The sequence below is a fragment of the Roseibium sp. genome, from assembly GCF_051016195.1.
Classification (GTDB): Bacteria; Pseudomonadota; Alphaproteobacteria; order Rhizobiales; family Stappiaceae; genus Roseibium.
This window is the reverse complement of sequence record NZ_CP134616.1, coordinates 3651861-3707029: the sequence shown is the minus strand read 5'-3', so window position 1 is coordinate 3707029 and position 55169 is coordinate 3651861. Positions and strand designations below refer to the sequence as shown.

The following is a 55169-nucleotide window of genomic DNA, read 5'->3' as shown; positions in this document are numbered from 1 at the left end:
ACCGGCTCGACGTCGATCTTGTCCATCTCATCGAAGTCGGTTGTGTAGAAACGCGGTGTCAGCATGGTGGACACCATGGCGCTGCGTGTCGTGTCGTTCTGGGCAGCCGCGCGCTTTTCAAGCGTCGGTTCGTTGGCGGCCAGCTCCTTTGGCGATACGGTCTTGTTCATGACAATGCCCTTTCCGTGAAGCTGAATTCGCACAGTTCCATGAATTCGAAATCGCCCGTCGCACGGGTCCAGGCCCGTTCCAGCGCACTGGCACGCCGGATGGTCGCCTTGCGGCGGAAGCTCTCGCTTTCGCCATAGGGGATGGAAATCGGAGATCCATGCACAAAGACCTCGTCTCCCGGGTGCACGACAACGCCGTTGTCAAAGCGGACATGTGCACCTAGTTGATCAAACGTGTTGTTGATCTCAACTGTGCAGTCGACGTTTTCCTTCCATCGCAAGAATGCAAATATCGGGTTCATTGGCTTGCTCCTCTCCTTTGACCAAGCAGCACCTCGAAGGCCGCGGCATTGTCCTTGCCGAAAGCCTCCAGGTAGATACGTTCGCCAGTTGCCGTGTCTGACAGACTGACAGTCCCCGCCTCCCATTTGATGATCCGGTAGGGTGCGGTCTCCGAGACCTGGGCAACCATGCGCATGCGCTCGAACGCCCGCAGCGAGCCACGCACAAAACCACCCTTGTCTTTTTCATAAGCAGCGATCAGCGCACCGCTACGTGCGTCCTTGACCATCACGCTATCGTCCGCGGTCCGGGTAATCGTTACGTCGCGGATTGCGACGGGTGACCCGGCGCGATGCTTGATGACGCCGATACCGGTTGTCTGGCCGAACACGATGGCTCCTGCTGCGAAGACCAGCAGCGCCACAGCGCCCAGCAGAACGCCCTTTGGAAACGTGTTGGTGCATTTGCCTTTGCGCTCACCGAAATATCCAAGGTGCGATACCGATCCCATTTCCCTCTCCTACTCCGCTGCTTCCACGGCTGGCGGTCCGGGGTGCGCGCCCTCGCCGGAACCGACTTGTGTCAACCGCGCGTGTCCTGAGTGCACGGAGGCATGCTGGCTGAGGGCCAGCGCAAGAACATCGGAGGCTTTCTTTGCGTCTGTCAGGCAGATCAGGCTGGGTTCGACATTGGCAAACCGCCAGCCGCGCACATGCGGCCACTGGACCAGCCAGGACAAGCGATGCCCGGGTAAAAGCTGGATCGCCACATTGCCCGCACCGTTGCCCTGGTCAGCCAATGCGAGCGCGCCGATCTGCTTGAACGGCAGATTGAGCGTAATTGAGAAAGCCACACCGAACCGGAGCACAACCCGGCTTGATGTGATCGTGTAAAGCGTTGTCTTGTGCACCCCCCAAGCAAACAGTTCGAGCATGCCGATCACGATGGCCGCCAGTGCCGTGAGGACTGCAACGGAAAAGACGATCCCAGCGAGGGGCCTGCCGTCGTAGAAACCGCCAATGACAGCCCAAACGGCCAACAGTAGAAAATAGCCTGCAATCCAGCGGTTCTTGAGAACGTGCCTCGCCACAAGGCGCGCTGACGGGCGGCCCTGCCAGAGCATGTGCTCGCCCTCCGGAAGGGTTCCCGGCAACCCCGGTACGGGCTCAAGTTCATGTTCCCGGGTGACAAACTGTTTCACAGGAAGGCCTCCTGACGGTCACGCAGCGCGTAGAGAAGGCCCGCACCGAAATAGGCGGCAATCTTGTCTTCCTCGAGCAGCGTCACCGTTTCGTCCTTGGCCCTCACCGGAACGTCCGCGAATTGTCCGGACGTAATCGCATGGACATAAAGATGCGGTGCCCTGCCCCGGGCATTGCCGCCCTTGATCACGACAAAATTGTTCGGCAACAGTGTGCTGGCCGACCCGCCTTCAACCTCGATCTCGTAATAGCGGATCAGGTGTTCCGCGCGATCAACCCAGACATCCTTGACCGCGCCGGCAGCCTTGCCGTCGCAGCCGATCACCGTCAGCCCGATCGGGTTCGTCTCGCCCTCTGCGATATCGAAACCTTCCGCCGTGCGCATCGGAACGATCCGCGCATCGCCATGGGCGGTCAGATCGGGCGTATCGGAACGCTCGGCCCAAGAGCCGGGACCAACACCGGCAAGGAGCGGGTTACCCTCTGGCACGAGCGGGTAACCGGGCCCCTTCGCTGTTCGCTTGGCGTTGAGGGGGCGCTCATCCCGCTTCAGATCCGGGACCTTCTTGACGCCTTGTCCATGCGGCAGAACAAAGGTCTTTTTGTCCGGCACGAACAGCCAGGGATCCTTGCTGTACTTACCGGTGACATCGTCTTCCAGCGGATAGCCTTCGCGACGGTCTTCCTGGCGGATGTACCAGATCAAACCTGCAAAGAAGATCCAGAACGCGTAAAGCACCACTTGCGCGACATCCAGGCTGCCGCCGAGGGAACCGGTCATGTCAATTCCTCCATTCAGTTCTCGGCCGTGCGGGCTCAACCCGGCAATTCGGCCAATCCAAATCGCGTGTCGTTTTCCTGGGTTTGCCTGTAGCGAAGGCCAGTCAGAGGCCCAAGAACCGCCAGGCACAGAAAAAGAAGCCCGATTTCAAGGTGATAGACAAAGAGATATCCCGTGCCGGCGGTGTTCATCGCCGGACCGAGCACGCCTTCGAACGCAAGCGTATTAACGACGTTCTTTATAACCCCGCCCAAAAGCAGACTGACACCGATCGCCGTTGCCTGAACTGCGCTCCAGGCCCCGACAAGAATGCCGCTGTCGGACGTCTTGCAAATTCCCATTGCAGCCAGCATCGTGCAGACGGCGAACAGCCCGCCGCCGAGCCCGACCCCCGCTGCGCCTGCAAAGAACAGCGCGTCCATGCCAAGCGGAGCAGCGAGGATGATGGCCGAAAAAGCGCCTATTCCGATAAGCAGTCCGCGGGCAGCCACGCGGTACATGTGCGCGCCATGATTCAGGCTGTAGGCGGCCCAGGCAAAACCGGACATGGTTCCGGCGGCCCAGAGGCCCGTCAGCAGCGTCGTCTGCGCAACGCTCATACCAAGGATCTCACCGCCGTACGGTTCGAGCAGGATGTCCTGCATGGAGAAGGCTGCAGATCCGAGCGCCACGGCCAGCAACAACCGCATCGTACCGGGGTGCGCGCGGTAATCTGACAGAGCTTCGAAGAACCCGACCAGTTTCCTGTCGGCCGCGGTGCGGCTCGGGTCCCGTGCTTCCTGCTTCCAGATCGCGATGACATTGATCACAAGGGTCAACAGAGCCGTTCCCTGAATGACCTGAATGAGCTGCTTGTGCGAGAAGTCGACCAGGAAAATGCTGTAGAAGACCGAGGCCAGGATCATTCCGACAAGCAGCATGACATAGAGCAGCGCGACGACGCGGGGCCGTTTCTCGGACGGCACTATATCTGTTGCAAGTGCCAGACCCGCTGTCTGGGCCGTGTGAAGCCCGAACCCGGTCAGAAGAAACGCCAATGCCGCGCCGGCTGGTCCGGCCCAGCTGGGACCGACGGTCTGAGTGTGCAGAAGCAGCAGCACGAAAGGCATGATGGCAAGACCGCCGAACTGCAGCAGGCTGCCGAACCAGATATAGGGAACACGCCTCCAGCCGAGCACTGATTTGTAGGTGTCGGAGCGGTATCCGATCAAAAGGCGCAGCGGGGCAGCGAGCACGGGTATTGCGACAACGGCGGAGACAAGTGCAACCGATACCCCGAGTTCGACGATCAGAACCCTGTTCAACGTACCGGTCAGAAGAACAAGCACACAGCCCGCCGAAACCTGGAACAGAGCGAGGCGCAGAAGGCGGGAAAGAGGCACGTCTTCCGAGGCCGCATCCGCAAACGGCATGAATCGCGTTCCGGCCTTCTGCCAGAGCGCGATCATCTTTCTGTTTGCGGTGTTCAGCATCACGAGCGGACCACCTCCATCGCTTGAGAGGTGTAGAACCCGACGGAGATCCGATGAGTGCGCCCTGCGTGCCAGCCGGTCATATGGGGTTGCTGGACGAGTTGGTGCACAAGCCGTTCAGGATGGGTCGGATAAATGGCAGGTGCCCTGTCCCCTCTCGGGAACGCCTTTCCGACCATGAGCATGGCCCGCAGCAGATGGGAGCTGGGTGCGAGGGTGAAAAGCAGACTGTTTCGGGTACGGATCGCCAGACTTTCCAGGACCCGTTTGGCGTCTTCCGGCGCGTAGTGGATCAGGACATCCATGGCGACAACGGCGTCGAAGGTTCCGAGCGTCAGGTCAAGCATGTCACCGCTTCGGAATTCGACCGAGCCTGCCTGGGACAGGCTGCCGGCTGTACGCAGGTCCGCCACCCGCTGGCGGGCATAGGAAATCATGCGGGCGGACAGATCGATGCCAACGACGTCCGCACCGCGGGCCATCAGTTCGAGCGACAACACCCCGGACCCGCAACCGGCATCCAGAATGCGCCAGCCCGTCAGATCCTGCGGCAGCCATCCGGCAAGCGTGTTGCGCATGTCTTCCCGGCCCTGCCGGACGGTTGCGCGAATACCGCTGACCGGCTGATCCCCCGTCAACTTCTTCCAGGCGTCCAGCGCGGTACGATCGAAATAGTGTTCGATCTCACCGATCCGCTGCAGGTAGTTGGCCTGAGTCATCGCCGTTTCAGCCCTCTCACTCGAAGCCGAGAAATTCGAAGATCTCCCGGTCTTTCATGGGTTCTGCGTTCAAGGCCTCCGTACCTGCCCATAGCTGTTCGGCAAGCTGGATGTATTCGCTCTGGATGGCGGCAATTTCTCGAGCGTCGCCCATTTCGAAAAGCGTGCTTTTCTTCAACCGGCTCAGGCGGACGTGATCGGAATCGGGCACATGCGCCAGACGTTTGAGCCCGACGGTCTCGTTGTAGCGATCGATCTGATCGGTTTCGCGGGACCGGTTGGCGATGACGCCGCCGAGGCGCACCTCGTAGTTCTTCGCCTTCGCCTTGATCGCCGCGACGATGCGGTTCATGGCAAAGATGGAATCGAAATCATTGGCAGCCACAACGACAGCCCGCTCGGCATGCTGCAACGGCGATGCAAAACCGCCGCAAACCACGTCGCCAAGTACGTCGAAGATCACCACGTCGGTGTCGTCCAGAAGGTGATGTTCTTTCAAAAGCTTGACGGTCTGCCCGACCACATAGCCACCGCAACCGGTCCCGGCAGGCGGCCCGCCGGCCTCTATGCACTGCACGCCGTTATAGCCTTCCACCATGTAGTCCTCGGGGCGCAATTCCTCGGTATGGAAGTCGACCTGCTCGAGGATGTCGATAACGGTCGGGATCAGACTTTTCGTCAGTGTGAAGGTGCTGTCGTGTTTCGGATCGCACCCGATTTGAAGAACCCGCTTGCCGATCTTGGAAAAAGCGACGGACAGGTTCGATGACGTCGTCGATTTGCCGATCCCGCCCTTACCGTAAATCGCAAAGACCTTGGCCCCGTCAATTTCCATCGTCGGATCAAGATGCACCTGTACGCTGCCATCGCCATCTGCCCTTTCGCGCAGCTTTTTGGCTTGGCGCGCCTCGATCTCGGCAGTCTTTGGATGGGTGTAGATGTTCATTCGGCAGCCTCCGTCACCAGGCCTTCCAGCCGGTCTTCCAGTTCCTCGCCGGCCCGCTGCAATGCCTCGAGCGTCTCGGCATCCGGTTGCCAGTAGTTGCGCTCATGCGCTTCCATCAGCCGTGAGGCGACGCGTGCCGCCGAAGCCGGGTTCAAATCCGCAAGGCGCCGGCGCATTTCTTCGTCAAGAACGTAGGTTTCGGTTATTTTCTGATAGACCCAGGGATCGACACCGCCGGTCGTTGCCGACCACCCCAGTGTGTTGGTCACGTTGGCCTCGATGTGGCGCACACCTTCGTAGCCATGCCGAAGCATGCCCTCGAACCATTTCGGGTTGAGGGTCCGGGTCCGGGTTTCCAGAGCCACCTGTTCGCCCAAGGTCCTGACCTTGGCGTCCCCTTGTGTCTGGTCAGAGATATAGACCGGAATTTCGGCACCGCCCCTGGCCTTGGAAACCGCCTTGGACAGTCCCCCCAGCGTGTCGAAATACTGTTCAATGGTCGTTACACCGATTTCGACGGATTCCAGGTTCTGGTAGGCCATGTCGACGTCACCAAGAATGGCATCCAGCAGTTCCGACTGCCGGCTGGTTTTGCCCTTTCGGCTGATCGCGAAGCTTTTCCGACTGGTGTAGGTCTCGGCAATTTCCTCGTCATCTGTCCAGGCTGAAGACCCAATCAGCATGTTGACATTCGAGCCATAGGCACCGTCCGCATTGGAAAAGACGCGAAAAGCGGCAGCTTCCAGATCGCAACCGTTGGCCTCGCAATAGGCGAGTGCATGCTTGCGGATGAAGTTATGATCGGAAGGCTCATCTGCGGTTGCTGCAAGGTAGCTTGCCTCGGCCAGCATGCTTGCCTGGATCGGAAGCAGGTCGCGGAAAATGCCGGAAAGCGTCATGACTGCGTCGATGCGCGGGCGGTTCAAGTCCTCAAGTGGGATCAGTTCCGCGCCGCAGACCCTATTATAGGCGTCCAGTCGAGGCCGCGCACCCATGAGCGCCATGGCCTGAGCGAGCGGTGCACCGCCGGTTTTCAGGTTGTCGGTTCCCCATAAAACAATCGCAATTGTTTCAGGTAGCTGTCCATCGCTCTTAAGGTGCCGATCCAAGATGCGAGCTGCCTGCCGCGCGCCGTCTTCCAACGCGAATTTGCTCGGAATTCCAAAAGGATCAAACCCGTGCAGGTTCCGCCCCGTTGGAAGCAGGTCAGGCGTGCGCAACAGATCACCGGAAGGCGCCGGCGGCACAAACCTGGCATCGAGCGCACGCACGAGGCCATCAAGCTCTTCGTTGGATTTGAGGTTGTCGTTGATCGCCTTGAGATGCCGGACGGTTTCACGCGCCTGATCGTCAAGATCTGCGACGGCCTCCTGCAAAACTGCATCATCGTCTGCAACGATCATCCGGCAGATCCCGGACGCTTCGCCGATGCGTTCATTGTCCGGCATCGCAGCGGCGATATGGGCGAGCGTTTCGGCACGTTCACTTTGTTCCATGCCGCGCCCGGCGACATGCAATCCATGCGGGATGAGCGCATATTCGGTTTCGGTAATCGCGTTCACGAGGTGCTGGATGAAGGACTCGGTTGAGAGGCCGGCTGCATCGCCGCCGAGATCAAGTTCTTCAGCCTGGACCCGGATGACCTCCAGCAGCCGCTCACGCTCGGCCTGCGCTTCCGGCGCTGTCGAGCGGTACTGATCGAGGCTCGCCTTGAGACTGTGCAGCTCCTTGTAGAGACCGGCTTCGGTGATTGACGGTGTCAGGTAGGAAATCAGCGTAGCTGCTGAGCGGCGTTTGGCGATTGACCCTTCCGACGGATTGTTCGACGCATAGAAATAGAAATTCGGCAGCCTGCCAAGCAAGCGGTCGGGCCAGCAGGAACCGGACAGACCGGTGTGCTTCCCGGGCATGAATTCCAGCGCGCCGTGGGTTCCAAAGTGAAGAACAGCGTCCGCGCCGAATGTCTCGCGCAGATAGGTGTAGTAGGCGGCAAAGGCATGGTTCGGGGCAAAGCCACCTTCAAACAGAAGACGCATCGGGTCGCCCTCGTAGCCGAAGGGCGGTTGCAGTGCGATCAATAGGTTGCCGAACTGACGGCCGAGAATATGAATGCCGCGGCCATTGCTGAGGATGCGCCCCGGTGCAGGTCCCCACTGGTCCTCGATATCGGCAAGAAACTGTTCCTGGCGGACATGATCGTCCGCGCTGACCGTCGCGTGCACATTCGCTTCCGTTCCAAAGCGATCGGAATTGCCGCTGAGCAGCATGTCCTTAAGCGTCTCGGCATCTGACGGAACCTCGACATCGTAGCCTTCCGCCTTCAGCCTTTTCATGGTCTCAAGCAGGCTCTCGAAAACAGCAAGAAAAGCTGCGGTGCCTATATTGCCGCCATTTGGCGGATAGTTGAATAGCGTCGCGGCGATCTTGCGTTTCGCACGCGGCGTCCGGCGCAGCTGCGTCATTGCTGCAATTCGATCTGCCAAAAGACCAACACGTTCGTCGTCGGGCCGCATGCAAGCCCGACCTGAGGGACAGGTTCCCAACTGGCGCGCACAAATGCAGCTATCGAAGGTTTCGACCGAGGTACTGCGTCCGCCGATGACCATCGAACCGACGGCACCGTCGAGCTCCGGAATGGCAACCATCAGTGTGGTTTCGATCGGGGTCAGCCCTTGCGTTGACGCCTGCCAGCCATCTCGCGTCTGGAATTCGGTAACGCAAGCCGAGAGATAGGGAACATTGAGCTTTTGAAGCGTTTCCGCAGCTGCAGCGGCATCGCTATAGGCCGGACCACCGACAAGCGAGAAACCGGTCAGGGAGCACAAGACGTCAACGGTCGAATTCCCGTTGCCATCGGTCATATATTGCTCAATCGCAGAGCGCATATCGAGCCCCGAGCAGAACACCGGAACCACGTTAAACCCGCGCGCCTCCAGTGCCGCAATCACGCCGTCATAGTGTCCGGTATCACCGGAGAGGATGTAGGTGCGCAGCAAAAGCAGACCGATGGTGCCGCCCGCTCCACTGACCTTCGCCAGATCTTCCTGCTGCGTGATCACCCTTGGTGTCGACCTTGGGTGATAAAGGCCCATGTCCGGATACTCTTCAGGTGATTTTGCGGACATGGACGACCGCAACGGCTTGCGCTCGCCGGACGCGTATTTGCTGACAAGCAGGCGCACCATGTTCGCAATGTTTTCATCTGAAGCCGCGATCCGGTATTGCAATGTCAGAAAGTAATTGCGGACGTCCTGTGCGGTCCCCGGAATAAACTTCAGAAGCTTCGGCAAGCGCCGCAGCATGGCGAGTTGGCGCTCTCCCGCTGTGCGACCGCTTTCCTTGCCACCACGGGAGCTGCTGCCGCGCAGTTTCTTGAGAAGCGCGAGCGGGCCTTTCTGTTCGCCGCTCATGCGGAACCGGCCCATCGCCGTATACTTCATGATTGTACCGGCGGACATGCAGCAGACCATGGCGTCGCAGTGAAGATGGCGCTCCTCAAGGACATCGGCGATTGCCTTGACGTGTTCCTCGACGAAAATCATCGAGACGATGATGATGTCGCCGGTTCGGATCGCCTCGCGGCACGTGGCCAGGCTTTCGGGATTGTCAGCCCAGTCGGTTGCGGCATGAACAGTAAACGAGAGACCCGGAAGCTCTTTGTTCAAACGTGCGCGCGCATCGTCAACGGCAGCGACGACATGATTGTCCAATGTGACGAAAACCACCCGAATGGAGTGGCCGCTATCGGGCGAAATGGGCTTTCGCATCGTACAACGTCTCCACGGTTATCGGGTGAATGCCGTTATCAGCGGCGAAAGATTCTGTATTGCGGCGGGCTTTGCCACGCACGAAGAAAGGCACTTTTTTCAGCTCGCGTTCGGCCTCGTCCGTCCACAGCGATGACATGTCAGGAACGTTGATCGCCGCTTCGGCAACCGCTCCGGTTTCACGAACCTCATGCCCTGCCCGAACCTCGCCGGTTGCAGGACTGTGCGCGTGAAGATGCGACGCTGTCGCACCGTCGTTGAATTCAAAATCAGCACGGAACATCGACAGGAGGTGTTCCTCCAGACCCATCATCAACGGGTGTACCCAGCTGTCGAAAATGACATTTGCCCCTTCAAGGCCCATCTGGGGCGAATAGCGTGCAGGAAAGTCCTGGACATGCACCGGTGCCGAAATCACCGCGCACGGAACACGCAACCGCTTGGCAATATGCCGTTCCATCTGGGTCCCGAGCACCAGTTCGGGACGGGCCTCGATGATTGCCTCTTCCACTTCAAGATGATCGTCTGTGATCAGGGGCTCGACCTCATATTCACGCGCTGCCGATCTGACATCGCGGGCAAATTCGCGCATGTAGGTTCCAAGACCGCAGACCTTGAAACCCAGTTCGCTGCTGGCGATCCGAGCCGCTGCAATGGCATGTGTGGCATCGCCAAAGATGAAGACGCGTTTGCCGGTAAGATAATTGCTGTCGATCGACTTTGAGTACCAGCTCAACCGGTCCGCCTCGAAACCCTCAAGTGGCATGTCATCCAGACCCGCTAACGCGCGCGCTTCGCTGATGAAACGCCGTGTTGCCTCGACACCGATCGGTACGGTAGAAACGAACGGCATGCCGTGCGCTTTCTGAAGCCAGCGCGCCGCTGTCTCGGCAATTTCGGGATAAAGAACGATATTGAAGGCAGCGTCCGGCAAATGCGCCAGATCCGCGGGCCGCGCTCCAAGCGGAGCGACAAGCCGGACATCAAGGCCGTTTTCGCTCAGCAAACGCGTGATCTCGCAAACATCATCCCGGTTGCGGAAGCCCAGCGACGTGGTTCCAAGAATGTTGCAGCTGTTTGGCGCAATGTTTTTGGGCCGTTGCGACTTGCCGGCAAACGCGCGTACCAGGCGGTAGAAGGTTTCTGACGCACCCCAGTTTTCCTTCTTCTGGTAGGACGGCAGCTCGAGCGGCACGACCGGGATATCCAGACCCAGCGTTCTGGCAAGGCCCCCCGGATCATCTTGCAGAAGCTCGGCGGTACAAGATGCGCCGACCAGAAGCGCCTCCGGTTTGAACCTTTCCACCGCATCATGGCAGGCCGACTTGAAGACGTCTGCCGTAGACGCTCCCAGATCGCGCGCCTGGAACGTCGTGTAGGTGACCGGCGGCCGTGATTTCCGGCGCTCGATCATCGTGAACAGAAGATCGGCATAGGTGTCGCCCTGGGGCGCGTGCAGGACGTAGTGCAACCCCTCCATGGAGGCTGCAATGCGCATCGCACCGACATGCGGCGGGCCTTCATAGGTCCACATGCTCAACTGCACGACGCGCCCTCCTGTCTCGCAGTTTCGCCATCCAGGACGTTCCTGCGTATCAGCGGCCGGGCAAAGAGTTCGGCCAGATCGCCGGCCTGCTCATATCCCTGGATCGGCGTGAACGCGAACTCGATCGACCACTTTGTGAGCCGGCCCTCCGCCTCGAAGGGATTGGCGAGCCCCATACCGCAAACGATCAGGTCAGGGTCAGCTGCGCGGCAGCGGTCGATCTGCAGGTCGACATCCTGTCCTTCAGAAACAGCAACGCCCGGCGGCAGCAGCGCAAGCTCGCCCGCAACATGGTCTCGATGCAGGTACGGGCTGCCAACCTCGACAATCTCCGCGCCGATTTCGCGGCACAGAAACCGGGCCAGCGAAGGTTCGAGCTGACTGTCGGGAAACAGGAAGATACGTTTGCCGCACAACAAGTGCCGATAGTGATCCAGAGCCGAAAGCGCGCGCTTGCGCGGCGCTGCGACAACCGACTCGAAATGCTCATCACTAACACCAAAGGCATTCGCAATGGCTTTCAGCCAACAGGTCGTCCCCTCTTCCCCGACCGGGAAAATGGAATTGATCCTGTGCGCCCCGCGCGATTCCAGTGCGTTCGCGGTCGCCCCAAGATAGGGCTGCGCCAGCACGTATCGCGTGGACGCACCGATATACGGCATCTCACCGCTCGTCCGACCGGGCAGAAAATGGACATGCTCGATGCCAAGAGCCCTGAAAAGGCGCTGAAACTGGTCTTCGACAACATCGGGCAGACAACCGGCGACAACGAGCGGAGCTTCGTCTGTCCGCGCGCCGGAGGCGGGCGCATCACGAACGAGAGCAGCCAGGAAATTGTCTTCGCCCTGGGTGAATGTGGTTTCGATTCCGCTGCCGGAATAGCAGATTACCCGGTGTTGCGGCGCATAAACTCGATTGAGACGTTCGGCGGCCTTGCCAAGGTCGAACTTGATCACTTCCGACGGACAGGACCCGACCAGGACGAGCATTTTGATATCAGGTCGCCGTGCCAGCAACTTTTCGACAACGCCGTCAAGTTCATCGTGCATATCGGCCATACCGGCCAGGTCCCGCTCTTCCATGATCGCGGTGGCGAAGCGTGGCTCCGAAAAGATCATCACGCCGGCAGCCGACTGCATCAGGTGGGCGCAGGTCCTGGAGCCCACAATCAGGAAGAACGCATCCTGAACCTTGCGGTGCAGCCAGATGATCGACGTCAGCCCGCAGAAGACCTCGTGTTGCCCGCGTTCTCGAATGGGCGGACGTCGGTCGCATCCAGGTCTGAAGGGCTGGTTCATCGGACCGACCCCGCAACTTGCAGACTGCCTGGCGCGGAGGAGTTGTCGCGCACCTCGGCTGCCTCTCGCGAGGCCTGGTCCAGCCGGGCCAGTCGTAACTTCCAGACAAACTGACCTGCGTTGACGATGTAGGTCGCATAGGCGGCAAGCGCGAGCCACATCAAAGGTGCTGGTGCGAGACTGTTGGTAAAGAGCGCCACCAGATAGGCTGTGTGCAGCGCGAGCACGAGGATCGAAAAGACATCTTCCCAAAAGAATGGCCGCGCGAACAAATAGCAGCCAAAGACATGCTTTTCCCAGATCGAGCCCGTTACCATGATGGCATAAAGGGTGAGCGTCTTGATGACGACAGAGATCTCGGCGGGTCCCTGCCCTTTGCCCGTTGCGAGGAAATAGAGGATCAATCCGAGGCTGATCAGGAAGACGAAGAACTGGACCGGAGCGAGTATCCCCTGAACCAGTGTCCAAACGCTCGCATCACGCCGCTTCCGCTCCTGCTCGGTATACAGCACCGTGGCTCTGACCGCTTTACCTGCTTCGCTTAACGACATGTGCTCCTCCCCGCGAACCCAGACATCATGGGCCGGCAGATAAGGAAGCGTAACGCCTCTGGCGCAAAAGTGTCAACTAAACATGACGTATATTTTTATTTACACTTACACTCAAGAGAGTCATGCTAAGGCAGCTCGCAGTTGCAGCAAGCAAGAGGGGTACGCTCGCGTGCGTGTTCCAACCGCAACGGTCAGGGAGGCCCGATGCAAAGTGAGGATAACCGGTACAATTGGGTCCCCGTCGGGTGACGAGCACAAACAGTTGAAAGCTGACGACTACACTGAAGGTTTTGTCAATTGTGACACACAAGTGCTCACACGAAACCGTTTGCACAGAAGCGATAAGAACAAGCTTCGTCACCTAATCGAAGGGCCGGTGGCAGCAATGACAGCAGAGCAATTGTCTGTTGACCTGGACGTCGGCCTTGAAAACCACGCTCGCTACGAAAGTGCGATTACCGGCCTCCACCGCCTCATTCTGGATACCGGCAACCGGCTCGACCAGTTGCTCTCCTGTCTCGAAAACACGCTGCCGGCAAACTCACCGCCATCCGTCAAAGTGCTCGTCGCAGAGGCTGTAGCAAGAAAACTTGGCCGCGAATGGTCGCAGGACACATCCAGTTTCATTGATGTCACAATTGCCTCCGCCAGACTGCAGGATCTCGCCCAAGCGCTCTCCATCGAGGCCGCTGACCGCATCGTCAAGCACCCCGCCCCATTTGCTGCAATCCTGCTTCCCAAGGACGAGCAGCACAGCTTGATGGCCTATTTGACTGGCGCGTTTTTTCAGGCATTCGGCTGGCAACATCAGGTACTTACACATGATCAGTCGTTACGGCAGGAGTTTGCGGGCGTCGTTGGCAGAGCCGACGCAATTTGTATTGGCTGGAGCAACATGCGCCTCAGGCCACAGCTAAGACAGTTGGTCGACGACATCAGGTTGTACGCACCCAGCAAAAATCAACCCATGATAGCAGGCGGAGTTGCTACGCTCGAGTCGGTTGAATTCCTTGTGGAAATGGGGATTGACTGCATTTGCGATACTGCGTATTCAGCGGTTAAAATTGCCGAGAATTTCAACAATTTGGAAAAAATGGATTTTATCCCGCTCAAGGTCCGCAGTGGACACGATGCGCAAACGAGAAGGATTGATTGGCGAAACCCATGACCCGACGCGCCCCTAATAGCGGACAGCAAGGCATTGAGGTCGCGGGTGAACTGCACAAAACACTCGAGGCCGAAGGGCTGGTTTCGCTGATAGGGCTGGGAACCGACATTGTTTTCTTGGTCGACACGAACGGAAAAATTACCCACTCACATTTCGAGAATCCGGATTTCGACGCCTACGGACTTGAGAGTTTCGTGGGCAAGGCTCTGCGTGAATGCGTTACGATCGAATCCGTTTCCAAGATTGACGCCCTGCTCAAGCCGGGTCAGAAACGGCCGTCCCGTGGATACCAGGTTAATCACAGTGCGCCGGGCAAACCGGACTTACCGGTCGCCTATTCGTCCTTTTCGAAAAAGGGGCTGCCGTTCACCATCGTCGTTGGCCGCGAGATGCAGCAACAGATGCAGGACCAGCAGCGGCTGGTGGAAGCTCAAATCGCCATGGAGGCCGACTACCGCGATTTACGGCAGGCCGAGGCAAGGTACCGGACCGCTTTCAAGCTCGCGGAAACAGCCGACATCATGCTTGACGGTGAAAAGAGGACAGTGCTTGAAGCCAATTCTGCCGCAATCGCCCTCCTGGCTGGCACCTCCGGCAACCTGATCAACAAGCCCGTGCGCGAATTGTTCAACAAACAGGACCGGGACAGGTTGGGAGATGCCATCGGCGAGGCAAGACACAGCGGCGAAACCGTTGTCGTTGACGCGCTGACGAGCGCAAGAGGGATAAAACTACAGGCAAAGCTGCGTGCTTATCGGGAGAACGGTGCGGCCAACCTGATCTTGACGCTCTGGTCTGAAGATGATGCGGCCCTGTCGGAACGCTCTGCGGGTGAAAACGCTCCCGGCTTTTCCGCTGTTGATCTTGATGCCCTCCCCGAAGCCGCAATTCAGACCGACAATGACGGCAATCTGATTTCAGCCAACGCACTGTTTCTGGATCTCGTTCAGGCCCCGACGCTCAATCAGGTTCTTGGAAGAAATGCCAGCAACTGGATTGGCAAATCCGCTGTGGACCTGAACGTGCTTTACGCCCGGACGAGCGATGAGCGGACGGTGCGCGGGTATTCGACAGTGCTCAATGACAGCATTGGCGGCGAACAAACGGTCGCCGTCTCCGCTCATGGCGATCCGAAATCGGAAACAGTGCAACTGATTATCGTCCCGCACGCGGCCAAAGCCGAGCCCGTCGGATTGCGCACCCCGGCAACCAAGGAGCAGGCCGAAGGCTTTGCAAACCTTGTCGGCAAAGTTCCTCTCAAGGAGCTGATCAGAGAGTCCTTGGACGTCGTTGAGAAGATCTGTATCGAGGCGGCTCTCGACCAGACCAACAACAACAGGGCCAGTGCGGCCGAGATGCTCGGGCTCTCCCGGCAAAGCCTTTACATCAAGCTCCGCAGGCACGGACTTGAAAACTACCGCCCAGGCTTATAACCCGGAACCAGCCGATCAAAAGATCCAGCTTGTAAATCCCTTGTGACAAACAGGGAGTCAATCTTGCCCAAAAGTGTCAATTTTAATTGACACTTTTGGGCGACAAGCCTACCATTCTTTCCATGGAACTGACCCGGCACCGACCACAAGACAGTTGGCCTTCATCTGGCGCTGTCATTGCCTTGCTCAAGCCAATCACCTGGTTTCCGCCGATGTGGGCCTACGCCTGCGGTGCGATCTCCACTGGCGCAAACTTCGGTGACCGCTGGTTTTTCGTTCTTTGCGGCGTTTTGCTCGCGGGCCCGCTTCTTTGCGGAACCAGTCAGGCGGTCAACGACTGGTTCGACCGCCATGTCGACGCCATCAACGAACCTGATCGCGTTATTCCCTCTGGGCGCATGCCTGGCCAATGGGGGCTCTATGTCGCCCTGATCATGTCGGCACTGTCGATGATCGTTGCCGCGATGCTCGGCACGCTCATCTTTGCAGCCGCGTTGATTGGATTATGCTTTGCCTGGGGCTACAGCGCGCCGCCCCTGCGTTTCAAACAAAACGGCTGGATCGGAAACGGTGTCGTCGGCTTCAGCTACGAGACCTTGCCCTGGTTGACGGCGGCAACCGTTATGACCGGAGTGTCGCCGAACGCACCGATCTGGATTGTCGCGCTGCTTTACGGCATTGGAGCGCATGGCATCCTGACGCTGAACGATTTCAAAGCAATCGCGGGTGACAGGGAAATGGGCATCAACACCCTGCCCGTTCTCCATGGTGCGCGGCCAGCGGCCACGATTGCCAGCGTCATCATGGCTGCCACGCAAGCAGGTGTCTGTGCATTGCTGACATTTGTCGGACTGCCACTCTTCGCGATTGCAATCGGGATAGTGCTGGCATTGCAGATCGGCTGCATGGTCCGTTTCGTGGGAGACCCGGTCAGATTAGCCGTCTGGTATTCGGCGATCGGAGTCGGACTTTATGTCACCGGCATGATGATTTCAGCTTTTGGACTGCGAACGCTCACGCAACCTGCTCTTTCTGTGATGTAGGAGAGAATTCCGATGTTTCGCCGAGTCGCCCATCACCCAGCGTCACAGCAAAAAGTCCAGGGATTAAGCTGGTTCGCGATCGTTCGGCTTGGCCTGGTTCAGGCATCACTCGGCTCGATTGTCGTCCTGACCAATTCGACGCTTAACCGGGTCATGGTCGTGGAACTGAGCCTGGCAGCGATCATCCCCGGCCTGTTGGTCGGCATTCATTATGCGGTCCAGTTGTCCCGCCCTTTATGGGGACACCGGTCGGATGTCGGACGGTCAAGAACGCGCTGGATCCTTGGCGGACTGGCTTTGTTGGCGGTCAGCGGAACGGCGGCTGCCGGAACAACATTTTTGTTCGAAGCGTCTTACGCCCTCGGACTTGCCGCGGCTATCGCCGCCTACACCCTGATCGGCATCGGCATTGGAGCAAGCGGAACATCTCTTCTCGCCTTGATGGCAGCCAAGACCGCGCCTGAACGGCGCGCGTCGGCGGCAACGATTACATGGATGCTGATGATCGCGGGAATTGTCGTCACATCGATCGTAACGGGCATCAATCTGGATCCCTATACCCACGTGCGGCTTGTCGCCGTGACAGCGATAACCGGGCTGGTCGTTTTGTCGATTTCCGCGCTCGCCATTGCCGGGATCGAGCAGCAGCCGACATTGATCAGCGACCAGGATCGAAAGAAATCCGGCAGTTTCAAGGAGAGTATCGGGGAGGTCTGGAACGATCCGGAAGCACGTCTGCTGACGCTGTTTATCTTCATGTCGATGCTCGCCTACTCCACACAGGATCTCATTCTGGAGCCCTATGCAGGCCTTCTGTTCGGGATGACACCTGGCGAAACGACCAAACTGTCGGGAACCCAGCACGGTGGTGTCTTCTTCGGGATGGCACTCGTGGGCATTGCAGGCGGTTTGTTTTCGAAACGCAAACCCGGTCTCATCAAGTTTTTCATCGTTTCCGGCTGTCTCGGCTCCGGTGTTGCGCTCGCCTTCCTGTCAATCTCCGCATCCTTTGCGCCGGCCTGGCCGCTGGAAGCGAACATATTCGCTCTCGGCTTCATGAACGGCGCATTCGCAGTCGCCGCAGTCGGTACGATGATGGTTCTTGCAGCAGCCGGTAAGACCTCCAATGAGGGAGTGCGCATGGGCGTCTGGGGAGCGGCTCAGGCCGTATCATTCGGTCTGGGCGGCGTTGGCGGCACAATCGTTTTGACACTGGGACGATGGTCCACAGGCAACGATGCAACAGCGTTCACACTCGTATTTGCGCTGGAAGCAGTGCTCTTCCTGATGTCAGCGCTTGTTGCACTGCGCATCGGCGTCCGACAGGCGCACAGACCCGAAATCAATCGCGGCACGTCACCGGCGGCTGTTCCTGCCGAATAGACCGGAAACCGCCCTTTGCTGAAGCAGATCTGAGAGGTCAGGCATGGATACCATATTCGACGTCGCAGTTATCGGTGGTGGTCCGAGCGGTGCAATTGCAGCCGAAGCGCTCGCAACTTCGGGTTATTCCGTTCTGCTTGTGGATCCCGACAACCGGATCAAACCATGCGGCGGCGCGATCCCCTCGCGCGCGCTGAAGGATTTTTCTATTTCCCAGGACATGTTCGTTTCAAAGGCGAACGCGGCCCGGGTCATTGCCCCTTCCGGGAAATCAGTGGAAATGCGGATCGGCGATATCGGCTTTGTCGGCATGGTGGACCGGGCAACGTTCGATCCGTATCTGCGAGCGCGCGCGGCAGAGGCTGGCGCAACACGGCTGACTGGCAAGCTGATAAACATGCACGAAAGCGCCAATGGCGTTCTCTCGCTTTGCGTCGAACAGACAAAAAGCGAGACCGCGGCGGCGAACGTCACGCATTGTGCGAGATACGTGATCGGCGCAGATGGCGCAAACTCTGCCGTTCGGCGCTTCATGTTCCCCAAGAGCAAGAAGCCGCCATACGTGTTCGCCTATCACGAGATTATCGAAAGCCCAAAAGACACCACCTCCGCCGGATTTCGCGGGGACCGGTGCGACGTCGTTTATGACGGCCGGATTTCACCCGATTTTTATGGCTGGGTCTTCCCACACGGCGAGCACACGTCTGTCGGAACCGGGTCCGCCGTTAAAGGCCACAATCTGCGCTCCGCGACTGCGGAGCTTCGCAAGGCATCAATGCTCGATGGACAGCGTGTCATTCGCCGCGAAGGCGCTCCCCTGCCTCTCAAACCCATGCGGCGATGGGACAATGGCAAAAATGTCCTTCTGATCGGCGACGCGGCAGGCACCGTTGCACCGTCCTCAGGCGAAGGAATCTACTATGCGATGGTGTGCGGCCAACTGAGCGCCGACGCCGTTGCATCCTGTCTTGCCACCGGCAAGGCTTCAAACCTTCGCCAGGTCCGCAAGCGCTTCATGAAGGAGCATGGCCGGATCTTCCTCATTCTCGGGATTATGCAAAGCGTCTGGTACCGGAGCGATCGCTTCCGGGAGCGCTTCGTTACCATGTGCGCCGATCCGGACGTTCAGCGCCTGACGTGGGAATCCTACTTGAACAAGAAACTTGTTCGGCGTGATCCGCTCGCACACATGCGTGTTTTCTTCAAGGATCTAGGCCAGCTGCTTCGAATTCCGGCAGGTCAGAAATGACTATGTTGTTTGCCTGGCTCGAAGCGGGATGGCTGGCCTTCGCAGCCATCGCAATCCTCTGGCTGGAAACCCTGCTTCTCAGCATCCTGTCAAGCACGCCGAAGGCGCGGTTCAAGGCTCTGGCCGGCGGCGCGCTTGCCGGAACCTTCCTTCTGGCAGCACTTGCCTTGGCGCTCCGCGGCGAAGCGCTCGGCTGGGTGCTTGTCTTCCTTACTTTTTCACTCTTTGCACACCTGCTCGACGTCACCGGTCGCTTGAAGGATCAATCCGCTGAATTGAGCCGCAACACTGAAAAATTGAGCAACCCCGCTGTGCTGACCCAGAGGAGATAGGGAACAAACAGGAGCGACGCGAGCATGGAAATCGGCCAGGCCGTGAGGATGAAACCCGCGATCGCGAGCCAGAGCAGACCCAATTCGAACAGCGCCAGATCCATGCGCTTCAATCCGAAAAAGATCCAGGACCAGCAGCCGTTCAATATCAGCTGCGCAGCCCACAACAACAATGCGAACGACCAGCCGGCCTTTGTCCAAATGTCCCATCCAGCGTAGGCGATCATGACATAGAGGATCGACCACACTGTCGGGAAAGCCCATTTGGGCGGGGTCCAGGAGGGTTTTCGCAACGTGTCGTACCAAGGTCCCGGTTTGAACACAGCGCCGCTCATCGCAGCAAGGAAAACAAGGAATGCAAAAGTCGCTGCAGCCATTCTTGGTCCCTGTAGTCAACAAAACAACTGGGCGCAGCATATGTCCTATCGCTCTTGTGAAACAACAGCCGATCGGCGGACCGCACGCAAATCAAAGACTGATCTCAATCGGATCAAGTTACGTACAGTTTAGTCGAAAAAAACAGAAATCACTCTTGGAGGGAGCAGACCATGAAATGCACAATCGCGATCCTGGCGACTTTGTTCACAGCAACGACGTTCAATGTTGCGGCTGCAGAAGGCGATGCCGCGGCGGGAGAGAAAGTCTTTCGCAAGTGCAAGGCGTGCCATGTGGTGGATTCTGATCAAAACAGGGTCGGCCCCTCACTTCAGGGTCTGATCGGACGGCAACCCGGGACAATCGACGGCTTCAAATACTCTAATGCAATGGTTGAGTTTGGCGACGGAAAGGTCTGGGACGAGGAATTGCTGACAGTCTATCTCGCCAAACCCCGCGAGATGGTAAAAGGCACCAGAATGGCATTCGCGGGCCTGAGGAAAGACGAAGAGATCGCAGACATTATCGCCTATCTCAAGCAATACAGCCCCTCCGAATAAACTGCGTCGCTGCACGCGTTATCCGGTCTATCGGTTCGCATCTTTTTTAGGCAAAATGTGTAAAAAAAAGTTTACACTTTTGCCAAGGTCGTCAACAATAAGAGACAGCTGAACCGTCCACCGGTGAAACCAGGACTGCTCCGCCTTGGCTTGCGATATGCGCCCGGGTCCGAGCGCAGAACGGTGCCGAAGGGATGGCGACTGGCGCGGGAGGAAACGATATGAGCTTCATATCCAGGAGAGTGGCGTCGACACCACTGCTGGACCAGGTCCAACACCCGCAACACCTAAGAGGCATGACAAGCGATGAGCTGGCCGCGCTTGCAGGCGAGCTCAGAACGGAAATCATCTCGGTTGTTTCTGAAACCGGCGGACATCTTGGCTCCAGCCTCGGGGTTGTCGAGCTCACCGTTGCCATACACGCTGTCTTCGACACGCCCAGGGATACGTTGATCTGGGACGTCAGCCACCAGTGTTACCCCCATAAAGTTCTCACCGGCCGGCGAGACCGCATGCGGACGTTGCGCAAAAAGGATGGCCTGTCCGGGTTCACCAGACGAAGCGAAAGCCTTTATGATCCCTTTGGCGCAGCACACTCTTCGACGTCGGTATCGGCCGGTCTCGGCTTTGCGGTCGCCCGTGATCTGGCCGGCGGCTCCGAAGATGTGATCTGCGTTATTGGAGATGGCGCGCTGACCGCAGGCATGGCCTATGAAGGTCTCAACAATGCCGGAGATCTCAACCGGCGGATGTTCGTTATTCTGAACGACAACAACATGTCGATATCACCGCCGACCGGTGCCGTTTCGGGTCACCTCAACGACTTGGCCTCTCGGACCGACGCGCTCGCAAGGGAGCGCAGCCTGTTTGAACACATGGGGTTCGAATATCATGGCCCAGTAGACGGGCACGACCTCAAGGCGCTGGTTGCAGTCTTGCGAAAGCTGAAGAGCGAAAGCACCGGCCCCGTCCTTCTTCATGCCATCACACGCAAGGGTGCCGGCTACAGCTTTGCCGAAACCTCGCATGACAAATATCACGGCGTTTCTAAATTCGATATTTCGTCGGGAAAACAATCCAAGGCGAAGGCTAAGGCACCGAGTTACACCAAGGTCTTTGCAAATGCGCTTGTTGAAGAGGCCAAAGAGGATGAGAAGATTGTTGCGATCACGGCGGCCATGGCCGCCGGCACTGGGGTCGACATCTTCGCAAAGCGCTTCCCGGAGCGCACCTTTGACGTCGGCATCGCCGAACAGCACGCCGTTACCTTTGCCGGCGGACTTGCAGCAAGCGGGATGCGCCCGTTCTGTGCCATCTATTCAACATTCCTTCAACGGGGATACGACCAGGTCGTCCATGATATTGCGCTTCAAAACCTTCCCGTCCGCTTTGCGATCGACAGAGCCGGTCTGGTAGGAGCGGACGGGCCGACACACGCGGGCGCATTCGATGTCGGCTATCTTGCGAACCTGCCCAATTTCACCGTGATGGCGGCAAGCGACGAGGTCGAACTCACCCATATGGTCGCAACCGCTGCCAGCCATGACACGGGTCCGATTGCGTTCCGGTATCCGCGTGGTGAAGGCATCGGTCTTCCGATGCCGGACAAGGCCGTTCCCCTTCCAATCGGAAAAGGCCGGATTGTTTCAAAGGGAAGCAGCGTGGCACTCCTGTCCTTCGGTGCAAGGCTTTCCGAATGTGAGGAGGCACGCACGCGGCTTTGGGCAGACGGGATTTCCGCGACTGTTGCAGATGCAAGATTTGCCAAGCCACTTGATCAGGACCTGATCCTGGACCTCTTTTCCAATCATGAGCTTCTTGTGACGGTCGAAGAAGGCGCAACCGGCGGCTTTGGTGCCCTGGTGCTGCATTTCCTGGCCGCGAAGGGCATGCTCGATGGCCGCTGCGACATCCGGACGATGACCCTGCCGGACTGTTTCATTTCGCAAGCCGCGCCTAAGGAAATGTATGACGAAGCGGGTTTGAACGCGGCGCAAATCGCCGAGACTGTGCGGAACGCGCTGGCTGGAAAGCCAACCGACACACGGCGCTTACATGCATTTCCGGGCAACCGGGACAACTACGTTCAACTGGCACATCGCGCTGAAGATCGTTGATAATTAAGGCCCGGTTTCTCCGGGCAAGTGTACGCTACGGAATATGATGGTCCGGCCACGTGGTGTACGATTGAAATGAGTGGAGGAGCGCCTGACCACCTGGGCCGAGCTTTCGGGAGGGGGGAATTGGCCTACAAAGAAAACGGTGAGAACACAGCGACCAGAAACGACGTGTCGCCATTTATCGCCGACAATGGCCAGCCGTCAACGGCAGACAAAAAGAACCAACTGAACTCCCGAGATCTCTCGATTCTGGAGCGCGCTATTCGCGAGCGCGTTTCCGGCCTCGTAAACAACCTGCACCCTGGCTCAAACGGTCAAGCAACGCCGCTGGTTTCAGAGACCGATCTCGATTTCCGCCTGCATCCCGAGTTGGACGAAAAGGCACGCCAGCTTCCTGCGGCCGACAAGGCGATATCGTTTCGTGAGAGATTTCTCAAGTCGCTCATCGACCCCGACCCCAGACATCACAGGGAAATCATCGAAGAGTTGCTCCAGGCAAACATCCCGATGCAGACCCTGGCGATCCATCTGTTTTGCCCGGTTGCAACGCAGCTCGGCACCTATTGGTGCAACGATGAGACCGACTTCATGCAGGTCGCTGTCGCATCAACAAGATTGAACACCATCGTCAATCACGCGACCCATGCCGGTGCCCAACTGGTCAACCCGCATCCCTCGGCCAAAAGAGTTCTGCTCGCCCGCTCGCACGGCACCAAACATACGCTCGGCGTCACGCTGGTCAGAATGTGTTTTCGCGACATGGGCTGGATCGTGGATGGTGGTGCCGATATGGAGATCGGCGACACCTTGTATATGCGTCTGTCCTCGCGCCCCTATAACCTTCTGGGTCTCTCGATCGGACAGATCGAGGAGACAGCGGATTGCAAGGACGCGATCGAGCGCTGCCGGTCGGAACCGGCAACGCGAGATGTCAAAATCGCGCTGGGTGGTGCGGCGGTCGTGACCCGCCCCGACGAGTTCCAGAGCACCGGTGCCGACGTCATCGCACGCTCGGCCCTGGAGGTCATGCACCTCGCGGACTACGCGCCCCGCTGACCGCATCGGCGTGAGCACTCTAAGTCACTGAAAAATTTGGTGGGTGAGTGGGGGCTCGAACCCCAGACCCGCTGATTAAGAGTCAGCTGCTCTACCAACTGAGCTACACACCCATCAAGGCCGGCCGCGAAAGTGGCGGCGCGTGCGGAGAGCGCGGTATATAGGACCGCGCTCCTGCTTGCAACCATCAGTGTGACACTTTTCTCTCATTCTGGCCACGGCGATTTTGAAGATGGGCCGAAGGCTTTGATCAGGCGGCTAAAATGGGTGTTCTGCGCTGACATTCGGGAAACATTCAAAAACATTGCGCATCTTTCACGCAATAATCGAATTTTAGGGTTGACCGGTCCGAACCGGCTCACTAGTGTGCGGCGCGTCAAGGCCGGATGGTCTTGCGCACCGTTTCAAGACCGGGCCGGAATTGCTTGCTTTTGAAGCGGTAACAAGTAAAGGTCTTCAGGACCTGCAGTATCGAGGGATTGGAACGACATGATGATGTCGCTCATTCTAGTAGTGGTAGGAAAGCGCGCCTCCAGGGCGGGATAAGACCCGCTTGGACAGGATGGCGCGCGACCAAGGCTCCCCGAGGGGCCTTTTTTTGTACCCGCCTCCTCATAGCGCAGCCCTCCTCCCGTATCTTCGATGCCGCAGGGCGGAATGCAGACAGAATATGTAAATGAGCCATGGCCCAAAACCGGGCCGCGATATGCAAGGACGAGAAAATGACACGGGAAATGACCGGCGCCGAAATGGTCATACAGGCGCTGAAAGACCAGGGAGTTGACACGATCTTCGGCTACCCGGGTGGTGCAGTGCTTCCCATCTATGACGAGATCATTCAGCAGGAAGGCCTGGAGCATATTCTCGTGCGCCACGAACAGGGTGCCGGCCATGCGGCCGAGGGATATGCACGATCCACCGGAAAGCCCGGTGTTGCCCTTGTCACGTCCGGACCCGGTGCCACCAACATGGTCACCGCCCTGACGGACGCCATGCTCGATTCGATCCCGCTCGTCTGCATTTCCGGCCAGGTGCCGACCCACCTGATCGGCAATGACGCCTTCCAGGAATGCGACACCGTCGGCATCACCCGCCCCTGCACCAAGCACAACTGGCTGGTACGCGATGTCGAGGACCTGCCCCGTGTTCTGCATGAGGCCTTCTATGTGGCGACCTCTGGCCGTCCGGGTCCGGTCGTTGTCGACATCCCGAAAGATGTCCAGTTCGCGACCGGCACATATCAGGGTCCGACGCCCAACCCGGCGGCCGCGCATAAAAGCTACCGGCCCCAGGTCAAGGGCGACGCGGCCTCGATCCGCCAGGCCGCAGAAATGATGGCAGCGGCCAAGAAGCCCGTCCTTTATACCGGCGGCGGCGTGATCAACTCCGGCACGCATGCGTGCCAGCTGCTGCGTGAACTGGTCTCCCTGACCGGTTTTCCGATCACATCCACGCTGATGGGACTGGGTGCCTATCCGGCTTCCGGCGAAAACTGGCTGGGCATGCTGGGCATGCATGGCACGTTCGAAGCCAACATGGCCATGCATGACTGCGATCTCATGATCAATATCGGTGCCCGCTTCGACGACCGCATCACCGGCCGGACGGACGCGTTTTCACCAAACTCGCGCAAGATCCACATCGACATCGATCCCTCTTCGATCAACAAGACCATCAATGTCGACCTGCCGATCATCGGCGATGTCGGTCATGTTCTGGAAGACCTGGTCCGAATCTGGCGTTCCTCCTCGCTGAAGACCGACGCCTCTGGAATGAAGGCCTGGTGGCAGCAGATCGACGCCTGGCGCGCGCGCAATTCGCTCGCCTACAAGCCGAACCAGGACGTCATCATGCCGCAATATGCGATCCAGCGGCTCTACGAACTGACCAAGCACCGCAAGACCTTCGTCTCGACAGAAGTCGGTCAGCACCAGATGTGGGCGGCCCAGTTCTACGGTTTCGAGGAACCGAACCGCTGGCTGACTTCCGGCGGGCTCGGCACAATGGGCTACGGCCTGCCGGCGGCCATTGGCGCGCAGGTTGCCCACCGCGATGCGCTTTGCATCGACATTGCCGGCGATGCGTCCATCCTGATGAACATCCAGGAGATGTCAACTGCGGTCCAGTTCGGCCTGCCGGTCAAGGTTTTCATCCTCAACAATCAGTACATGGGCATGGTGCGCCAGTGGCAGCAGCTGCTGCACGGCAACCGCCTCTCCCACTCCTACACCGACAGTCTGCCCGACTTCGTCAAGCTGGCAGACGCCTATGGCGGCGTCGGCATCCGCGTCGAGAAGCCGGGAGACCTGGACGGGGCGATCGAGGAGATGATTTCCGTCGACAGACCGGTCCTGTTCGATTGCCGGGTGGCCAACCTTGCCAACTGTTTCCCGATGATCCCATCGGGCAAGGCACACAACGAAATGCTGCTGCCGGACGAAGCCAATGACGAAGCGGTTGCCAACGCGATCAGCGCCGAAGGCAAATCCCTCGTTTAACGTCAGGCCAGAAGGACATATTGAAAATGAACGCACAGAATGTGGATGCGCCTTCCGCCTATTTCCTGGCCGAAGTCAGCAACGAAATCGAGACCCACACCCTATCGCTCCTCGTCGACAACGAACCGGGCGTGCTTGCCCGCGTGATCGGGCTGTTTTCCGGCCGGGGTTACAACATCGACAGCCTGACGGTGTCGGAAACCGAGCATGAACGGCACCTGTCGCGGATCACCATCGTGACCACGGGAACGCCGATGATCATCGAGCAGATCCGGCATCAGCTCGACCGGCTGGTCCCTGTCCACCGGGTGACCGACCTGACCGTGCGCGCCCGCCGCGCCAGTCAGGACAAGCCGCTCGAGCGCGAGCTTGCCCTTATCAAGGTGGCCGGTGACGGCGACAAGCGCCTCGAGGCGCTCCGACTGGGCGATGCCTTCCGCGCGACGGTGATCGATGCGACGACGGAGCATTTCGTCTTTGAAATCACCGGACGAACGTCGAAGATCGAACAGTTCATCGCGATCATGAAACCGCTCGGCCTCGTCGAGGTCTCCCGCACCGGCGTTGCCGCCGTCCAGCGCGGACCGGAAGGGCTTTAAGGTCCGCCGGTTTCCGCCGTCCAGAACCCGCCGCCGCCAGGCGGCGGGTCTTTTTTGTGAACCCGAAGACTGCATCGGCCTCATCGCGAAGAAGGCCAAAGGCCCGTCGCTTGGGACAGGCGGCAGAAACGTCGAAGACGCAGCCCATCCTTGGCGCCCCAAATGCGCGCTCCCCGAGATGAGTTTCAACGCCCATTGTCGTCATTCCGGCGATCCGAACCGCTGGTCGGAATACAGGACAGATTCCCGGATTTGTCGTCCCGGTTTGCCGCCTAAGCGGCAAGACCGGGATCCAGTCTCCCGTTTGGCAGGAGGATAAAAGAATGTTGAGAATCAGATGGTTACTGGGTTCCGGCTTTCCGCTGTGCTTCAGCCGGAATGACAAGATCATTTACTGAGGATCGCCTCACGAGATTCATTTCGAGTTAAACCGGACAGCAGTGGATCAAGTCTGGCAATGACGACCGATTTGAAATTGAGTACAGGCGGTGCGTTCTCCCGCAACGTCCCTTCCCGCAAGACGGCGTTTCGCGTTTCCAGAGTGTCCGGGCAAAAATCGAGGCACCGGCATGCCCCTCGATAGCACAAGCCTATCTGCAAGGAGGCCCGTTCTCCGCTCGCCCGGCGTGACGATCGTAGGTGGTTCGACTGCGCCATCCGGGACCCGAACCCACCCCTTCACCCGACAGTCGTCGCACGCGACCCCTTTACCTGCGCCACCCGGATCCTTACATCGGGCAGGCCTCTTCGTTTGCCCGGACCCTGTCATGCCGTTTGATCTTGCCACCTATCTCGACCGCCTCGGCCTGGAAAACTGCCCGGCTGATCTCAATGGGCTCAAGCAACTGCAGACGGCCCAGATCGGCGCTATTCCCTTTGAAAACGTGCTGCCCTTTCTTGGACAGCTGCCCGACCTGGACCCTGCGAGTCTCTGGCAGAAGCTGGTTCTCGAAGGATGCGGCGGCTATTGCTTCGAGGTGAATACGCTTCTCGGCCAGGCGCTCGATGCGCTCGGGTTTCCCAACCGCCAGGTGCTGGCGCGTGTGCGCATGGGAGAGGCCCGAGGTGGGGCCAGAACGCACCTGGCCTTTGTTGTTCCGCTTGATGGCAGCGAATGGCTGGTTGATGCCGGCTTTGGTGGTCAGGCCCCGGCCGAGCCGGTCAGGATTTCACCAAACGAGGAGCAGCCGATCCGCGATCAGGTCTATCGCATCCGCTTCGAAGACCATTCCGGCGAACATGTTCTGGAGAGAAAGGCAGACGCCGGCTGGTTTCCGCTCTACGGCTTCGACCGGGTCGATGTCAGACAGGACGACATTGAGGCCGCCAACTTCCTGTGCGCGTTCGCTCCGACACAATCCTTTGCCGGCAGCATGAAGTTCTACCGCCTCACACCGTCGGGCTTCTACAGTTTTCTGAACGGGCGCGCCCGCTGCGTAGAGGGCGGTGAAAGCCGTGAATGGCAGATCCGGGAAGAAGCGGAGTTGAAGCGTTTCATGAGAACCGATCTGAGACTCGGATACGATGACCCGACGATCCAGGCAATTGCGGACCGGCTGAAGACGCTCGTATGAGCTTTGTCCCCATACCACCCGCCGGGACACGCATCCGAAAGAAGACTGAAAATGCGGACACGAGAGGATTACGCGAACCCGTAAGCTGGATTGCGCTCAGGTGCGGCTTTCTATGTTGATCGTCAGGGTTTTCCGCAAGGGTGCGTCTTCGGGCCCGTGCATTGGCGCAACGTGGTGCCAGGAATTGTAGGTCTTGACGAACAGGACACATTGATTGGGTTCGAACGGAAACGTTTTCAATGTGTCCACCTCATCGAAAGGCAATGCCTTGTTGAGATGATTGAAAACGCGGGTTCTGTCGCTCGGCAGGCACACCGAGGTACCTCCTCCCCAACGCATGTCCCATTCACCAGGCTCCATCATCGAGATGACCAATGTGATGAGCTTGTCCGGTGAATCCGTGTGCGGAACGATCTGGCCGCCGTCGGCGGGCATCATTGAGAACTCGAACCTGGCGTTCAATTCGGTTTGCCGCCGGATACGGCTCAGCAGACTGGCCTTGCGCTTGCTTTTTCCCGACAAAACACGAATGCGCCTCAAACCGAGATCGATGTTGTTGGCGGCAAGCATTTCCAGAATGGAGCTGACAAACCCCGGGGATTTCACGTGCTCATAGAAGGTTTTCCAGGCCGGGCTGCCATCCAGGAATTTCTGGTAATTTGCTGGATTATTGACCTCGGAGAGTGAGTATTTGTGTCCAAGGTTGGGCTTGTATTCGAAAAGTTCCGGATCGGGATAGGTTTCCACGAGCCGTTGATAGGTTTTCGCATCGAGAACGTCGGTGGAATAACAGATCGGATAAGGTTCGTAGTCAAAGGCGGAGTGTTCGAAACGTAACATACGGAAGTGCACCTTTCATGCCTCCCCCAACAATGAATCACCCCTACACCGCAACCGGATTCGTTGCAACTTTTCCGTAGGGTTACCCACTCCCAATCAAAGAAAACGCAGAATTGAGGCAGCCAACGGGCCCATGCCAGCCAGCCCGCGAATTGCGCGGCAAAGCGGGAACAATTCTTGGCGTCGTCAGCCTAGACGCGACACGGATCAGCGCGTATACGACACCGGCGCTTCCCGCCCCATGGGCGCGACAAGCGTCCCGATTTCAGAATAAGGCTTCAAGCCCATGATCCACGGTCTGTCCCGGCCGAAAAACCAAATCCGCTGGCTTTTGCTGGAAGGGATTTCGCCAACCGCCCGCGCCGTTGTTGAAAAGGCCGGCTACACCAACGTCGAGGTACTGCCCGGCGCGCTGGAAAAAGACGCCTTGATCGAAAAGCTGCAGGACGTGCAGATCCTCGGCATCCGTTCGCGCACCCAGGTGAGCGAAGAGGTTCTGGAAGCTGCCAAGAGCCTTGTCGCGGTCGGCTGTTTTTCCGTCGGCACCAACCAGGTCGACCTGAACGGCACCTTGAACCGTGGTATTCCGGTTTTCAACGCCCCCTTCTCCAACACGCGGTCGGTGGCGGAACTGACGATTGCCGAGATCGTCATGCTGCTGCGCGGCGTCTTCACAAAATCGGCAGCCGCCCACGAGGGACGCTGGCTGAAAACTGCCGCCGGCTCCCACGAGATCCGCGGCAAGACCCTTGGCATTGTCGGCTACGGCAATATCGGCACGCAGCTTTCCAACCTGGCCGAGGCCATGGGCATGCGCGTCATCTATTTCGACATGGTCGACAAGCTGCAGCACGGCAACGTCTCGCCGGCAGAAAGCCTGGATGCTCTGCTCGCGCAAGCCGACGTCGTGTCGCTGCACGTTCCAGACACCAAGGAAACCCGCAACATGTTCCGCGCCGAGCAGATTGCGAAGATGAAAAAAGGCGCGTTTCTGATCAACAACGCCCGCGGCAAGGTCATCGACATCGAGGCACTCGCGGAAGCGCTCAGGTCCGGTCATCTGGCTGGTGCGGCGATCGACGTTTTCCCGGTCGAGCCGAAATCCAACAAGGACGAGTTTACTTCGCCCCTGCGCGGCATCGACAATGTCATTCTGACGCCGCATGTCGGCGGTTCGACCGAAGAAGCGCAGGCCCGTATCGGCGAGGAAGTGTCCAAGCGGCTGGTCGAATACTCCGACGTCGGTTCCACCGTCGGCGCCGTCGAGTTTCCGCAGGTACAACTGCCCAAGGGCACCGACGCGACCCGCTTCATCCAGGTGCACCACAATGCACCCGGCGCGATGCGGACCCTGAACGACCTGTTCACCCGGCACAATCTGAATATCCACGCCCAGTTCATGCAGTCACATCTCGATATCGGCTACGTGGTTCTTGACGTTGACAGCCCTGTCGAAGACCCGGTGCGGATCCTTGAGGAGATCCGCGCCCTGCCGAACACCATCCGCGCAAGGCTGCTCAACCGGGTGTAGGATCTGGAAATTCCGGCGCAAGCCCCGGTTAACACCGGGGCTGAGCGACAAAGCTTACCGATCTTTCATTTGCATCAGCTGATCACACCCCCATCTGACGGAAAGAGGACGACCTTCAGGATATTTCACTCAATCGGGACGGCCCGGGATGGAGAATAACCATGGCATGGATATTCCTGTTTGCCGCCGGTCTTCTTGAGATTGTCTGGGCATTTGCAATGAAGGAATCCCAGGGGTTCACGCGTTTGGGCCCAACTCTCGTCATGTTGGCTGCGATGGTGGCCTCGTTTGGATTGCTATCCCTGTCGATGCGGACGCTCCCGCTTGGAACCAGCTACATGATCTGGACCGGCATCGGTGCCGTCGGCGCTTTTGTGGTCGGGTTCTGGTTTCTGGGCGAAGCGGTCAGCCTGCAGCGCGCCATTGCCGCCCTGCTGATCGTTGCCGGTATCGTCACGATGAAACTTGCCTGAGACCGCAACGCGTTTCTGCTCGAAAGGCCGGTGCTGTGCAGCTTGGGTTCAAACGTTCAGGCCGGCAGCGCACGCCCGGAACTCCTGCACCGCCGGCGCGGCACCTGCAAGCGGCACGGCAACCGACTGACCGCCAAGAAGCGCTGTCGCCGTATGATTGAATTCCAGTCCGTTCAGAACATTGCCAAAGCCCCTGTCGGTAACGGTCAGGGTGGCACCGCCCCCGGAGAGAACGTGCCGGTCCGTGGTGATCGTCAGCCCGCGCGGCCCTTCGAACCGCATCGCAAAAAGCGGCCCCTGCTGCCAGGCCCCTTTTGGGGTGATCGCAATGGCGTACTCCGGAATTGCCGGGTCGAATGTCACACGGACGGACGCGGTGTCACCGTCGTGGATCAACTCGCAGATCCGACCCAGCTTTGCCTCCCAGGCAAACGCGGACGAGGTGGTCAGCAAAAGAAAGACGAAGGTGCGCATCATTTGGTTCAGCATGACGGTTGACTTAGGGTCACAGCACGAAAAGTCCAGAAACGTGTCACGCCCGGGCATCAGGCCCATCTAGCCCTGGGCGCGGGAAGACGCCAGATCACGAACAGAGACAGGACCGCCGTTGCCACCGCATAGTAGATCGGTGAAAAGTCGTCACCGGTGCGGCTGACCAGATAGGTCGCGATTATGGGTGTTGTGCCGCCGAAAAGCGCCATGCAGTTTTTTGACATTCTGCGTCACCCGAACACCACCTTTGGAGACGGAGAATGTGCTGCGGCCGGTGGTGGACTGGTGCCAGCCAAAGGTAAGACGGGTTTACGACAGGCACACTTTTTAATTAAATCACCTTTAATAAAAGAATCGTGTGCTTCGCTGATGGTCAAGCCTGTACCAAGCGCAGCGTGGGCACGTATTCCTGATGGCCATACTTTTAGAGAACCCGAAAGGGCCCGCCTCATCTGGGGCTGATGATGCGGGCGCCTCGGGCGTTGCCTTAGATACAGGTCACCTGAACATTGAACACCGCATCACCGTTTTCCTGCATCGTGAAAGTGATGTCGCCACGGGCACCGGCAAACGCGCCTGTTCCGCCAACAATATTGCGCACGTGATCATCCGAGACGGTTCGCGTGCCGGCGTTCACAACCTTGCCGTCGCTGGTAAAGACTCCGGACCGGGCGAACAGCGTGCCATCTTCGAAGTTCAACACGACATCTGAAGACAGCCGCGCCTTGCCATCGACGGAACCGGCTAGCACTTCGGTTTGCCAGTCAACCGTGCCGACGGCATTGCCGATCTTGTCGAGTAGCGGACTGAACCCGATCCGGCGGTCTCCTGCCTTGAGGCCCTTGCCGTCTTCAGACAGGACCGTAACCACGCGGGAATCGTCCATTGGGGCCGTCACAGTGAACCCGTTGCAGGCTTCCAGTGCATGTGCGCCACCAATGCCAATAGCTGATGCCGCAAGTGTTGCGGTCGCGAATTTGCCGAGTTTTCTCATCACTTTCTCCAATGTTATGACTGTATATTTTGAGATCACAACACCGAAGTTGAGAATTGGCACGATGAATTTCAATGAAAGCATGAGAGGTGCAAGAATTAAATATTTTTATATTTTCTGCGACGAGATTTACAGGCATATTGCGCGGCTGAACATAGGCATATCGTGCAAATGAAAGTGTTTTAAGGCCCCGTATACTAGCTGATCATGGACTGCCGGGAACACTGCTCATAACCATCAGATGGTATTGATCAAAGGACTTGGCCGCGCTGCTTGTGTGGGACCAAGCAGACCATTCGCGCCAATTTGCCTTGGACTTCCCGGCAGGAGCGGGCAAGTCTGAAACCGGAACGCAAAGGCATGGAAATGGGTGTGCGAAATGTCCAAGGACGAGTTTTTCGGAAACGATGATCAACGCGCCGTTCTGAAACGCGGGCGCGCGCTGGCGGAATTGCTCGGAAATGATCCCAGGTACAGCTATTACGGACGCACGGTCGGACTTGTCACACCGGATGATGGCGACATCGACCAGCTTGCCGCCCTGGCAAAGGTTCAGGGCAACTCAAATTACGCCGCCGTTCCCCTTGCAGATACCGATGCCGTCAAAACCGCCTTGCAGAACCGCGGGCTCATTCCGATGCACTATGCAAAGTGGGAAGGCGCGGCTTCCGTCTTGAGTGCCGCGCAGACCGTCTTGAATGCGTTTCCTCTGCCGGATGATCTCAGCATACTGAAGATCGATGCGTCGACAACGGAACCGCTAATGGCCTCATTGGCCGAACTGGCTTTGAGTTGTGGTGTTCTGCCGCCAAGCGGCGAAGTCTTGCGCGGCAGCCTGCGGCCCGCGATCTGCCTGCTGGCGCTTGACCGGGAACAAAACGTTGTGTCCTGCGCAGCGTCCTGCGCATTTGCCCACAAAGACCACCCGACACTTGCGCATCAGGCCTGGTGGGGGATGCTGGCCACGGACCCGGCACATCGTGGACGACACCTCTCGCTGACACTCGGCGCGCACGTGGTTTTGGAGATGCACGAAGAGTTCGGTTTCAGTGATTTCATGACCGGAGTGGAACCCGGCAATGCGCCGTCCGAAGCCGTCTGTACCCGCATGGGCCTTGCCGCCGGAGACTACGCGATCATAGGCTGCGCCGACCCCGAGGCCCTGAGCGGTGGCCGCATGACCAAGTAGAGGCGCCCGGCGGCCACGTCACGCCCAAAGGCTGGCCCTTATGAGACAGGGTCGATCACCAGGAGCAAGCGCGGCCCTGAGCCGGCGGCCGGATCCGGTGAGCGGTGCAGCAGCCCGGTGCGTTCTTCACCGTGCCACGCGCCGCCGCGGAACAGACCGACGGCCCCGCGCGGAACCTTGCTTATGCGCTCAGGGTTTTCTTCCGCTCCCGCCAGGACATACTCCGTTCCAGCGCCGCGATAGGTGCATAAAAGGCGCGCAGGTACATTGTCGACGTGGAACTTCGGACACATGACCTCGTCCGAAACGTCGAACCTGATCCTGACCTGCCGCACATCAAGCACCTTCGAGATGATCAGCGCCAGTGCGCCGGCATCACCGGTCAGCATCTCCCGTTCCGGAGACGGCGGCAGCTTCACCTGCTCGCAAGCCGCGATTGCTGCAGCCTCGGCAAGATGAACGGGGACGACCGTGCGCAACTCCGGCAGTTGCTCCATAGGCAGGCTGTCGATCCATTCCCGGAAGTCATGACTGCATCTGCGTGCCCAGATCGACGCCGCGACGCCGGGTCTGTTGATGTCTTCCAGGATCTCCGGGTCCCGGCCCATCAGCACATCGCGCGCGAATATCTGCGGCTGATAGCTCGCTTGCGCCAGGCTCATGCCGCTCTCTCCGCCATGCGATACACGGGAAAGGGATCCGGCAGGTTTTTGAACTGGCTCAGATCATTGCCTTCATCTTCTGCGATCAGGCATTCATCGAGTTGGCACTTCAGCGCCGGCCAGTCGATACCCGCGCCGATAAACACGATCTCCTGCCGCCGGTCGCCGAACGGCTCAACCCAGTGCGACCTGGCATATTCGATGGCACGTTCGTCCTGAGGCCAGCGGTTCGGGGGTACGGATGCCCACCATGTTCCGATCGGTGCAACACCGGACAGGGCGCCGGCAAGCGAGAATTCGAGGACCCATTCCGGGCGGCTGCCGATCCAGAAATGACCCTTGGCCCGGATCACTCCCGGGAGGGCGCCGTTCAGAAGCCCGTGGATCTTCTCCGGATTGAAAGGCCGCCGTGCCCGATAGACGAAAGAGGCCACACCATATTCTTCAGTTTCTGGAACATGGTCGGCGAAGCCATAAAGCTCCTTGGCCCACATCGGATGTCCATGGGCTTTTTCGAAGTCGAACAAACCTGTGTTCAGAATTTCGGTCGGCGCAATGTCGCTGTAGTCAGTCTCGAGAATTTTCGCATCCCCGTTCAGGCTGCGGATGATCTTCCGGGCCGCGTCCACCTGGCTCGGCGCGGCCGCGCTGACCTTGTTGAGAACGACAACGTCGGAAAACTCGATCTGGTCGGTCAGAAGATGGACGAGCGTGCGCTCATCTTCCTCGCCCAGTGTCTCTCCGCGATCATGCAGGAAGTCGTGGCTCGAGAAGTCCTTGAGCAGATTAACCGCGTCGACCACCGTGACCATGGTATCGAGACGCGCCACGTCGGAGAGGCTCTCTCCATCTTCGTCCCGGAAATCGAAAGTTGCTGCAACGGGTAGCGGTTCGGAGATCCCGGTAGATTCGATCAACAGGTAGTCGAACTTGCCTTCCTGCGACAGCCGGCGCACCTCCTGCAGGAGATCGTCCCGCAATGTGCAGCAAATGCAGCCGTTGGACATTTCGACCAGCGTTTCGTCCGTGTGGCTGAGTTCCGCGCCACCGGCACGCACAAGATCGGCATCGATATTGACTTCGGACATGTCATTGACGATGACGGCGACCTTAAGGTTGTCGCGGTTGTTCAGGACACGATTGAGCAAGGTGGTCTTCCCCGCTCCTAGAAATCCGGAGAGAACGGTGACCGGCAAACGGGTATCTGGCATGGAGGCTCCTGGCTCGATATCAGTAATGTAATAACATTACCGGGTAACATAGCCAGATTTGGGTCGCATACAAGTCACGTTTGCCGGGAGTGGAAAACTGCGTTGGCAACCGCGGGAAAAGAGCCGTATCCTTCTGCGACGAAACGCAACTGGATGCAGGTTCCCGAATACGCCAGTCTGTCACAGACACCTGAAATGGATCGCAACCGGAGCACATCGCTTGGCAAACGTTTCGGACGACACGAACCTGATCGTTTTCGATGCCGATTGCATCTTCTGCTCCGGCTTCGCACGCTTCATGGCAAGCCATGACAAGCAGGCGGATTTCCGGTTCGTCAGTGCCCGATCCGACCTGGGCCGGACCCTCTATATAAAACATGACCTTGACCCGGATGCGCTTGAAACGAACATCGTGATCCTTGATGGCCGGGCCTACACGAAAATGGCGTCATTCGCAGCTTCCATGAAAAGCCTTGGCAAGCCCTGGTCCTTGCTTGCCGTCGTTAACCTGCTGCCGGTTTCTGTCGCGAACTGGATCTACGACCGGATTGCCCGGAACCGGTATGCCTTCGGCAAAAGATCCTGCCCGCTTCCGTCCAGAGAACTGAAGGACCGATTGATTGACTGACAGGACCGCCACAGCGCCAGATATCGTTACCGGTGCGGGCACCGATGATGCATGCTGCCTGTTTCAGCGCGCACTCGGAGAACGCTTCAAGGACCTGCCCCGGTCCGTGCGAGATCTTCACACGGTCAAAGGCGAGAGCGGATGGCAGGGCCGCGCCAGGGTCACACGCGGAAAATCAAGGATCGGGGCCCTGATCTGCCGCCTCGTCGGGTTTCCCGAAGAAGCAGAGGACATCCCTGTTTCCGTGACAATCGAGCGCCGAGGTGACATGGAACTCTGGCGCCGCGATTTCGGCGGCAAGATGTTTGCTTCCGTGCTGTGCCTGCGGAACGGCGAAGAGCGCGGGCATATCACCGAACGTTTCGGTGCCATGGCCTTCGATATTGATCTTCAGCTGGCAGATGACCGGCTTCAGTTTCCCGTCGCGCGCGGCAGGATCCTGGGCGTTTCACTGCCAAGAGCGCTGCTTCCGGTCAGTGAGGCCGGTGAATTCGAGATGGATGGCCGCTTTCATTTCGACGTCCAGGTGTCCCTGCCCGGCATCGGGATGCTGGTGCGCTATCAGGGGCATCTGAATCCGGTGCGGTCTGACGACTGATCGCAGGCGGACACACGAATTACATTGTCTCTAGAGACAATTCCCCGTTTGACTTCAATAGGTTTTGCAACAATTCTGCAAGCTCGACCCAACTTCTTGAATCAGAATGTGAACCGTTTCATCCGGAACTCCAGCCATGTCCGCCGTCTCACGCCTGTCCGTCAACGTCAACGCCATCGCCATGCTGCGCAACCGTCGGGATCTGCCGTGGCCAAGCGTGACGGGGCTCGCAGCAATGGCCATGGAAGCCGGTGCGAAAGGCATCACGGTGCATCCGCGCCCCGACGAGCGGCATATCCGCAAGGATGACGTTTTCGAATTGGCCGAACTGATCGAAGACAGGTTCCCGAACAAAGAACTGTGTCTGGAGGGGTATCCTTCGGAAGACTTCATGCGCCTGGTCGAAGAGGCCCGTCCGGAACAGGTCCTTTTCGTTCCGGACGACCCGGAGCAGACAACGTCCGATCATGGATGGGACTTCGCCGGAGACACCGGCCTTTTGGAGACGGCGATCGCAGCCTCGAAGGAGTGGACGGTCAGCGTGTCGCTGTTCTGCGACCCGGATCCGGCTGCACCCGAGCACGCCGCCCGCGTTGGCGCCGAACGGATCGAAATCTACACCGGTCCCTATGGTGCCTGTTACGACGACAAGGCTGCAGCGGAAAAGGAGCTCGAGCTGATTGCGTTGACCGCATCTGCCGCACGTGAATGCGGCCTCGGCGTCAATGCCGGACACGACCTGACCGTGGACAACATTCCCGCGCTCATCGCCAAGGCGCCCTTCATCCGGGAAATGTCCATCGGACACGGGTTTACCGCCGATGCCCTGATTTTCGGATTTGCCGAAAGTGTCAAAAGATTCCGCAAGGCAATGGGTGAAATCTGAATGCCCGATGCACTTGATCGTCAGGTCGCTTTTCTGCTGGAGGCCGACAAGCTGAAGGAAGTCGTTCGGCTCAACCAGCTTGCGAGCGGCGCCAGAAGGGAAGGCACGGCGGAGCACTGCTGGCACGTGATCCTCCAGACCCTGACCTTCGCGGACCATGCACCGGCAGGAACCGACATTCACCATGTCATAAAGCTTCTGACGGTCCACGACCTCGTCGAAATCGATGCCGGCGATCACTGGGTGGACGAGACCAACTTCTCTGATGTCAAGGCGCGGGAACAGGCGGCAGCCGAGCGGCTGTTTGCGCTGCTCCCGGAGCCTCAGGGGACCGAATTCAAGCGACTTTGGCTCGAATTCGAGGCCAACGAAACGGATGAAGCCCGGTTTGCGAATGCCATGGATGCCCTGCATCCGATGGTGCTGGTGTTCGCATCAGGCATTGACGACCCAACCCATGCACCGATTTCCGTGGCTGACCTGCGCGAAACCAAGGAAGCCCGCCTTAGCCCCTTCCCCCAGCTCTGGGAGTATGCCCAGCGCCTCCTGGATCAAGCTGCGAAGGCAGGTCATCTGCTGCCTTGATCCACTCCTCGACTGCCGCTGTCAGCGGTCCCGCCCTGAAAGAGGAATTACACGATGTCGTTTGAACTGTGGCTTGTATTCATTGCCGTTTCTCTTCTGCCGGCCGTCAGTCCCGGTCCGGGCGTGATGCTCGCCATCAGCAACACGCTGCGTTTCGGAAGAAATGCAACGCTGGCATCGGCAACCGGCAATGCCGCGGGCCTTGTCATTATCGGGTACGCGGTTGCCTTCGGCTTCGGCGCACTGATGGCAACCTCCGCGCTCGCCTTCACCGTGCTGAAATTCATTGGCGCGGCCTATCTGATCTACCTGGGCCTGAAGATCTGGCGCGACAAGTCGGGCTTTCACGTGACCGACACAACCGCGGCAGCCGGCAAGAGCGGCTGGAAACTCTTCCTGGAGGCCCTGCTCGTCTCGGTCACCAACCCCAAGGCGATCCTCGTCATCACCGCCCTCTTTCCGCAATTCATGCGCTCCGGCAGGATCGACATGGTGGAAATCAGTATCCTGTCCTTCACCTACGCAATCCTGTGTTTCGCCAACCACGCGTTTATTGCCTTCGCCGGTGGGCACCTGCGCCGGTTCCTGACGTCCGCGAAACGCGCCAGGTGGGTGCGGCGGGTCACGGGCGGCCTGTTTGTCGGCTTCGGTTCGGCACTGGCAACGGCCAGCCGATAGGCGCTTCACGCCGTCGCTGTCAGAAAATCCCGGAAGGCTTCAGCCGCTGGTGACGGCAGGCGGTCGCGCAAGAGGCAGCGCAGGGAAACATTTCCGAAATCTGCGCCGGGCAGAACATTATGCAATCTCCCGGCGTTGAGATCGTCGCGCACAGCGGCTTCGGTGACGAGCGCAAAACCCATTCCCTGGCGTGCCATCGCAATGGCCGCATCGCGGTTGTTGATCTCGATGGTTTTTTCGTAGGTGAGCTCAAACAGCTGACGGCTTTCTGCGTCCGCGATATCGATTCTTTCAACACCGTAGGCCTTGAGGAACGGAAGACCGATAACGCGTTTGCAACCGGCTCCACTGCGAATTTTCGGGACGCTGCTTGCGACCGCGACCAGTGGCAGGTTCTCGAAGCCCTGTTCGATTCTTGCCGGCGTCACGTAGGCCGCGCGCACAGCCATGTCGAAGGCACTTCCCTTCAGCTCGGTCACCTCATCGTTGGCCTCGATCTTGAACGCGACACCAGAGTGTTGCCGCTGAAACGAGGCGATGCGCTCCGGCAGCCAATGCGCCGCCAGTTCGACCGGCAGCGTTATGGAGATTTTCCCGGAGACCGGCCGGTCCTGCGCAACGGTGCCGACCGCTTCGCGTGCAGCCGACAGCATCCTGGTCACCGCGTCGTGAAACGCGGCGCCCGTCTGGGTCAGTTCCAGCTTGCGCGTTGTGCGCACCGCCAGCGTCACGCCGAGTTCTTCTTCGAGGCTGGACAGTGCTTCGGAGACAACCGGAACCGAAAGACCAAGCTGCTCGGCCGCACCGCGAATGGACCCCGCTTCCGCGATGGCCGCGAAATAGGTCATTCGGCGCAGAGTCTGGGCAGACGGCAATCCGCTTTTATTCGGCATAATCTAATATTCTTTTCTGCTTTACTGACCTACCGAATAATAAAGAATGCAGCCAGATTGCAAGCATTCTCACACTTGAAGGATGCACCACATGCTCAAAACTACTTTGAAATCTGCGCTGGCTGCCGGGTTTCTAGCGATCCTGTCCGGCGCGGCAACCGCCAGCGACCTTGATGTCGTCAAGTCTTTCTACTCCGAACTCCTGACAACGCCGGCCGACGTAACCGCCGAACAGGTGCGCTCCGTCGTCTCTGAAGACTGGGTCTCTGTTCCGACACCGCGCGGCGGCGCCGGTGCAGAAGGGTTTCACAAGACGCTGAAGGGTTTTGGCGCCATCATTCCCGACCTGAAGTGGGAGCCCCAGGAAATCCTACAGGACGGCAACCGTTTCATCGTGCGCGGCAAGGCAACCGGGACGCCGCAAGGCCCGTTTTTCGGGATCGATCCGGCCACGGGCAATAGCTTTGACATCATGTCGATCGACATTCACACGGTGGAAGACGGAAAGATCGTGAAGTCATACCACGTGGAAGAGTGGGCTACCGCGATCCGGCAATTGAAAGCCAAGTAACCGACGGCACCATACGGTGACCGGGCTTGGCCGGCGCGGTCACCGATCCCGTGATCAAGGTCTTTTCAGCTGCGCACCTTGCAGTCGATTGACGTGCCCTGCGGCCACTCGACCATCGCCTCATCTCCCTTGATCCAGAAAACGATCCCGAAGTTGCCCTGATAGCGGGCCCCGGATCCGGTTGGCCCTTCCACGACGATTTCCGTGCTGTCGCCACGTTCCAGGCGTGCAGACGGCGGTGTGGTCGGAAAATACGTTGCAACGATTTCGTCCGCCGGATTGTCGTTGCACATGTAGAAGACCGGTTTCTGCCCCTCGATCAGCCCGTATTTCGCCGTGATTTCCGCGATCCGGTGTTCGTAGTCCGACTTGATGCAGGCCAGTTCGTCATTCGCTTTCCAGCACTCGTCCCTGCCCTTGATCCAGCCGCGCTGGTACGCCTTGAATTCCTGAAGCGCTGTGTCCTTGTCCGCAAACGACCCGATCGCCTTGACCGCCTCGCCGTAAACACCGGCCAGCGTGCGGTCGAGCTTTGCCAGGTCGTCATTGGAGCAGATCAGTTGCTCCGCTGAACTTTCCGCCTTTGCGCAATCAAAGGCAGGATCTGCAGCAACGGCTACGCCCGTTGAAAACAGGACAGCGGTGAAAACGGTTCCCCAGAATCGCAGGCGGTGCATTTGCAGATCTCCTCCGGTTGTTCGGCATCATCGCATCCTTGGTCTTGGGGTCAATTGTCATGACATACGATACTGAAAGCGCCCTCCATGAAGTCAAAGCCGGACGAACAACGGGGCTGGCACCACCGCCGCGTTATTTCGGCGAAGCATAAGTTCGCCCGTGTTTTTCAAGCTCGGCCAATGCGTCCGGCCATGACGGAATTTCGTCTGACGGATAACTCCAGGTCGTTCCGGTCGCAATCCGGGGAAAGGTCCTGATCGCCTTCCTGTGCGCGCCACGATAGAGAAAACGCTTCATCGCCGTCTCGCTCTCCCAGACCGTCAGCGTATGATGAACGCCTTTGCGCTTGAGCACGTCGGTCAGCACATTGCCTTCGGCTTCCCTGGCCTGATTGTAGCTCGGCATGGCGTGGCGCCAGAACGAGACAACATGGAACCAGCTTTTCAGGCGAAGTCCTGTGACGGATACATGATAGCGAGCCATTTCAACCCTCCGGCGGTGGAGAATTTACGCATCAGGTCAATCGCCGGATTGGATAAAACAAAACCGGATCAGGCCGCCTCTGAACGTTTCATTTTCTGATGCTCGTCTTCGACAAGGCCGATTTTCCAGTAGCCGGAAATATAGGTGTCCTTCTTCGGCACCTTCCTTTCATTGTGAAGATAGCCCCGCAGCGAACGGATGACCGAGCTTTCTCCGGCGATACAGGTCTGCAACACGCCGGAGCGCCAGTTGAGAGACTTGATGAAGTCGACCTGTGCGGTCGAGGGAACATGCGGATCTTCGTGAACGAGCCACGTGATTTCAATGCCTTCCGGTGCCGTAATGGCACGGATGTCTTCGTTGGAAGGAACCTCGAACACGGCAACTCCCCGTGCATCGCCCGGCATCGCCTCGAGTGTCGCCTCAACAATCGGTATGGCGGAAAGATCGGCTGCAAGAAGGTACCAGTCTGCGTAAAATTCGGCGATTTTTGTCTGGCTCGGACCGAAGAAACCAAGATAGGAACCGGGTCCTGCCGCTTGAGCCCAGCACGTGGCAGGGCCTTCATCGCCGTGAACCACGAAATCGATGTCGAGTTCCAGCTTGTCTGGCCGGTGGGACCGGACGGTGTAGGTTCTCACGGGATGGACTTTTTCGTCAGGTCCGTCCGGTGCGAAATAAGCTTCGAAATCCGCGCGGCTCTCGCCATCACGCGGGAGGACAAGCTTGCAGTTCGCGCCTTCATGTTTGAGCGGAAAACCCTCCAGCTCGGGACCTGCAAAGGTCACGCGCAGCAAATGCGGGCTGAGTTGCCGCGTTGATTGAACGGTCAGAATGCGCGGACGCCGCTTTAATCGCTTGAGCACGGATTGTTCTCCAAACATGAATTACGAACTCAAGATTTAATCGACCCGGAACCGTTTTTGAAGGGGGGCATTGTTCGCCTAAGTGAAACACAGCGTAACGCGCGTATTTCCTGCGAAAAAAGAGCCCGCCGGGAGGCGGGCCGAAAGGTTTTGGGAGATAATGGCAAGTTGATTTGAGAACAATCAGTTCCGGATGATCGGCTCTTTCAGATCTTCCGGCTTCTTGTCCTTGATGATTTCCCAGTTGAGCGTCGCATTCTTGATGTGACCTGGAACATCCTGTTCGAAACGCTCCTGAACCTTCATGGAGTTGTTCAGGTAGAGTTTGCCGTCGACGATCGACCAGGCTTCCGGAACAACCGGAACCTTGAAGCCCATGGCTGCACCGAACGCACAGAAGCCACCATATTGCGGGGCGTATTTGGCAGGCTCAGCGGCAAACTTGTCGCGGTTTTCGGCGGAAGAGAACTTCCAGGTCACGTCGTCATATTCAAACGTGTACTGATCGGAACCGGCAGTGGGCTTGCCTTCGGTGAAATAGGCGACCGGATCGGTGCCGCCGATGGCAGCGCCGCCCTTGGTGAAGGTGGTGATTTCGTCGGCGGAAGCCGTGAAAGCGGCTGCCGAGAACAGGGCTGTCAGACCCAGCAGGACGGATTTGGAGGTGTAAAGCGGCATGGACGTCCCCACAAGTGTAAGAGAAGGCATTGCGCGCGGCGTGTATTCGCACCGTGCTGGTGCAAAGATGTCGCTTGACGCGGTAAATGGCCAATAACCTTTGATCACAGAGACGAGCGCAAGCCGCCAGATTTTGTGACTTGACGTCTCTTCAGGTTCCCGGCTGACCGGAGAGTGGCAAGGGATCGCGCGGTGCGACAAGACCGAGCGCCAGGAAAATCGCACTGTCGATGTCCTTCTGCGAAACCTCTGCATCGGCAAAAACAAGCCTGAAATAGATAAAGCCCAGAAGCATGTCGATCCGAATTTCCATGTCGGATTCAAACGGCGTTGCAATGAGTATCTGCCGCAACGCAAGACGTTGCTCCGCTTCGGCGCTGTCCAGAACGGCCGCGTATTCCGGCTTCTGCCGGTAGGGAAGAAGCGCGCGGAAAACCGCGGCGAAAGGATCTTTGCGGAATGTTTCCGCCAGATGCCCGAGATACCGCCTGAGGTCGTCGGCAACGGAACTGCGCAGCGGTGCCACGGGTATGATGAGCGCGATCCGGTTTCGGACAGCTTCCGCGACAAGCTGATCTTTCGTCCGGTATCGTCTGTAGATGGCCTGCTTGCTTGTTCCGGCCGCGTTGGCGACTGCCGCGATCGTCGTCGCGTCGATCCCCTTTGACGCCACTTCGGTAAAAGTGACCGCAAGGAGTTTGGTGCTCAGGCGGCTCTCCCTGGGGCGCCCCCGCCCGTTTTGATGTGCCATTGAAACCATGGCTCGATATCCGGCAACTAATTACGGTTCCAAGTGGTACCAGAAATCCATCTTTTTTGCCAGAGCCTTTGCGTTTTTCCCCCACTTGCGGGAAATAGCGTCTAGAAGCAGGTCACAAGGAGCGGGCCGAGCGGCAGTTATGCCGCCGATGCCAAGCCGTGTTTCCGGCGCCTGCAGCGCCAGTCAAAACGAGGACCACATGTCAGTAGATACCGAAACGGTAAAACGCGTCGCGCGCCTGGCGCGCATCAAGGCGAGCGAAGACGATGCCACTCGAATGACGGGCGAGCTCAATGCGATCCTGGGGTTCGTCGAGCAACTCGATGAAGTGAATATCGATGGTGTCGAGCCGATGACGTCGGTCGTCGAGCAGACCATGAAAAAGCGCGCGGACGGGATCACCGACGGCAACAAGGCCGGCGACATAACCCTCAACGCACCGGCCTCTGAAGACAGTTTCTTCATGGTGCCCAAAGTCGTCGAATAAGGACTTTGACCGGATGACGCAGCCCGCACCGACCATTGCTGTCGAAACGCCCATGTCGGACGACATGGGTGCGATGATCGGTGAACTGAACGCGCTGCTTCTGACGCTGTCGCCACCCGAGGCCTGCTATCACATGAGCCCGGAAGACATGGCCGGAGAGGCGACAACAGTGTTTGTCGCCCGCGTCGATGGGAAGGCAGCGGCCTGCGGCGCGCTGCACCGTCACGGCGGCGGCATCGCCGAGGTCAAGCGCATGTACACCCGCCCCGCTTTTCAGGGGTTGGGCATCGGCGGCAGGATCCTTAAGGAGATCGTGCGTCTTGCCGAGCACGAAGGCTATGCCTCGCTTGTGCTTGAAACCGGTGACAGACACCCCGCCGCGTGGCGCATTTACGAACGCGCAGGCTTCACCCGCTGCGGCCCGGTGCTCGACTACCCGGACAGCCCCTATTCCGTATTCTACTCCCGGCCGCTTGCGGCCAGCCAAGAGACACACATGACCGACCTGACCAAACTGACCATTGCCGACGCACGCGAAGGCTTGAAAAACAAGGACTACACGTCGCTTGAACTGACGGACGCGTTCCTGTCAAACATCGAGGCGGCCAACGCGCAGCTCAACGCCTATGTCGCGGTCACCCTGGACAAGGCCCGCGAGATGGCGAGGGCCTCCGATGAAAAGCTCGCCAGGGGGGAAGGCGGTACGCTGGAAGGCATTCCACTCGGCATCAAGGACCTGTTCGCGACGAAAGGCGTGCACACCCAGGCCTGCAGCCACATCCTGGACAGCTTCAAGCCCGCCTATGAATCCACCGTGACCACCAACTTGTGGACCGACGGTGCCGTCATGCTCGGCAAACTCAACATGGACGAGTTCGCCATGGGCTCCTCCAACGAGACCTCCTACTACGGCGACGTGATCAACCCCTGGCGCAAGACCGGCTCAAACCAGGACCTCGTACCGGGCGGGTCGTCCGGCGGCTCGGCAACGGCCGTCGCCGCGCGCCTGTGCATGGGGGCAACCGCCACCGACACCGGCGGCTCGATCCGCCAGCCCGCCGCCTTCACCGGCACGGTCGGCATCAAGCCGACCTATGGCCGCTGCTCGCGCTGGGGCATCGTTGCCTTTGCCTCCTCGCTCGATCAGGCCGGGCCAATTGCGCACACCGTGCGCGACAGTGCGATCCTTCTGAAATCGATGGCCTCCATCGACCCGAAGGACACGACCTCCGTCGATATCGAGGTGCCTGACTACGAAGCCGTCATCGGCAAGTCGGTGAAGGGGCTGAAGATCGGCATTCCCGCAGAATACCGCCTGGACGGCATGCCCGTCGAGATCGAGGAGCTCTGGCAGAAGGGCATTGCCTGGCTGAAGGAAGCAGGCGCGGAAATCGTCGAGATTTCCATGCCACACACAAAATACGCCCTGCCCGCCTATTACATTGTTGCCCCGGCAGAAGCCTCCTCCAACCTCGCCCGCTATGACGGTGTCCGCTACGGCCTGCGCGTCCCGGGCAAGGACATTGTCGAGATGTATGAAAACACCCGGGCGGAGGGCTTTGGAGACGAGGTCAAGCGCCGTGTCCTGATCGGCACCTATGTGCTGTCCGCCGGTTACTATGATGCCTACTACCTGAAAGCGCAGAAGGTGCGCACGCTCATCAAACGCGACTTCGATCTTGCCTGGGAAAACGGCGTCGACGCGATCCTGACCCCGGCAACGCCGTCTGCCGCCTTTGGTGTGGCGGATCAGGAGCTTCATGCAGATCCGGTCAAGATGTACCTGAACGACATCTTCACGGTGACCGTCAACATGGCCGGTCTACCGGGCATTTCGGTTCCCGCCGGCCTCGACAAGGACGGTCTGCCGCTCGGCCTGCAGCTAATCGGCAAGCCGTTCGATGAAGCGACGCTCTTCCAGATCGGACAGGTCATCGAAGACGCCGCAGGGTCCTTCGAACCGCAAAAGTGGTGGGGCTGAACGCTCAAGGAAGTCACATCCTTTTGGCAATCCCGGAGCTGGTCCGGCACCAGAAAACCGCAGATTGCAAACGAGACCCCGGCTCGAGGCCGGGGCGGCATGGGGATAGGCGCATTTTGAGTGCCCTCCCAATCGCACTCAATATTGGTGACCTGAATGCATGACATTGAAACCGTCGTCATCGGTGCCGGCGTTGTCGGCCTTGCGATCGCACGGGCTCTGGCAATCGCTGGCCGCGAGGTCATGGTTCTGGAGCGCCACGGGCTGATCGGGTCGGAAACGAGCGCCCGCAATTCCGAGGTCATTCACGCCGGGATCTATTATCCGCCGGGCAGTCTGAAGGCGAAGCTGTGCCTTCCCGGAAAACATCTTCTCTATCGGTTCTGTGACGAAAACGGCATCGCCTACAAGAAGACCGGCAAGCTGATTGTCGCCTCGAACGAGAGCCAGTTGCCGGAACTGGAACGCCTTCATGCCCAGGCCAAGGCGACCGGCCTGCACGATCTCGAAGTCTACGACGCCAGGAAACTGAAGGAAGTCGAGCCGGCGCTTGACTGCATCAGCGCGCTCTACTCACCGACGACAGGCATCATCGACAGCCATTCCTACATGCTGGCGCTGCAGGGGCATCTGGAAGCTCATGGAGGTCAGGTGGTGCTGAGCAGCACCGTTGACCGGATCGAACAAGCAGCGCAGGGCTATGCGCTTCGCGTGACAAGCGCTGACGGTGACAGCATGCCCCTCACCTGCCGGGAACTCATCGTTTCGGCCGGACATGCGGCCCCCGGCCTGATGGCGGACTTGCCGGGCGCGAACCCGCCAAGGGCCTATCTGGCCAAGGGCAATTACTTCAAGCTGCAGGGCAAGGCGCCATTGTCGCGGTTGGTCTATCCTGTCCCCGAACCCGGCGGCTCCGGCGTCCACATCACCCTCGATCTCCAGGGCCAGGCCCGTTTCGGGCCAGATGTCGAATGGATCGAGAAGATCAACTACGACGTCGATCCGGCGCGCGGAGAGAAATTCTATGCGGCGATCCGGAGCTACTGGCCCGGTCTGCCGGACAATTCCCTCGTACCCGACTATTGCGGCATCCGCCCCAAGATCGTCTCTCCCGGGGAACCCGCCGCCGACTTCCGCATCGACGGACCGGAAGCCCATGGACTTGAGGGGCTCGTCGCTCTCTACGGCATCGAGTCGCCGGGCCTGACATCGTCTCTGGCGATAGGGGATGAGGTTCTGGAAAGGCTTAACTAGTGCACCCGCGCGCTTTCCGCCTCCAGGATTTCGTCCGCATCGAGCGCCGCAATCGGAAGCCTTGTGTCGGTTGGGACATCGCCTGAGAGCTGCAGCGCAAGGTAGCGGCCGCAGCAAACGCGCAGGAAACTCGTGAAATTGCCGAGATCATGCCCGGCGTCTATGCTTTCGTGATGCAGGCGGGTGATCAACTGAACCACATTCATGCCGTCCCGCGCCGCGATCTCATCGAGCACGTTCCAGAAGAAGGTTTCCAGCCGCACGCTCGTCACCATGCCATCAATGCGCAACGACTTCGTGTTGCTCTCCCAGAGTGCGGGATCAGCTTCGATAAAGAGTTTGCACATGGCGTGCTCCCTTAGCTTCCAGGTTCAGCCAGCCTTGATGTTCCAATATAAGGCTTCTCGACGGATGGCCAACCGGCCCGGTATAGGCCTGCCGCTCGCCTGCTTCAAAGACGGCAAGGCTGCGAACTCGACGCCTATCCTTCGAGACGCGCTGGTGCGCTCCTCAGGATGAGGTCGATTGGAAATTGCATCGTGGGGCTTACGCCCAAACTCAACTTCATCCTGAGGAGGACCGTCAGGTCCGTCTCGAAGGATGGGCCGAATTTCCCGGTGTCGCCCATCCAACGCGACCTGATCAGGCCGCGAGCGAACCGGTTGCCGCGCCTCCAAGCACCGCATTGAACTGGGCCAGCCAGGCCGGATGGGCAGGCCAGGCCGGGGCGGTCACGAGCTTGCCGTCGGTCACCGCCGCGTCGACCGCGATATCGGCATAGGTTGCACCGGCAAGTTCAACTTCCGGGCGGCAGGCGGGATAGGCCGACACGGTGCGTCCCTCGATGACCCTGGCTGCCGTCAGGATCTGGGCGCCGTGGCAGATCGCGGCAACGGGCTTGTCGGCGCGCATGAAATGGGTGACGGCGGCAATCACCTCCGCATCGAGCCGGAGATATTCCGGAGCCCGTCCGCCGGGGATCACGAGCGCATCGTAGGCAGTGACGTCGATATCGCCGAAGGTCGCATTCAGCGTGAAGTTATGGCCGCGCTTTTCGGTATAGGTCTGGTCGCCTTCAAAATCGTGGATGCAGGTTGCGACCGCCTCTCCTGCCTTTTTGCCCGGGCACACGGCGTCCACCTCGTACCCCATGGCCAGAAGCGCCTGGAACGGCACCATCGTTTCGTAGTCCTCGGTGAAATCACCCGTGATCATCAGGATCTTGGCACTCATCTCATATCCTCCCGGAGCCTTGAAAACCAATGTGAGCGAACGCTAGCAGGCAAAGGAATGAAACGGGTATTAGGCGGGTACTACAGGCACTTTTTCTGACATTTCATGGAAAGGGACGAGAGCTTTGGATCCCGATCCAGGCGGGTGGGACCGGTGAAGTCATCCGATAGACTTTCCCACGCCGCCGACCTGCGAAATATCTCATTTCTCCCTTGACCCGCTGTTTCCACGATGCCATAACGCGCACCGAACCGTACCGTACGGTTCCGTTGATTTCAGTTTTCTTCGAGCCAAGACAAAGCACATGCCCGCTGCCGCATATGACATCGCCACTTCTCGCCCGGACGCTGCGCCCGAGTTTTCGCCGCGCCAACAGGTGGTTCTGCAGCATGCATTGACGCTCCTGGTGGAAGGCGGTGAAAAAGCGCTGACCACCGCCGGGCTGGCACGTACCGCGAGTTGCTCCAAGGAAAGCCTCTACAAATGGTTCGGGGACCGTGACGGTCTGCTTGCCGCGGTTGTTGCCTACCAGGCCAGCCAGGTCCAGTTTCCCTCCGAGACCGGCGCGACGGCCGATGCTGCGACTTTCCGTGCCCATGTCACCGCTTTTGTGGAAGCCCTGCTCGGGGTTCTCTTCTCGGAGACATCGCTCGCCCTCAACCGGCTGTCCATCGGTCAGTCCAACACCAATTCCAACCGGCTCGGCCACCTGCTTCTTGTACGCGGCAAGCACATGATTTCGGCACGCGCACGCACCATGCTGGAAAGCGGACGCCGGCACGGCCTTCTGAAATTCGACGACGCCGAGGATGCTTACCAGGTGCTTTACGGCCTTGCCATTCGTGACGTTCACATCCGGCTTCTTCTCGGCGAAAACGCAAGCCCGGCCGAGCAGGATCTGACATCCCAGGCGGAGAACGCCGTCGACCGCTTTTACCGGCTGTTCGGGACCTGACCCCGGCTGCCGGCCGACTGGAGACCACCAGCCAACGAAGACCGGACATCAACTCCGGCTCCAAACATGAACAACGAGAATGCAAACGGGAGAAAGGAACCCATGCGCGTTTATTACGATCGTGACGCAGATATCAATCTGATCAAGTCCAAGAAAGTCGCCATCATCGGTTACGGCTCGCAGGGCCGTGCCCATGCCATGAACCTCAAGGACAGCGGCGTGCCGGACATCGCCGTTGCCCTGCGCGAGGGCTCCACCACGGCACTGAAAGCCGAGGCCGACGGCTTCAAGGTCATGACCGTTGCCGAGGCTGCTGCCTGGGCCGATCTCATGATGATGGCAACGCCGGACGAACTGCAGTCGGATATCTACAAGGACCACATCGCCGGCAACATCCGCGATGGTGCTGCGATTGCCTTCGCACACGGCCTCAACGTTCATTTCGGCCTGATCGAGCCGAAATCCTCTGTCGACGTTCTGATGGTTGCACCGAAAGGTCCGGGCCACACCGTACGCGGCGAATACGAAAAAGGCGGCGGCGTGCCTTGCCTTGTCGCTGTCCACCAGGACGCTTCCGGCAACGCGCTCGACCTTGGCCTGTCCTATGCCAGCGGTGTTGGCGGCGGCCGCTCCGGTATCATCGAAACCACGTTCCAGGAAGAGTGCGAAACCGACCTCTTCGGTGAGCAGGCTGTTCTCTGCGGTGGCCTGGTCGAACTGATCCGCGCCGGTTTCGAAACCCTGGTGGAAGCCGGCTATGCACCGGAAATGGCCTATTTCGAGTGCCTGCACGAAGTGAAGCTGATCGTCGACCTGATCTACGAAGGCGGCATCGCCAACATGAACTACTCCATTTCCAACACGGCTGAATGGGGTGAATACGTCACCGGCCCGCGCATCGTCACCGACGAAACCAAGGCGGAGATGAAGCGTGTCCTGAAAGACATCCAGACCGGCAAGTTCACCTCCGAGTGGATGCAGGAGTATCGTGCGGGTGCCGCCAAGTTCAAGGCGACCCGCCGCCTCAATGACGGCCACCAGATCGAGGAAGTCGGCGAGAAGCTGCGCGGCATGATGCCGTGGATCAAGTCCAACGCGCTGGTCGACAAGACCAAGAACTAGGCGATTGCCTGATCATCGATACGGAAAGGCCGGGCAGCAATGCCCGGCTTTTTTTATGCTGCAAAGACTGAACCTTGACAGATGACGTGAGGACACAAGAAGGCGGCACAGTCCCTTGGTTTGACTCGCGATTTGCCACCGCACTGTTTTCACTCGATAGGTTTTTTTTCGATTTTTGCGAAAAATTTTCACAAACTGAGCGAAAAGGCCGAGTTTCCGGGATTGAATTCAGAAATTCTTAATTCCGGCATGTCTCATTGGGGGTCTGCACGCATTCCGGTGGATATGTTTTCTTTAAAATCCACAACCCTACAATTTGATGAAAATCTATTAACCGGCCCTAACAGCATCTAAAAACATTTCAAAGTAGGCTGCCTCAATTGGTCGTTTTCGACGATTAGCGTGTGGAGTGCGTCTGCATGGATTTATTGACGCTTTTTTCGGCAAATCTGCTCTTGCTGCTGATTTTTGCCATATCTTTCCAGGCGATGTCGCTTCGCGTGACGCCGAGCGTGCACTGGCGCAGTTGGGCTGCCGCGAACGGCGTTCTTGTCCTCGCCCTTGTGTGCTTTGCCTTTGAGAGCGTTCTTCCGAGGTTTGTTGCCTATATCCTGCCGAACGCCCTGCTGCTGCTGGGGTTTGGCTTTCACCTTTATGCCGCGCGCGTTCTTGCAAAATTGCCAAACAGGCTGAGCGACGCATTCGCACCGGCGGCGGCCTATCTGATCGTGGGAGCGATTGCCTTCCTGCTGTCGGATGCCACGCTCGCCTATGTCGGCGGCAACTTCATCTTCACGGTCCTTTGCATCGCCACCATCGTTGCCTATACGTCGAAGAATTTCCACGGTCTGATCTCCGTGATCGGCCTTGTGCTCGCATTCTTCTTCCTGGCCGGTGTCGGCGGGCTGAGGGTCTTCCACGGTCTCGTTGGCGAGGGCCCCGCCGGGCCCGGCATGATCAACGACACGATGCAGGGCCTGCACCTGATGAGCGCAATGCTGTTTGTCAGCCTGACGGGCGCATTCTCGACCGCCCTCTCCTTCGAACAGGTGGCTCAGCGGCACAGGGAGGCGGCAAGACGGGATCCCTTGACTGGCGCATTCAATCGCCGCGAATTTCAGGCGCGCCTGGAAGATCTGCTGCACTCCCCGTCGGAAAAGACGTTTGGCTTGCTCAATTTCGACCTGGACCACTTCAAGTTCGTGAATGACACTTTCGGACACCTGTCCGGCGACCAGGCGCTGGTGAAAATCGTCACGACCGTCAAGGCGCAGCTGAGGAAAGACGATTGTTTCGCGCGTCTTGGCGGCGAGGAATTCGCCGTGCTGCTGCCCGACATCTCCCGTGAAAACGCGGCCAAGGTCGCCGATCGTCTCAGGCAGTTGATATCCCGGATCGAATTCGATTTCGCACCCGAGAATTTCAGGATCACTGCCTCCACCGGCATCTACCATGGCAACGGGAATGAACTGGCGATGGAAGACCTGCTGCAGGCCGTTGACGAGAGCCTCTACCGGTCGAAGAAAAACGGTCGCAATTGTGTCACGTTCGCAGGAGAACTGACGGCAACTCCTTGAAGGCAGTCATCGCTAAAGACGATCATGAGTATGTCTCGATCAGTCTGGTGACCTCTTTGTCGCGAGCACTTTCGCTCTTGCCACCGATCACCACGACGATCACCTGCTTTCCCCCGCGCCGCGCTGTTGCCACGAGGTTGTAGCCGGACATGCGGATATAGCCCGTTTTCAGACCATCCACTCCCGACACCTTTCCCAGAAGATTGTTGGTCGCCTTGAAAGTCCGGCCATTATAGGTGAAGGACTTCGCCCTGTAGTAACTGGCGTATTGCGGAAAACGGCGCTTGAGCGCCAGTCCGAGCTTTGCCATGTCGCGGGCGGTGGTCACCTGACCGGGGTCCGGCAATCCCGTCGCGTTTTCGAAACGTGTCCGCGAGAGCCCGAGCGCGCGCGCCTGCTGGGTCATCTGGCGGGCGAAGGCCGTTTCGCTGCCGGCAAGGTTTTCAGCAACGGCAACCCCGACATCGTTGGCGGACCTTACCGAAAGGGCACGGGCGGCCTGTTGAACGGTGATGGTCGTTCCGGCTTTCAATCCGATCTTTGCAGGCGGCTGCGATGCGGCATTCTCGCTGACCGTCAGCGGAGACGAGAGGCTGTACCGCCCCTCCGCAACCGCTTCGAACAAAAGGTAGAGCGTCATCATCTTCGTGAGCGATGCCGGGAACCGCGCGGCATCCGCGTCGACCGCATAGAGCTGTTGACCGGTCGAAGCGTCCAGTACCAGCGCTGAAAAGCCGCGCTCCTCCGCGGTCGCCGGAGCGTAACCGACAACCGGCAAAGACGTGCTTTGAACGGGTGCGTTCGCAACTGCAGAGGCAGAAGAGGCCGATGGCGAAGGTGCTTGTGCAGTCTGGCAGGCAGCAAGCAGCAGGGCCAGGAAAACCGCGCCGACTTTTCTGGTCAGCTTAACGCCTTGAAACATGACTAGTCTCACTCTTGTCCCGGCTCCGGCTTCAGGCCTTCAGCCGGTACCCGGTTTTGAAAATCCAGTGAACGATCGCCAGCGAAACGAACAGAAACAACATGGTCGCTACAAGCGACAACCACAGACTGACATCCGCCTGACCGTAAAAGCTCCAGCGGAAACCCGATATCAGATAAACCACGGGATTGACCAGTGTCACTTTCTGCCAGATTTCCGGAAGCATGTTGATGGAGTAGAAGCTGCCGCCGAGAAACGCCAGAGGTGTCACGATCAGAAGCGGCACGAATTGCAGCTTCTCGAAATTGTCTGCCCAGATGCCGATGATGAAGCCGAGCAGCGCAAAGGTGACGGCCGTCAATATGAAAAAGGTCGCCATCCAGACCGGATGCTGAATCTCGATATCGACGAAGAAGTTCGCCGTAATCAGGATGATCAGGCCCACGATCACCGACTTCGTCGCCGCCGCCCCGACATAGGCAATGGTGATCTCAAGATAGGAAACCGGCGCGGACAGGACCTCGAAAATCGTGCCGGTGAAACGCGGGAAGTAAATGCCGAAGGATGCGTTCGACAGGCTCTGCGTCATCAGCGAGAGCATGATGAGCCCCGGCACGATGAAAGCTCCGTAGCTGACCCCGTCCACTTCCGAGATCCGCGATCCGATCGCAGCACCGAACACGACGAAATAGAGCACGGTCGAAATGACCGGCGAGACCACGCTTTGCATCAACGTGCGTTTCGTGCGTGCCATCTCGGAGATGTAGATCGACTTGACTGCACCCAGATTCATGCGCCCACCTTCTTCAACAGTGCTGTCCTCTCAAACATCCGGTTCTCGTACGAGTTCCAGTCTCATGCGCGGCAAGGTCCTGCCGGGAATAGAGCCGGACGGCGAACGTCCCCTGGTCGTAAACCCCATGCGCGCATAGAACGTTTCGGCAAAAGGGTCGGCGTCAAGTTCGATGTGGCTGAGCCCGATGGTCTTGGCCCGTCTTTCAAGCGTTTGAAACAGCGCGCGACCAACCCCCTTGCCCTTGTAGTCCGGCGCGACGAAGCACGTCTCGAGCTCGCCGCCGTCAGTCTCGCCGGAAGACAGCCGAATACAACCGGCCAGCGATCCGTCGGGAGCCTCCGCGACCCAGAAATCATCGTCCGATATCCAGCTTTCGCGCACGCGCAATTCGTCCACGCAAGCGTCCATGAAGGCATCGTCGTAGCCGTTCGATTGCTTTGAGCGCAAGCAAAGCTCCGTCAGCGCCTCCTTGTCTGAAAGTCTTGCCTGTCGAATGGAAAAGTCCTTGGTCATGTCAGCTCAACTCTTCTTCACCAGGTCCACGAAAATGTCTTCCAGAGACGACTGGTCGGTCTGCAAGTCCTGAAACCGGACGCCGGCATCGGCGAGATCCTTCAAAAGCGCGGTGATGCCGGTTCTTTCAGCGTGTGTATCGTAGGTATAGACCAGCTTGCACCCGGCGTCGGAGAGCTGGAGATTGTGCCGCGCAAGACTTTCGGGCACCGCATTCAGGGGTTCTGTAAGATTGAGTGTCAGGAGTTTGCGTCCGAGTTTGCGCATCAGCTCCGCCTTGTCCTCCACCAGGACAATCTCCCCCTTGTTGATGACACCGACCCTGTCAGCCATTTCCTCGGCTTCCTCGATGTAATGCGTCGTCAGGATGATGGTGACGCCTTTTTCCTTCAGCTCGGTCACGATGCGCCACATGTCATGGCGCAGTTCGACGTCGACGCCGGCCGTCGGTTCATCGAGGAACAGCACCTTCGGCTCATGCGCAAGCGCCTTGGCGACGAGCAGCCTGC

58 protein-coding genes, 1 tRNA gene and 1 pseudogene (2 of these 60 cut by a window edge) are annotated in these 55169 nt (G+C 58.8%); 28 read left to right on the top strand and 32 right to left on the bottom strand.

The window, feature by feature from the left end:
- The 12 genes in view from acsF to bchF are tightly spaced (at most 35 nt apart) and all read right to left on the bottom strand, a layout consistent with a single transcriptional unit that may run on beyond the window.
- A protein-coding gene (acsF, locus tag RDA78_RS16940) for a magnesium-protoporphyrin IX monomethyl ester (oxidative) cyclase (RefSeq protein WP_434050991.1) crosses the window boundary here: on the bottom strand, positions 1-170 show its 5' portion. Its footprint begins 940 nt before the window's first position; the window shows 170 of its 1110 coding nt (coding positions 1-170); the start codon lies at positions 168-170; the stop codon falls past the left edge of the window.
- A complete protein-coding gene (locus RDA78_RS16935) occupies positions 167-472 on the bottom strand; it encodes a hypothetical protein (RefSeq protein ID WP_434050990.1) in 306 nt (101 codons plus the stop codon). The genes acsF and RDA78_RS16935 overlap by 4 nt, the downstream gene beginning before the upstream one ends.
- Positions 469-963 (bottom strand): photosynthetic complex assembly protein PuhC, encoded by a 495-nt coding sequence (gene puhC, locus RDA78_RS16930; RefSeq protein WP_434050989.1) that lies wholly within the window; start codon positions 961-963, stop codon positions 469-471. Before puhC ends, RDA78_RS16935 begins: the two co-directional genes overlap by 4 nt.
- 9 nt (positions 964-972) lie before the next feature.
- Positions 973-1653, bottom strand: a complete 681-nt coding sequence (gene puhB, locus RDA78_RS16925; protein WP_434050988.1) for a photosynthetic complex putative assembly protein PuhB — start codon at positions 1651-1653, stop codon at positions 973-975.
- Positions 1650-2435, bottom strand: a complete 786-nt coding sequence (puhA, locus tag RDA78_RS16920; RefSeq protein WP_434050987.1) for a photosynthetic reaction center subunit H — start codon at positions 2433-2435, stop codon at positions 1650-1652. Before puhA ends, puhB begins: the two co-directional genes overlap by 4 nt.
- Before the next feature lie 35 nt (positions 2436-2470).
- A complete protein-coding gene (locus tag RDA78_RS16915; RefSeq protein ID WP_434056166.1) occupies positions 2471-3907 on the bottom strand; it encodes a BCD family MFS transporter in 1437 nt (478 codons plus the stop codon).
- Positions 3907-4626: a magnesium protoporphyrin IX methyltransferase gene (gene bchM / locus RDA78_RS16910; RefSeq protein WP_434050986.1), complete on the bottom strand. Its 720-nt coding sequence runs from the start codon at positions 4624-4626 to the stop codon at positions 3907-3909. Before bchM ends, RDA78_RS16915 begins: the two co-directional genes overlap by 1 nt.
- Positions 4627-4642: 16 nt before the next feature.
- Positions 4643-5572 (bottom strand): ferredoxin:protochlorophyllide reductase (ATP-dependent) iron-sulfur ATP-binding protein, encoded by a 930-nt coding sequence (gene bchL, locus RDA78_RS16905; RefSeq protein WP_434050985.1) that lies wholly within the window; start codon positions 5570-5572, stop codon positions 4643-4645.
- The gene (locus RDA78_RS16900; RefSeq protein ID WP_434050984.1) at positions 5569-9339 is read right to left on the bottom strand and encodes a magnesium chelatase subunit H; all 3771 of its coding nucleotides are present in this window, start codon (positions 9337-9339) and stop codon (positions 5569-5571) included. Before RDA78_RS16900 ends, bchL begins: the two co-directional genes overlap by 4 nt.
- Positions 9314-10885: a ferredoxin:protochlorophyllide reductase (ATP-dependent) subunit B gene (gene bchB, locus RDA78_RS16895; protein WP_434050983.1), complete on the bottom strand. Its 1572-nt coding sequence runs from the start codon at positions 10883-10885 to the stop codon at positions 9314-9316. The genes RDA78_RS16900 and bchB overlap by 26 nt, the downstream gene beginning before the upstream one ends.
- A complete protein-coding gene (locus tag RDA78_RS16890; RefSeq protein ID WP_434050982.1) occupies positions 10876-12183 on the bottom strand; it encodes a ferredoxin:protochlorophyllide reductase (ATP-dependent) subunit N in 1308 nt (435 codons plus the stop codon). The genes bchB and RDA78_RS16890 overlap by 10 nt, the downstream gene beginning before the upstream one ends.
- Positions 12180-12734 (bottom strand): 2-vinyl bacteriochlorophyllide hydratase, encoded by a 555-nt coding sequence (bchF, locus tag RDA78_RS16885; protein WP_434050981.1) that lies wholly within the window; start codon positions 12732-12734, stop codon positions 12180-12182. Before bchF ends, RDA78_RS16890 begins: the two co-directional genes overlap by 4 nt.
- A 262-nt stretch (positions 12735-12996) precedes the next feature.
- Here bchF and RDA78_RS16880 point away from each other — a divergent pair, with 262 nt between their 5' ends.
- The 6 genes from RDA78_RS16880 to RDA78_RS16855 all read left to right on the top strand — a co-directional run bounded on the left by RDA78_RS16880 (position 12997) and on the right by RDA78_RS16855 (position 19342).
- Positions 12997-13902, top strand: coding sequence for a cobalamin-binding protein (locus RDA78_RS16880; RefSeq protein ID WP_434050980.1), 906 nt, complete (start codon positions 12997-12999; stop codon positions 13900-13902).
- Positions 13899-15335: a transcriptional regulator PpsR gene (gene ppsR, locus RDA78_RS16875; protein ID WP_434050979.1), complete on the top strand. Its 1437-nt coding sequence runs from the start codon at positions 13899-13901 to the stop codon at positions 15333-15335. The genes RDA78_RS16880 and ppsR overlap by 4 nt, the downstream gene beginning before the upstream one ends.
- 182 nt (positions 15336-15517) lie before the next feature.
- The gene (gene chlG / locus RDA78_RS16870) at positions 15518-16378 is read left to right on the top strand and encodes a chlorophyll synthase ChlG (protein ID WP_434050978.1); all 861 of its coding nucleotides are present in this window, start codon (positions 15518-15520) and stop codon (positions 16376-16378) included.
- Between the two features lie 12 nt (positions 16379-16390).
- Positions 16391-17761: a BCD family MFS transporter gene (locus RDA78_RS16865; protein WP_434050977.1), complete on the top strand. Its 1371-nt coding sequence runs from the start codon at positions 16391-16393 to the stop codon at positions 17759-17761.
- A gap of 43 nt (positions 17762-17804) precedes the next feature.
- On the top strand, positions 17805-19010 hold the full coding sequence (locus RDA78_RS16860) for a geranylgeranyl diphosphate reductase (protein ID WP_434050976.1): 1206 nt from the start codon (positions 17805-17807) through the stop codon (positions 19008-19010).
- On the top strand, positions 19007-19342 hold the full coding sequence (locus RDA78_RS16855) for a hypothetical protein (protein ID WP_434050975.1): 336 nt from the start codon (positions 19007-19009) through the stop codon (positions 19340-19342). The genes RDA78_RS16860 and RDA78_RS16855 overlap by 4 nt, the downstream gene beginning before the upstream one ends.
- Here RDA78_RS16855 and RDA78_RS16850 read toward each other — a convergent pair.
- Positions 19273-19719, bottom strand: coding sequence for a TspO/MBR family protein (locus RDA78_RS16850; RefSeq protein WP_434050974.1), 447 nt, complete (start codon positions 19717-19719; stop codon positions 19273-19275). The genes RDA78_RS16855 and RDA78_RS16850 overlap by 70 nt on opposite strands.
- A 171-nt stretch (positions 19720-19890) precedes the next feature.
- Between RDA78_RS16850 and RDA78_RS16845 the strand changes: the two genes are divergently transcribed.
- From RDA78_RS16845 to RDA78_RS16835, 3 genes are all read left to right on the top strand, one after another.
- Positions 19891-20277, top strand: a complete 387-nt coding sequence (locus tag RDA78_RS16845; RefSeq protein ID WP_434050973.1) for a c-type cytochrome — start codon at positions 19891-19893, stop codon at positions 20275-20277.
- Positions 20278-20498: 221 nt separating this feature from the next.
- Positions 20499-22394 (top strand): 1-deoxy-D-xylulose-5-phosphate synthase, encoded by a 1896-nt coding sequence (gene dxs / locus RDA78_RS16840; RefSeq protein WP_434050972.1) that lies wholly within the window; start codon positions 20499-20501, stop codon positions 22392-22394.
- A 126-nt stretch (positions 22395-22520) separates the two neighbouring features.
- Positions 22521-23453 (top strand): cobalamin B12-binding domain-containing protein, encoded by a 933-nt coding sequence (locus tag RDA78_RS16835; RefSeq protein ID WP_434050971.1) that lies wholly within the window; start codon positions 22521-22523, stop codon positions 23451-23453.
- A 37-nt stretch (positions 23454-23490) separates the two neighbouring features.
- On the opposite strand, the gene RDA78_RS16830 is transcribed toward RDA78_RS16835, so the two are convergent.
- Positions 23491-23566, bottom strand: a tRNA-Lys gene (locus RDA78_RS16830).
- A 609-nt stretch (positions 23567-24175) separates the two neighbouring features.
- Here RDA78_RS16830 and RDA78_RS16825 point away from each other — a divergent pair.
- From RDA78_RS16825 to RDA78_RS16815, 3 genes are all read left to right on the top strand, one after another.
- Entirely contained in the window at positions 24176-25951 is a 1776-nt protein-coding gene (locus RDA78_RS16825) for an acetolactate synthase 3 large subunit (RefSeq protein ID WP_434050970.1), read from the top strand.
- A 26-nt stretch (positions 25952-25977) separates the two neighbouring features.
- On the top strand, positions 25978-26550 hold the full coding sequence (ilvN, locus tag RDA78_RS16820) for an acetolactate synthase small subunit (protein WP_319383040.1): 573 nt from the start codon (positions 25978-25980) through the stop codon (positions 26548-26550).
- A 767-nt stretch (positions 26551-27317) separates the two neighbouring features.
- Positions 27318-28124: an arylamine N-acetyltransferase family protein gene (locus tag RDA78_RS16815; RefSeq protein WP_434050969.1), complete on the top strand. Its 807-nt coding sequence runs from the start codon at positions 27318-27320 to the stop codon at positions 28122-28124.
- Between the two features lie 96 nt (positions 28125-28220).
- On the opposite strand, the gene RDA78_RS16810 is transcribed toward RDA78_RS16815, so the two are convergent.
- The gene (locus tag RDA78_RS16810; RefSeq protein WP_434050968.1) at positions 28221-28964 is read right to left on the bottom strand and encodes a hypothetical protein; all 744 of its coding nucleotides are present in this window, start codon (positions 28962-28964) and stop codon (positions 28221-28223) included.
- A 286-nt stretch (positions 28965-29250) separates the two neighbouring features.
- Here RDA78_RS16810 and serA point away from each other — a divergent pair, with 286 nt between their 5' ends.
- Both serA and RDA78_RS16800 read left to right on the top strand, forming a co-directional pair.
- Entirely contained in the window at positions 29251-30495 is a 1245-nt protein-coding gene (gene serA, locus RDA78_RS16805) for a phosphoglycerate dehydrogenase (protein WP_434050967.1), read from the top strand.
- 161 nt (positions 30496-30656) lie between these two features.
- The gene (locus RDA78_RS16800) at positions 30657-30968 is read left to right on the top strand and encodes a DMT family transporter (protein ID WP_434050966.1); all 312 of its coding nucleotides are present in this window, start codon (positions 30657-30659) and stop codon (positions 30966-30968) included.
- Between the two features lie 48 nt (positions 30969-31016).
- Here the strand turns inward: RDA78_RS16800 and RDA78_RS16795 are convergent, their stop codons facing one another.
- The 3 genes from RDA78_RS16795 to RDA78_RS16785 all read right to left on the bottom strand — a co-directional run bounded on the left by RDA78_RS16795 (position 31017) and on the right by RDA78_RS16785 (position 32454).
- The gene (locus RDA78_RS16795; protein ID WP_434050965.1) at positions 31017-31457 is read right to left on the bottom strand and encodes a hypothetical protein; all 441 of its coding nucleotides are present in this window, start codon (positions 31455-31457) and stop codon (positions 31017-31019) included.
- Positions 31458-31513: 56 nt separating this feature from the next.
- Positions 31514-31684: a hypothetical protein gene (locus tag RDA78_RS16790; RefSeq protein WP_434050964.1), complete on the bottom strand. Its 171-nt coding sequence runs from the start codon at positions 31682-31684 to the stop codon at positions 31514-31516.
- 263 nt (positions 31685-31947) lie between these two features.
- On the bottom strand, positions 31948-32454 hold the full coding sequence (locus RDA78_RS16785) for a hypothetical protein (RefSeq protein ID WP_434050963.1): 507 nt from the start codon (positions 32452-32454) through the stop codon (positions 31948-31950).
- A gap of 379 nt (positions 32455-32833) precedes the next feature.
- Between RDA78_RS16785 and RDA78_RS16780 the strand changes: the two genes are divergently transcribed.
- A complete protein-coding gene (locus RDA78_RS16780) occupies positions 32834-33643 on the top strand; it encodes a hypothetical protein (RefSeq protein ID WP_434050962.1) in 810 nt (269 codons plus the stop codon).
- 38 nt (positions 33644-33681) lie between these two features.
- Here the strand turns inward: RDA78_RS16780 and RDA78_RS16775 are convergent, their stop codons facing one another.
- Positions 33682-34305, bottom strand: a complete 624-nt coding sequence (locus tag RDA78_RS16775) for a DUF1826 domain-containing protein (protein ID WP_434050961.1) — start codon at positions 34303-34305, stop codon at positions 33682-33684.
- Positions 34302-35516: a GTP-binding protein gene (locus tag RDA78_RS16770; protein ID WP_434050960.1), complete on the bottom strand. Its 1215-nt coding sequence runs from the start codon at positions 35514-35516 to the stop codon at positions 34302-34304. Before RDA78_RS16770 ends, RDA78_RS16775 begins: the two co-directional genes overlap by 4 nt.
- Before the next feature lie 220 nt (positions 35517-35736).
- On the opposite strand from RDA78_RS16770, the gene RDA78_RS16765 reads away from it, so the two are divergent.
- The 5 genes from RDA78_RS16765 to RDA78_RS16745 all read left to right on the top strand — a co-directional run bounded on the left by RDA78_RS16765 (position 35737) and on the right by RDA78_RS16745 (position 38891).
- Entirely contained in the window at positions 35737-36144 is a 408-nt protein-coding gene (locus RDA78_RS16765) for a thiol-disulfide oxidoreductase DCC family protein (RefSeq protein ID WP_434050959.1), read from the top strand.
- A complete protein-coding gene (locus tag RDA78_RS16760) occupies positions 36137-36742 on the top strand; it encodes a DUF4166 domain-containing protein (RefSeq protein WP_434050958.1) in 606 nt (201 codons plus the stop codon). The genes RDA78_RS16765 and RDA78_RS16760 overlap by 8 nt, the downstream gene beginning before the upstream one ends.
- A 136-nt stretch (positions 36743-36878) precedes the next feature.
- Positions 36879-37628 carry a pyridoxine 5'-phosphate synthase gene (locus RDA78_RS16755; RefSeq protein WP_434050957.1) on the top strand — a complete coding sequence of 250 codons (750 nt, stop codon included), beginning with the start codon at positions 36879-36881 and terminating at the stop codon, positions 37626-37628.
- A complete protein-coding gene (locus RDA78_RS16750; RefSeq protein ID WP_434050956.1) occupies positions 37629-38213 on the top strand; it encodes an HD domain-containing protein in 585 nt (194 codons plus the stop codon).
- Positions 38214-38267: 54 nt separating this feature from the next.
- Complete coding sequence (locus tag RDA78_RS16745; protein WP_434050955.1) at positions 38268-38891, top strand: LysE family translocator; 624 nt, start codon at positions 38268-38270, stop codon at positions 38889-38891.
- Positions 38892-38896: 5 nt separating this feature from the next.
- Here RDA78_RS16745 and RDA78_RS16740 read toward each other — a convergent pair whose 3' ends face one another.
- Positions 38897-39784, bottom strand: a complete 888-nt coding sequence (locus RDA78_RS16740; protein ID WP_434050954.1) for a LysR family transcriptional regulator — start codon at positions 39782-39784, stop codon at positions 38897-38899.
- 91 nt (positions 39785-39875) lie between these two features.
- On the opposite strand from RDA78_RS16740, the gene RDA78_RS16735 reads away from it, so the two are divergent.
- Positions 39876-40355, top strand: a complete 480-nt coding sequence (locus tag RDA78_RS16735; RefSeq protein ID WP_434050953.1) for an ester cyclase — start codon at positions 39876-39878, stop codon at positions 40353-40355.
- Positions 40356-40420: 65 nt separating this feature from the next.
- Here the strand turns inward: RDA78_RS16735 and RDA78_RS16730 are convergent, their stop codons facing one another.
- The 5 genes from RDA78_RS16730 to RDA78_RS16710 all read right to left on the bottom strand — a co-directional run bounded on the left by RDA78_RS16730 (position 40421) and on the right by RDA78_RS16710 (position 43811).
- Positions 40421-41032 (bottom strand): MliC family protein, encoded by a 612-nt coding sequence (locus tag RDA78_RS16730; protein ID WP_434050952.1) that lies wholly within the window; start codon positions 41030-41032, stop codon positions 40421-40423.
- A gap of 133 nt (positions 41033-41165) precedes the next feature.
- Positions 41166-41516: a DUF3291 domain-containing protein gene (locus RDA78_RS16725; protein WP_434050951.1), complete on the bottom strand. Its 351-nt coding sequence runs from the start codon at positions 41514-41516 to the stop codon at positions 41166-41168.
- A gap of 68 nt (positions 41517-41584) precedes the next feature.
- Complete coding sequence (locus tag RDA78_RS16720) at positions 41585-42382, bottom strand: siderophore-interacting protein (protein ID WP_434050950.1); 798 nt, start codon at positions 42380-42382, stop codon at positions 41585-41587.
- A gap of 183 nt (positions 42383-42565) precedes the next feature.
- Positions 42566-43060 (bottom strand): YHS domain-containing (seleno)protein, encoded by a 495-nt coding sequence (locus tag RDA78_RS16715; protein ID WP_434050949.1) that lies wholly within the window; start codon positions 43058-43060, stop codon positions 42566-42568.
- Between the two features lie 151 nt (positions 43061-43211).
- Positions 43212-43811 (bottom strand): TetR/AcrR family transcriptional regulator, encoded by a 600-nt coding sequence (locus RDA78_RS16710; RefSeq protein WP_434050948.1) that lies wholly within the window; start codon positions 43809-43811, stop codon positions 43212-43214.
- Between the two features lie 208 nt (positions 43812-44019).
- On the opposite strand from RDA78_RS16710, the gene gatC reads away from it, so the two are divergent.
- From gatC to RDA78_RS16690, 4 genes and pseudogenes are all read left to right on the top strand, one after another.
- Positions 44020-44307 (top strand): Asp-tRNA(Asn)/Glu-tRNA(Gln) amidotransferase subunit GatC, encoded by a 288-nt coding sequence (gene gatC / locus RDA78_RS16705; RefSeq protein WP_434050947.1) that lies wholly within the window; start codon positions 44020-44022, stop codon positions 44305-44307.
- A gap of 13 nt (positions 44308-44320) precedes the next feature.
- Positions 44321-44671: pseudogene (locus RDA78_RS16700) on the top strand (GNAT family N-acetyltransferase); the annotation flags it as partial.
- Positions 44672-44803: 132 nt separating this feature from the next.
- Positions 44804-46288: an Asp-tRNA(Asn)/Glu-tRNA(Gln) amidotransferase subunit GatA gene (gene gatA, locus RDA78_RS16695; RefSeq protein ID WP_434056165.1), complete on the top strand. Its 1485-nt coding sequence runs from the start codon at positions 44804-44806 to the stop codon at positions 46286-46288.
- Positions 46289-46444: 156 nt separating this feature from the next.
- Positions 46445-47542, top strand: a complete 1098-nt coding sequence (locus tag RDA78_RS16690) for an NAD(P)/FAD-dependent oxidoreductase (RefSeq protein ID WP_434050946.1) — start codon at positions 46445-46447, stop codon at positions 47540-47542.
- Here RDA78_RS16690 and RDA78_RS16685 read toward each other — a convergent pair.
- Both RDA78_RS16685 and RDA78_RS16680 read right to left on the bottom strand, forming a co-directional pair.
- The gene (locus RDA78_RS16685; RefSeq protein WP_434050945.1) at positions 47539-47889 is read right to left on the bottom strand and encodes a ribbon-helix-helix domain-containing protein; all 351 of its coding nucleotides are present in this window, start codon (positions 47887-47889) and stop codon (positions 47539-47541) included. The two genes, RDA78_RS16690 and RDA78_RS16685, sit on opposite strands and share 4 nt — an antisense overlap.
- Positions 47890-48184: 295 nt before the next feature.
- Positions 48185-48775 carry a DJ-1/PfpI family protein gene (locus RDA78_RS16680; protein ID WP_434050944.1) on the bottom strand — a complete coding sequence of 197 codons (591 nt, stop codon included), beginning with the start codon at positions 48773-48775 and terminating at the stop codon, positions 48185-48187.
- 304 nt (positions 48776-49079) lie between these two features.
- On the opposite strand from RDA78_RS16680, the gene RDA78_RS16675 reads away from it, so the two are divergent.
- From RDA78_RS16675 to RDA78_RS16665, 3 genes are all read left to right on the top strand, one after another.
- The gene (locus RDA78_RS16675) at positions 49080-49730 is read left to right on the top strand and encodes a TetR/AcrR family transcriptional regulator (protein ID WP_434050943.1); all 651 of its coding nucleotides are present in this window, start codon (positions 49080-49082) and stop codon (positions 49728-49730) included.
- 102 nt (positions 49731-49832) lie between these two features.
- Entirely contained in the window at positions 49833-50852 is a 1020-nt protein-coding gene (ilvC, locus tag RDA78_RS16670; RefSeq protein WP_434050942.1) for a ketol-acid reductoisomerase, read from the top strand.
- A gap of 419 nt (positions 50853-51271) precedes the next feature.
- The gene (locus tag RDA78_RS16665) at positions 51272-52429 is read left to right on the top strand and encodes a GGDEF domain-containing protein (RefSeq protein WP_434050941.1); all 1158 of its coding nucleotides are present in this window, start codon (positions 51272-51274) and stop codon (positions 52427-52429) included.
- Between the two features lie 22 nt (positions 52430-52451).
- Here RDA78_RS16665 and RDA78_RS16660 read toward each other — a convergent pair whose 3' ends face one another.
- The 4 genes in view from RDA78_RS16660 to RDA78_RS16645 are tightly spaced (at most 31 nt apart) and all read right to left on the bottom strand, a layout consistent with a single transcriptional unit that may run on beyond the window.
- Positions 52452-53351 (bottom strand): D-alanyl-D-alanine carboxypeptidase family protein, encoded by a 900-nt coding sequence (locus tag RDA78_RS16660; protein ID WP_434050940.1) that lies wholly within the window; start codon positions 53349-53351, stop codon positions 52452-52454.
- Between the two features lie 31 nt (positions 53352-53382).
- Positions 53383-54144 carry an ABC transporter permease gene (locus RDA78_RS16655; RefSeq protein WP_434050939.1) on the bottom strand — a complete coding sequence of 254 codons (762 nt, stop codon included), beginning with the start codon at positions 54142-54144 and terminating at the stop codon, positions 53383-53385.
- Positions 54145-54174: 30 nt separating this feature from the next.
- Entirely contained in the window at positions 54175-54660 is a 486-nt protein-coding gene (locus RDA78_RS16650; protein ID WP_434050938.1) for a GNAT family N-acetyltransferase, read from the bottom strand.
- Positions 54661-54666: 6 nt separating this feature from the next.
- Positions 54667-55169, bottom strand: the 3' portion of a protein-coding gene (locus RDA78_RS16645; protein ID WP_434050937.1) for an ABC transporter ATP-binding protein. Its footprint extends 421 nt past the window's final position; 503 of the gene's 924 nt are visible here — the last part of the coding sequence; its start codon lies beyond the right edge, outside the window; its stop codon occupies positions 54667-54669.

What these genes read in the sequence shown, in the direction of transcription:
- bchM (WP_434050986.1), bottom strand. Translation starts at nt 4,626, where the DNA reads ATGACTCAGGCCAACTACCTGCAGCGGATCGGTGAGATCGAACACTAT.
- RDA78_RS16675 (WP_434050943.1), top strand. Translation starts at nt 49,080, where the DNA reads ATGCCCGCTGCCGCATATGACATCGCCACTTCTCGCCCGGACGCTGCG.
- bchL (WP_434050985.1), bottom strand. Translation starts at nt 5,572, where the DNA reads ATGAACATCTACACCCATCCAAAGACTGCCGAGATCGAGGCGCGCCAA.
- RDA78_RS16730 (WP_434050952.1), bottom strand. Translation starts at nt 41,032, where the DNA reads ATGCACCGCCTGCGATTCTGGGGAACCGTTTTCACCGCTGTCCTGTTT.
- ilvC (WP_434050942.1), top strand. Translation starts at nt 49,833, where the DNA reads ATGCGCGTTTATTACGATCGTGACGCAGATATCAATCTGATCAAGTCC.
- RDA78_RS16810 (WP_434050968.1), bottom strand. Translation starts at nt 28,964, where the DNA reads ATGTTACGTTTCGAACACTCCGCCTTTGACTACGAACCTTATCCGATC.
- RDA78_RS16785 (WP_434050963.1), bottom strand. Translation starts at nt 32,454, where the DNA reads ATGAGAAAACTCGGCAAATTCGCGACCGCAACACTTGCGGCATCAGCT.
- RDA78_RS16935 (WP_434050990.1), bottom strand. Translation starts at nt 472, where the DNA reads ATGAACCCGATATTTGCATTCTTGCGATGGAAGGAAAACGTCGACTGC.
- RDA78_RS16900 (WP_434050984.1), bottom strand. Translation starts at nt 9,339, where the DNA reads ATGCGAAAGCCCATTTCGCCCGATAGCGGCCACTCCATTCGGGTGGTT.
- RDA78_RS16660 (WP_434050940.1), bottom strand. Translation starts at nt 53,351, where the DNA reads ATGTTTCAAGGCGTTAAGCTGACCAGAAAAGTCGGCGCGGTTTTCCTG.
- RDA78_RS16775 (WP_434050961.1), bottom strand. Translation starts at nt 34,305, where the DNA reads ATGAGCCTGGCGCAAGCGAGCTATCAGCCGCAGATATTCGCGCGCGAT.
- RDA78_RS16845 (WP_434050973.1), top strand. Translation starts at nt 19,891, where the DNA reads ATGAAATGCACAATCGCGATCCTGGCGACTTTGTTCACAGCAACGACG.
- RDA78_RS16850 (WP_434050974.1), bottom strand. Translation starts at nt 19,719, where the DNA reads ATGGCTGCAGCGACTTTTGCATTCCTTGTTTTCCTTGCTGCGATGAGC.
- RDA78_RS16745 (WP_434050955.1), top strand. Translation starts at nt 38,268, where the DNA reads ATGTCGTTTGAACTGTGGCTTGTATTCATTGCCGTTTCTCTTCTGCCG.
- gatA (WP_434056165.1), top strand. Translation starts at nt 44,804, where the DNA reads ATGACCGACCTGACCAAACTGACCATTGCCGACGCACGCGAAGGCTTG.
- RDA78_RS16890 (WP_434050982.1), bottom strand. Translation starts at nt 12,183, where the DNA reads ATGAACCAGCCCTTCAGACCTGGATGCGACCGACGTCCGCCCATTCGA.
- RDA78_RS16795 (WP_434050965.1), bottom strand. Translation starts at nt 31,457, where the DNA reads ATGCTGAACCAAATGATGCGCACCTTCGTCTTTCTTTTGCTGACCACC.
- RDA78_RS16665 (WP_434050941.1), top strand. Translation starts at nt 51,272, where the DNA reads ATGGATTTATTGACGCTTTTTTCGGCAAATCTGCTCTTGCTGCTGATT.
- RDA78_RS16710 (WP_434050948.1), bottom strand. Translation starts at nt 43,811, where the DNA reads ATGGCACATCAAAACGGGCGGGGGCGCCCCAGGGAGAGCCGCCTGAGC.
- RDA78_RS16855 (WP_434050975.1), top strand. Translation starts at nt 19,007, where the DNA reads ATGACTATGTTGTTTGCCTGGCTCGAAGCGGGATGGCTGGCCTTCGCA.
- RDA78_RS16655 (WP_434050939.1), bottom strand. Translation starts at nt 54,144, where the DNA reads ATGAATCTGGGTGCAGTCAAGTCGATCTACATCTCCGAGATGGCACGC.
- RDA78_RS16915 (WP_434056166.1), bottom strand. Translation starts at nt 3,907, where the DNA reads ATGCTGAACACCGCAAACAGAAAGATGATCGCGCTCTGGCAGAAGGCC.
- RDA78_RS16650 (WP_434050938.1), bottom strand. Translation starts at nt 54,660, where the DNA reads ATGACCAAGGACTTTTCCATTCGACAGGCAAGACTTTCAGACAAGGAG.
- RDA78_RS16755 (WP_434050957.1), top strand. Translation starts at nt 36,879, where the DNA reads ATGTCCGCCGTCTCACGCCTGTCCGTCAACGTCAACGCCATCGCCATG.
- dxs (WP_434050972.1), top strand. Translation starts at nt 20,499, where the DNA reads ATGAGCTTCATATCCAGGAGAGTGGCGTCGACACCACTGCTGGACCAG.
- RDA78_RS16865 (WP_434050977.1), top strand. Translation starts at nt 16,391, where the DNA reads ATGTTTCGCCGAGTCGCCCATCACCCAGCGTCACAGCAAAAAGTCCAG.
- RDA78_RS16685 (WP_434050945.1), bottom strand. Translation starts at nt 47,889, where the DNA reads ATGTGCAAACTCTTTATCGAAGCTGATCCCGCACTCTGGGAGAGCAAC.
- RDA78_RS16735 (WP_434050953.1), top strand. Translation starts at nt 39,876, where the DNA reads ATGCTCAAAACTACTTTGAAATCTGCGCTGGCTGCCGGGTTTCTAGCG.
- RDA78_RS16790 (WP_434050964.1), bottom strand. Translation starts at nt 31,684, where the DNA reads ATGTCAAAAAACTGCATGGCGCTTTTCGGCGGCACAACACCCATAATC.
- RDA78_RS16715 (WP_434050949.1), bottom strand. Translation starts at nt 43,060, where the DNA reads ATGCCGCTTTACACCTCCAAATCCGTCCTGCTGGGTCTGACAGCCCTG.
- RDA78_RS16770 (WP_434050960.1), bottom strand. Translation starts at nt 35,516, where the DNA reads ATGCCAGATACCCGTTTGCCGGTCACCGTTCTCTCCGGATTTCTAGGA.
- RDA78_RS16725 (WP_434050951.1), bottom strand. Translation starts at nt 41,516, where the DNA reads ATGGCTCGCTATCATGTATCCGTCACAGGACTTCGCCTGAAAAGCTGG.
- RDA78_RS16815 (WP_434050969.1), top strand. Translation starts at nt 27,318, where the DNA reads ATGCCGTTTGATCTTGCCACCTATCTCGACCGCCTCGGCCTGGAAAAC.
- ilvN (WP_319383040.1), top strand. Translation starts at nt 25,978, where the DNA reads ATGAACGCACAGAATGTGGATGCGCCTTCCGCCTATTTCCTGGCCGAA.
- RDA78_RS16740 (WP_434050954.1), bottom strand. Translation starts at nt 39,784, where the DNA reads ATGCCGAATAAAAGCGGATTGCCGTCTGCCCAGACTCTGCGCCGAATG.
- RDA78_RS16800 (WP_434050966.1), top strand. Translation starts at nt 30,657, where the DNA reads ATGGCATGGATATTCCTGTTTGCCGCCGGTCTTCTTGAGATTGTCTGG.
- serA (WP_434050967.1), top strand. Translation starts at nt 29,251, where the DNA reads ATGATCCACGGTCTGTCCCGGCCGAAAAACCAAATCCGCTGGCTTTTG.
- bchF (WP_434050981.1), bottom strand. Translation starts at nt 12,734, where the DNA reads ATGTCGTTAAGCGAAGCAGGTAAAGCGGTCAGAGCCACGGTGCTGTAT.
- RDA78_RS16860 (WP_434050976.1), top strand. Translation starts at nt 17,805, where the DNA reads ATGGATACCATATTCGACGTCGCAGTTATCGGTGGTGGTCCGAGCGGT.
- gatC (WP_434050947.1), top strand. Translation starts at nt 44,020, where the DNA reads ATGTCAGTAGATACCGAAACGGTAAAACGCGTCGCGCGCCTGGCGCGC.
- RDA78_RS16680 (WP_434050944.1), bottom strand. Translation starts at nt 48,775, where the DNA reads ATGAGTGCCAAGATCCTGATGATCACGGGTGATTTCACCGAGGACTAC.
- RDA78_RS16780 (WP_434050962.1), top strand. Translation starts at nt 32,834, where the DNA reads ATGTCCAAGGACGAGTTTTTCGGAAACGATGATCAACGCGCCGTTCTG.
- RDA78_RS16690 (WP_434050946.1), top strand. Translation starts at nt 46,445, where the DNA reads ATGCATGACATTGAAACCGTCGTCATCGGTGCCGGCGTTGTCGGCCTT.
- puhA (WP_434050987.1), bottom strand. Translation starts at nt 2,435, where the DNA reads ATGACCGGTTCCCTCGGCGGCAGCCTGGATGTCGCGCAAGTGGTGCTT.
- puhC (WP_434050989.1), bottom strand. Translation starts at nt 963, where the DNA reads ATGGGATCGGTATCGCACCTTGGATATTTCGGTGAGCGCAAAGGCAAA.
- RDA78_RS16825 (WP_434050970.1), top strand. Translation starts at nt 24,176, where the DNA reads ATGACACGGGAAATGACCGGCGCCGAAATGGTCATACAGGCGCTGAAA.
- RDA78_RS16750 (WP_434050956.1), top strand. Translation starts at nt 37,629, where the DNA reads ATGCCCGATGCACTTGATCGTCAGGTCGCTTTTCTGCTGGAGGCCGAC.
- ppsR (WP_434050979.1), top strand. Translation starts at nt 13,899, where the DNA reads ATGACCCGACGCGCCCCTAATAGCGGACAGCAAGGCATTGAGGTCGCG.